Genomic DNA, 46,221 nt, shown 5'->3' with positions numbered 1-46,221 from the left:
TCAAAACGGCTGTCAATTCAATATGTCTACGAACGTGTTTCAATTTTGTTTCGCTTGTGTTTCAAAGCGGGTGCAAAAGTAGAAAACTTATTTCTAACTGGCAAATGTTTTTTGAAGTTTTTTTAAAGAAAATTTTAATCTCCTTTTTCACTTCTTATTTACCAATCTGTCAATGAACTTTCCGTGTTTTGCGGGGTGCAAATGTAACTTCTGTTTTTAAATCTCACAAGCTTTTTTGAATCTTTTTTTGAAAAAATTTTTCTTTCCAAAATCCGTATGCTTGTCAGTATTTCTTAGAACGTCTATCGCTGTTGCGGGTGCAAAAATAGCACCTTTATTTACATTTACAAGCCTTTTTTTTATATAATTTTAATCTTTTACAAAAGTTTTTCTTAACACTCTGATAACTCAAAACTTACGATTTGATATTTTTTGTCGTTTCTAGGAATTTTCTGTAGTGTTTGTGTTTATCTCAATTCTTTTGTTTCATGAACTACCGTTTTTATGGACTTTACATACTAATACATTCTTTTCTGAGAACTCTACAAACATTTGCTTTCTGCTTCTTTTCCGGGATTTTCATCCTTTTGAATGCCTTTTTTGGCTTTTTGCAACAAAGGCATTAAGACACAAAGTCTTTTTTCCCTGTTTACTCCTTATATAAACAACACTTCTCCTGAAAACAACTCCCCTAGCCCCGATGGGAGGGAAAATCCTTTTGTGGTGGGGTTCACCACAAAAGATTGGAAGGAACAGCGGGAACAGCTCCTCATTAATATTAATTTCAATAAAAAAACTCCGACTTCGCTCTGACAAAATCACACTTATATATTACAGTATAATTTTCACCTTATATATACGTAGAGAAAAGCATTAGATTATGGGTAATATTTATTCCTTACATATATATAGTATAAACATGCATATATATATTGTATGTATTTTAGTAATGCGTTATATTTGCATTCACAAAATTATAAACAATGATTAAGATTACTTTACCCGACGGGTCAATTAGAGAGTTTGCTTCTGGCGTAACTCCGATGGAGGTTGCTAAAAGCATTAGTGAAGGATTTGCAAGAAACGTGATTTCAGCATCCTTTAATGGTACAACAATTGAAACCGAAACTCCATTGACGACCGACGGTAGTCTTATTTTATATACCTGGAATGATGCGGAAGGCAAAAAAGCTTTCTGGCATTCAACTTCCCACGTAATGGCTCAAGCCTTAGAGGAATTGTATCCTGGAATTAAATTAACTCTTGGACCTGCAATTTCTAATGGGTTTTATTATGATGTTGATTTTGAAGATCAAAAAATTGTAGAAGCTGACTTTAAAAAAATCGAAGATCGTGTTCTTGAGATTTCAAGAGAAAAACACGAATTCAAAATGCGTCCGGTTAGTAAGGCCGACGCTTTAGCAATGTACAAGGATAACGTTTATAAGACTGAATTGATTTCGAATCTTGAAGACGGAACTATCACTTTTTGTGATCATGCTACTTTTACTGATTTATGTCGCGGTGGACATATTCCGAATACCGGAATTATTAAAGCCTTTAAAATCATGAGCGTTGCCGGTGCTTACTGGAGAGGTGACGAGAAAAACAAACAGTTAACTCGTGTTTACGGAACTTCTTTTCCTAAACAAAAGGATCTAACTGAATATCTTGAACTTCTTGAAGAAGCAAAACGTCGTGATCACCGTAAATTAGGTAAGGAACTTGAATTGTTTGCTTTTTCTCAAAAAGTTGGACAAGGTTTACCTTTATGGCTACCTAAAGGTGCTGCGCTTAGAGATCGTTTAGAACAGTTTTTAAAGAAAGCTCAAAAGAAAGCCGGATACGAGCAAGTAGTTACTCCACATATTGGTCAGAAAGAACTTTATGTAACTTCTGGTCACTATGCTAAATATGGTGCTGATAGTTTTCAACCTATAAATACTCCTGCTGAAGGCGAAGAATTTTTATTGAAACCTATGAACTGTCCTCATCACTGTGAAATCTATAATGTAAGACCTTGGTCATATAAAGATTTACCTAAGCGTTATGCCGAATTTGGTACTGTATATAGATATGAGCAATCTGGTGAATTGCACGGTTTAACTCGTGTAAGAGGATTTACTCAGGATGATGCACATATTTTTTGTACTCCGGAGCAATTAGATGAAGAGTTCAAAAAAGTTATCGATCTTGTACTTTATGTATTCGGTTCGTTAGGTTTTGAAAACTTTACTGCTCAAATTTCATTAAGAGATCAGGAAAACAGAGAGAAATACATTGGCTCTGATGAAAATTGGGAGAAAGCAGAAAATGCAATTATCAACGCTGCGGCTGACAAAGGACTGAATACTGTAGTAGAATATGGCGAGGCTGCTTTTTATGGCCCGAAGCTTGACTTTATGGTAAAAGATGCTTTGGGAAGACAATGGCAATTAGGAACTATTCAGGTTGATTATAACTTGCCTGAGCGTTTTGAATTAACCTATAAAGGTGCTGATAATGAATTACATCGTCCAGTTATGATCCATAGAGCTCCTTTTGGTTCTATGGAACGATTTATCGCAATTTTACTAGAACATACTGCAGGAAATTTCCCACTTTGGCTTATGCCAGAACAGGCTATAATCTTGTCTTTGAGTGAGAAATACGAAATTTATGCTAAAAAAGTTTTAGATTTGCTAGAAAATCACGAAATTCGCGCCCTAATTGACAACCGAAACGAGACAATTGGCAAGAAAATTAGAGATGCAGAAATGCAAAAAATACCATTTATGCTGATTGTTGGTGAGGAAGAAGAGAAAAACGGAACTATTTCAATTCGTCGTCACGGTCAAGAAGGAAAAGGGAATATTACAGTTACAATTGATGAATTTGTCGCTATTGTAAACGAAGAAATAAAAAAGACATTAAAAGTTTTTACAGTTTAACTTAAATTATAAAGTCATAGCAATAAGAAGCAACAGAGGTTATCAACCTCGAGTAGAAAAAAAAGATGCACACAGAATAAATAATAATATTCGTGGTGTACAAGAAGTAAGACTAGTAGGCGAGAACATCGAACCAGGTGTATTTAAGCTTGCAGAAGCTTTACGTTTAGCAGATCAATTCGAATTGGATTTGGTTGAAATTTCGCCAAACGCTGAGCCGCCGGTTTGTAAAATCATGGATTACAAGAAATTTGTTTACGAACAAAAGAAACGTGATAAGGTATTAAAAGCTAAATCTACGCAAGTTGTAGTAAAAGAAATTCGTTTTGGTCCTCAGACTGATGAGCATGATTATGAATTTAAAAGAAAAAATGCTGAGAAGTTCCTTAAAGAAGGTGCTAAATTAAAAGCATTCGTTTTCTTTAAAGGACGTTCGATTATCTATAAAGATCAAGGACAGATTTTATTACTACGTTTGGCTACAGATTTAGAAGAACACGGTAAGGTTGAAGCTATGCCGGTTTTAGAAGGTAAGAGAATGATTATGTTCATTGCTCCGAAAAAGAAAAAGTAATCAGTTTGCAGTTTCAGTATTCAGTCTTGAATTTGAAACTGCTAATCTGAAATAAAATAAGTAAGTAAGAATAAATTAAAACACTAGGAAAAATGCCTAAAATGAAAACAAAATCTAGCGCCAAGAAACGTTTTAAAGTTACTGGTTCTGGAAAAATTAAAAGAAAGCATGCTTTTAAAAGTCACATCTTGACTAAAAAATCTAAAAAACGTAAATTAGCTTTGACTCACTCAGCGCTAGTTCACTCTACAGATATGAAAAGCATCAAACAACAATTAAGAATTATCTAATAATTCTTTAGGTTAAAAAATTATTTATATAACCTTGGAGTATGGCTTTTAAGTTCCTTTGATTTAATTCAGGACGCCTGCTACAAAAACACATTAAAATTATGCCAAGATCGGTAAATTCAGTTGCTAAAAGAGCAAGAAGAAAAAAAATAATGAAGCAAGCCAAAGGTTTCTTTGGTAGACGTAAAAACGTTTGGACAGTTGCTAAGAACGCGGTAGAGAAAGCGATGAGCTATGCTTACCGTGACAGAAAACAGAATAAAAGAAATTTCCGTGCTTTATGGATTCAACGTATTAACGCAGGAGCTAGATTAGAAGGAATGTCTTATTCTCAATTCATGGGGAAAGTTAAAGCTAACGGAATCGAATTGAACCGTAAAGTTCTTGCAGATTTAGCTATGAATCACCCAGAAGCTTTCAAAGCAATACTTAATAAAGTAAAATAAACGTTTTATAAACTCAATTTAGATTACTTACTTATCATAAAAAAACCATCCTATACGGGATGGTTTTTTGTTTTTATGATGTTGCAGAGATTCATTGTTAAGTAAATTTGCATAAAAAAAAATTACATGCATACTTCGCTTTTACAACATATTCAAAAGCATATTAATCTGGAACCTTCAGAAATTGACATTTTAGAATCTGCTTTAAGTATTTCTAAAATAAAGAAGAAAGAGCTTGTTTTACAAGAAGGTCAGGTTTGCAACACTATATATTTCATCATAAAAGGCTGCATGAGACAATATATAATTAATTCTAAAGGCGCAGAACAAACTCTTCAATTTGGTATCGAAAATTGGTGGATAACCGATTATTTAAGCTATCACAATCATATCCCTTCCCATTTTTACATTCAGGCAGTAGAAAACTCAATAGTCGTTGCCATTGAGAAAACAACGTTGGAAGCAATTCTAATTGAAATTCCAAAACTGGAAAGGTATTTCCGAATTGTATCTCAAAAATCATTTGGAGCTGCACAAATGCGAATTAAATTTTTATTTACCATGTCGGCAGAAGAAAGGTATCATCATTTCAATAATCTGCATCCGGAATTTGTGCAACGTGTTCCTCAGTATATGATTGCCTCCTACCTCGATTTTTCAGCAGAATTTATGAGCAAAATAAGAGCTGGCAAAGTCTAACTTTTCTTGAAGTAGTTCAAGTTTTTTAAATAAGAGATGCCTGACCTTTGTATCAAACTTTAAAAAATAATAAAATGAAGCCAAGAATCGTTGTTCCAATAGTTGCGCCTGAAGCTTATGAAGCTTTAATGAACTTAGAAAAATACAATGCAAAAACATCAGTAACTACAACACACAAAGAGCTAATAAAAATTCGCGCATCACAAATTAATGGTTGTGCTTTTTGTATTAACATGCATACCGCAGATGCAAGAAAGTATGGTGAAACAGAAAAACGTATTTACCTGCTAAGTTCATGGCGTGAAGCTGATGTATATACTGAAGAGGAAAAAGCAATTTTGGCATTGACAGAACAAATTACAATGATTAGTAATCACGTATCTGATGAAGTTTATCAAAATGCCGCAAACCTATTTGATGAAAAATATCTTGCAGAAATTATTGTTATTATCATTACAATTAATTCATGGAACAGATTAGCAATAGCAACGGGATCGAGAGCTGCATAATTTTATAAAGATTAATTTTACAACATTCAGATCAACTGCAAGCCTTCCTGTGTGAAGGCTTGTTTGTATATGCCTCTAAATGAGAATCTCAATTTCTTAATTTTCAAATTTTTTCAAAAACAGGTATTTATACGTATTCTCAACACTTAGAATTATATATTTTTGGCGCATGATACCACAAAGAATACAATTCTATCTATATATTTTGTTTGCCTTAATTGTCATTATTTTCTCTTGTCAAAAAAATAGTAATGAAAACAATGAATCAAAAGAATCAAAAAAACAAATCGATAGCTTAATTAACAAAGCAGATCAATTTGATAAAGAAGAAAAGTTCAACAATGCATTTCATTACTATAACCAAACAAAACTAAATGCTAATCAAAAAACTGACATAGAAAAAATTGCATTTTCGCTTTTAAAGATGTCTGAAATACAACAAAATAATGGCGACTATATTGGCAGTGAAACAACTGCAACAGAAGCAATTCCATATATAATCAAAGCAAACAACCTAGATTATACATGGACTATATATCGTATACTTGGAATCAATTATTTTTTTACTTATGATTTTGAAAATTCAATTCTTTATTATCAAAAGGCTTATCAATTAAACACTGACAAAAAGCGAAAAATAGCAATGAAAAACAATATTGCTTTGGTATATCGCGAACAAAAAAAATACAAACCAGCTATTCAAATATTCAAAACTATCCTTAATGAGGAAGAAATTAGAAATAACCCTACATTATTTTCCAAAGCTCTTGACAATCTGGGATATTGCTACACTCTTGATAGTAATCCTATCGCAATAGATTTCCTGAATCAGGCACTACAAATTAGATTAAAGCAAAAAGATGCTTTAGGTTTAGGAATGAGTTATAAGCATTTGTCACAATTTTACAAAAATAGTAATCCAGAACTATATAAGAAATATGCAAAATTAGCTTATGAAAAATACACGAAAGCAAATTGTATAGACGATCGATTAAAATCATTAGAATTAATAATCAAATACAGTAATGGTGCCGAGTTGAAGAAAAATTCAATCACATACATTGAATTGGTTGATAGTATTTCTATAGTAAGACAAAAAGCAAAAAATGAGTTTGCGAGAATTAAATATGATTCCAAAAAAGAAAAAGATGAAAATTTAGAATTAAAAGCCAATAAAACAGAAAACGAATTACAATTAGAGAGGCAAAAAAATCGAAATATTGTTTCATACATCATTATTGCATTTAGTTTGTTTTTAATTTTAATACTTTATTTTTACATGACTGCCAGAGCAACAAAAGATAAAATTGAAGCAACATATCAAAGTGAGACACATATTTCGAAGAAATTACACGATGAATTAGCCAACGATATTTATCACACTATGGCTTTTGCAGAAAATAAAAATCTCTCGGTTACAGAAAATAAAGAGCAATTATTAAATCATTTAGATGCTATTTATTTAAGGACAAGAGATATTTCTAAAGAGAATAGTCCTGTCATAACAGACGAAAACTACGTTTTTTATTTAAAAGAAATGATCTCCGGATTTGACACTACCCATACAAATCTTCTTATTAATGGTTTGGATTTTATTTCCTGGAATGATATTGAAAGAAATAAAAAAATAACTGTTTACAGAGTTTTGCAAGAATTACTTGTGAACATGAAAAAACATAGCAATGCAACACTGGTTGGCATTACATTTAAAACTGTAGATAAAAATATATTTATCAATTATATAGATAATGGAAAAGGTGCAAACATTGATGACATTACTTTTAAAAACGGATTACACAATGTTGAACAAAGGGTTTTAAATATTAAAGGACAAATTGATATTGATTCTGCTCCTCAAAAAGGTTTTAAAGTTTTTCTAAAATTTACAATATAACAATGAAAAAACTTTATATTTTTTTTCAGAGGAAAAGGGTTTTAAAAAATCTCCTCGCAATACTTACATTATTTCTAATAGTAATAGGTGTTTTCTATTTATTAAAACCTGTAAAAAATGAAAAACTGACAAATAGAAAAACTAACAAAAAAGAGATCAGAAAAATTCTTGCCAAAGCTGATTTCTTTTTTGAAAATTATAAAGAAGACATCTCCTATTATTATTATAATAAGGCACAATTACTTTGCGATACAAAAGTTGACTACATTGATTATGTATATGCTATAACTTGTATGGCTAGTATTGAGTCAGGACAAGGAGATTTTATAACCAGTGAATTATTACTCACCAAAACCCTTCCGTATTTAAAAATAATAAAAAAACCAAGGTTTGCAGCAAATGTATATGAACAATTTGCTGATAATTATTACTATACATACGATTATAGCAATGCTCTTTTCTATCAAAGAAAAGCCTTGCATTTAAAAACCAGTACTTATAGAAAGATAGTGGTTTTGAATAGTATGTGTTTAAATTTTATTAAGCAAAAAAAGTACAAACTATCCGAAAAAATATTACTCTCTCTATTAAGAATTAAGCCTGAGTACACAGAGATCAAAGAATTAAATGAAACTGAATACGCCAGAATTTTAGACAACTTAGGCATATGTTACATCGAACAAGGAAAACCCGAATCGTTGCGATGTTTTCAAAAAAGTCTTGCTATTAATCTGGAATTCAAGAATTATAACGCACTAACTTACAACTACAAGCATCTTTCAGAGTACTATCAAAAAACAGATCCTGTAATAGCAAAATATTATGGCCAAAAAGCATATGATCTCGCAAAACAACTAAAAAACACAAAAAACAAAATTCAAAGCCTGGATTTGATAATCAGAAGCAGTGAAGGAAATGATTTGAAAAAATATACTCAACTTTTTATCTCGCTTGTTGATAGTGCAAATGAGGCCAAACTAAAAGCAAAAAATCAGTTTGCAAGAATAAAATATGATTCAAAGCAAGATAGATTTGAAAACTTACAGCTTAAAGATCAAAAAGCAAAGAATGAATTGCAGTTAGAAAGACAAAAAAAACGAAATCTAGTTTCTTATATCATAATATTATGTACAACAGGATTAAGTTTATTACTTTATTTTTATTTGACTTTAAAGGGGCGAAAAGAAAAAAATAATGAAATCTTAAAAAGTGAAATGCGAATTTCTAAAAAACTACATGATGAATTAGCTAATGATGTTTATGAAACCCTTTCTTTTGCACAAAGAAAAGATCTGGAGCATCTGGAAAATAAAGAACATTTTATAAATAATCTAGACATTCTGTATTCAAAAACGAGAAAAATTTCTAAAGAAAACAGTTCAATAGCAACAAACGAATTCTATCAAATTGCTTTAAAAGAAATGATTTCTGAATTCCAAACTACAGATGTAAACATTTTATTGAATGGATTAGATTCTGTTTTCTGGAATCAAATTGATAAAAATAAAAAGATTACACTTTACCGGGTTTTACAGGAGTTGTTCCTGAACATGAAAAAGCACAGTAATGCAACCTTAGTAAGTACAATTTTTAAAGTAACCAAAAATAATTTATCCGTAATATATACAGATAACGGTGTAGGAATAAGTGACAACGCATTAATTTTTAAAAATGGCCTCCAAAATGTGGAAAGCCGTATAAAAACTATAAATGGAACCATTACTTTTGACAAAAATTCTAAAAAAGGTTTTAGATTAAGTTTCTCGTTCCCTTTATAAACAATCAATATGTACAAAAAAGTTTTAGTTGCCGAAGATCTAGATAGTATTAGCATAGCTGTTATTCAAGTACTTGAAGAACTTAAAGTTCCTATAATTGATCATGTAAAATATTGCGATGATGGGATTTTGAAAATTAAAAAAGCCTTAAATGATAATGAACCATACGATTTATTAATTACTGATTTGTCTTTTAAAACAGATCATCGTAAAGTAAACTTAACCTCTGGAGAGGATTTAGTAGAGGCTATTAATGCAGTGCAGCCTAAACTTAAAAAAATTGTATTCTCGATTGAAGATAAATCATACCGAATAAAATCACTTTTTAATGATTTTAAAATTAATGCATATGTTTCAAAAGGCAGAAATAGCATAAACGAATTAAAAAAAGCAATAGAAAGAACATTTCAAAACGAAGAAAAAATTCTTTCATCGGATTTATCTTTTAGCTTTAATGATAAAACTTTGATCGAAATAGAAAGTTATGACATTTCTATTTTAAAATTATTAGCTCAGGGCCTTACCTTAGAAAATATTTCCAGTGAATTTAAAGCTAATTCAATAGCTCCAAATGGAACGAGTAGTCTGGAAAAAAGAATTAATAAATTAAAAATTTACTTTAAGGCCAACAATAATGTTCATTTAATTGCAATTGCAAAAGACTTTGGTCTTGTTTAATTATATGGTTTTACGGTTTCCCGTAAGGAAATTGTCATTTATAGGTTTAAGTTTGCTTAAAACCCCTTAACCTACAAAATGAAATCACATTCAGATATCGATTCAGATGAGATTCAATACCGGAAATTTATTTCCAAATTTTATACAACAAAAAATAAAATTATAATGAAAACAATGTTACTCTGTCTATTTCTTTCTATAAGCTTTGCTTTAGTGTCAGAAAAAACAGGATGGTTAGAAATTAACTGGAAAATGATCTTCATACCAGCACTTTTAGTTTTACAAATAATTATTATATCAACTGCTTTAAAGAATAGATATAAAAAACATTAGCTGCTGAATTAAAGTATCAAAAAAATTAAAAATACCAGATTGATCCTTAAATCTGGAAATGGTTTATATTTGATATTTTAAACATTTCATGAAAAACAGTCTAAGTCTCTTAATTTTATTCTTTACACTTCATTCATTTTCACAGGTAAAAATTCTCTCTTGGAATTTAGAAAACTTTGGAAAATCAAAAACAGATTCTGAGTTAAACATTATAGCGAATACGATTCGCAACTACGATATTATAGCAATTCAGGAAGTTGTAGCAGGTTATGGTGGCGCCCAGGCAGTAGCAAAACTAGCAGAAATTCTGAATGAAAAAGGAATAAAATGGGACTACAGCGTTAGCAATCCTACAAGTGGTGACAGCTACAAAAAAGAAAGATATGCTTATATCTGGAAAACATCAAAAGCAAAACTTCAAGGCAATACCTGGCTGGAAAAAAAATATAATTTAGAAATTGACCGCGAACCTTATTTTGCCACTTTTATAATCGACAAAAAAACACTTACTTTAGTTAATTTTCATGCTATTACCAAAAAGAAACAGCCTGAAAAAGAAATCAAGTATTTTAAATTTTTACCGCAACAATATCCAAACCTAAAATTAGTCTTTATTGGGGATTTTAATTGTCCGGAATCACATACCGTTTTTAATCCATTGAAAAAAATGGGGTTCTCTCCTATTTTAGAAAAACAAAAGACAACATTAAAACAAGAATGCAAAGATAATATCTGTCTGGCATCTGAGTTTGACAATATTTTTTATAAGAAAAATAATTTAAAATATATTAACTCTGGGATAATTCCATTTTATAAAACGTTTGATTCCTTGCAAGAAGCCCGAAAAATATCAGATCATATTCCGATTTGGTTTGAATTTTCCTTAAACTAATTACGTTTTCAACTTTTTCTTTCTGGCTGCAGGAAATAATACATTATTAAGTATTAATCTGTAACCTGGCGAATTAGGGTGTAAATCTAATACCGTTGGCGGATCACCAACCTGATGTTGAAAATCTTCGGGATCATGGCCTCCAAAAAAAGTAAACATTCCTTTTCCTTTTTCCCCATGAATGTATCTTGCTTCTCCATTTAATTCGCAGGTACCCATTACTAAAACATTTGATTTTACTAAAGCAGAATCAAAAGAAGTAGTTTGCCCCATAAATCCTTTAACTAATTGTGTATGATTTTGGCATAACATACTCGGGATCGGATCCCATTTTGCTGAAAATTCCATCAAAGAAAAATAATCTTTTTCCATTGGAATTCTGCGTTTTAAAGTCATATCAATATCTGAAAACTCATATTGCTCGGGACGTCTCTCTAATGTGAAATTTTTAAAAGCAAACGAATTTCCAAAATTCAATTTCGATTGATAATTTGGTTCGCTTGCATCCCCGTCAAACATTGCCTCGCAAATATCTACACCATCAGCAGCTAGCGCAATATCAAAACTGTCTGTTGCAGAACACATTGCAAACATGAATCCACCCCCAATAACAAAATCTCTTATTTTTTTTGCCACTGCTCCTTTTTCCTGAGATACTTTTGAATATCCCAATTTTGCCGCTAAAGCCTCTGCATCCTTTTTTTGATCAATATACCAAGGTGTGTTTTTATAGGCAGCATAAAACTTTCCATATTGTCCGCTGAAATCTTCATGATGCAGGTGCAACCAATCATATAATAATAATTGATCACTTAAAACTTCCTCATCATAAATTGGTGTAAACGGTATTTCGGCGTATGTTAAAACCAATGTCACCGCATCATCCCAGGGTTGTTTGCCCTTTGGTGTATAAACAGCGATTTTTGGTGCTTTTTCAAGAATCACAGATTCCATATTTTGAGAAGGACTGGAAATTTCATTTAAAATCGAAGCTTCTTCACTATCTGAAAGCACTTCAAAGCTTACTCCACGAATTTGACATTCTTTTCGGATTTCTTCAACATCAGGAAGCAAAAAAGAGCCGCCTCTATAATTTAGCAACCAGCTGGCTTTGTAATCTTTACTTAAGCACCAGTATGTAATTCCATATGCTTTAAGATGATTTTGCTGTGTTGTTTCATCCATTGGAAGTAGAAGAAATGAAGCTTTAACAGTCAAAGAAAAAAGAAATATAAATATGTAAGCTAAACTTTTATGCATTATAAATTATTTTAGTAAAGATATAAAGGAAGAATTAAAAAACACAATAGGTTAGGGTAATTTACTAAACTAAGCAACTATGAAGTTAAAATAATTTTGAAATTAAAAATTTATAATGCAAAATCAGGTATAAACACCTATTATGAAAATATAGTTTCTATTTAAATTTGTTTATCGAAATAAGGAATTAATGAAACAGTGAAAAATCTAGCAATGAAATTTAATGGCAGTAAAAACCAACCAAAAGGATTAAGCATATTACAGAAAATAGGTATTTGCGCCCTAATAATGATAATAATTGTTTATTATGTATTGTCAATTCAATTCTTAACCAGCTAAAATTTATATTGTTAAAACTGCTATTTCGTTTTGAATCGCATAAACCACTAATCCTGCAATATTTCTGGATTCAGTTTTAAGCAGCAGATTATTGCGGTGCCCTTCAACAGTTCTCGGACTTAAAAAAAGATGATCTGCTATTTCTGTGGTTGTTTTTTGCAGACAGATAAGTTGAAGAATTTCTATTTCCCGAGGTGAAAGAAAACCGGTTTCTAAATTTCCTTTTGAGTTTTTAGACGAAACAATAGTTTCCTGAATTGTTTTTAAAACTATTTGGCTGTAATAAAATCCTTTTTTTGCAACTTCATTAACGGTATGAATTAAATCTTTGGGGGTTGTATTTTTTATCAAATAAGCAACAGCACCAACCTGAATCATGTTAGCAACAAATGATTTTGTGTCATAACTGGTTAGCGCAATTATTTTGATATCAGGATAAGATTTGCGAATAATTTTTGTGGCCTCAACCCCATTTAAAACAGGCATTTTCAAATCCATTATAATGATATCCGGCTTTGATTCGCTGCTATTTAATTTGGAAATAAGCTCTTCTCCGTTTGAAGCCTCAAAAATAATTTCAAAATTATCTTCTTTTTGCAATAAAAAAGCGATTCCCTTCCGAAATAAAACTTCGTCATCGACTAAAGCAATTTTTACAATGCTGCTCATTTATTTATGTATTTGGTTCTTTGGAATTTCGAAATTACAAAATATGCTTTAGAAAACGAGAAAAAGCAATCTATTTTATTGATCAAATACAACTATTAATCTTAAAAGAGCTTTAAAAAGTAAACATTACCGCAATACCATGGTTAATTTCAGAATTTATTTTAATTGTTCCATTCAAAAAAGAAATTCTGCTATCAATATTTTTCATGCCAAGTCCTTTTTGATTTTCAATATTTTGAGAATCAAAACCGACGCCGTTATCTTCATAGTGACAAGTGTTTATTTCGTCTATAATCTTAAAAGCTATCCAAATTTCGGTTGCTTTTCCATGTCGTAACGAATTATTCATCAATTCCTGTAAAATTCTAAAAACATGTAAATGACTATCAATTTCATTTTCATCAAAATCAATTTCATTTTTGTAATAAACTTTTACGGCTTTACTGCTTTCAAATTCCTCACATAATTCTTCAACACCGGCATTTAATCCAAATTTTTCGAAAACGGGCGGCAATAAATTATGGGCAATTTTTCTGGAATTCTCTAAAGCTTTTGTAGTTAGAGCAATTATATTTTCTGTGATTTCAATAGTTTCAGCTTCTGTTAAATTTGGAGAAGTTAATAAATGACTATTCAATGACACTATATTTAATTTTGAACTAATATCATCATGAAGGTCCTGAGCAATTCTTTTGCGTTCTTCTTCCTGTGTTAGAATAATAGCATGAAGCTGCTCTTTTTGATATTGTAATACTAAATCTTTTTTTTCGAGTTCTTTCTGAATTATTTTTTTTCTTGAGAAATAGAAAAATACTATCAATATAATAGCAACAATTATAAAGAAAAGGGAAATATATAAAATAACTGCAACAAGTTCTTTTTCCGGAATTGTACTAGCATTCATAGCAAAATTTTTATTACAGAATTGTGATTAAACTAATGAAGCTTTGGCTGAAAAACTTTTTATCCACTCGTATAAAATAAAGAATTGCAAAACCAAAATTAAAAATGCATTAAATATCCAGGTTAAAAATTTCACATCATCGCTAAGTCCTGATGAAAGGTTTCCAACTAAAAACAAAACTGTACTTGACAATAAATACATTACAAAACCAAAACTGATATAATAGTATTTTTTATTATCCGTAAGCATATTATATAAGTGAATCAAAGCATAAACAACCAGCAGTGAAGAGGTTAAAATAATTTCGAATAAATTAAGTTTCACAAATTGGTAAGGATCTAAAACTAATTGGAATCCAAAAATTAATAATGAAACTGCTAATGTAGTTTTAACAAATATTTTTTGATTCTTAATCTGCAATAATGAATTATAGAACAAACCTAATAGTATCATTTGTCCTGCAAAAAATATATTGATAACAAATTGATTCTTCATTCTTAAGAAATACATTACCTCCATCGAAAACTGCATTAAAAAAGCAAAGGCTAAATAAGCAACAAAAAAAACATTAGCTTTTCCCTTACGGAAAAAGCTATATGAATATAATATTAGGTTTAATAATAAAATTAAATATCCTGAATAAATTAAAAAATCATCCACTTTAATATAATTTAAAAATCAATATGGAGGGCAAGATCTTACACCATCATAAACAATCTCTTCTGCAGCCGATCTGTTTTGTTGACTTGTAGGAGGTCCATAGACATCAATATATTGACCTGTTTCCTTATCAAATTTTGCTCCAACAAAAAGCAATGTCTTTTCTCCCTGGTCATTAATACCTATGTAAGCGCGAACTGCATCTGCATCAAGCTGCAATACAAATTCTAAACTTTCACGTGGGATCAAATAAGATTTGACTTTATTTTTCGGGTCTTCAACGGTGGTGTCATCCTCGTATCTCTTCTCCCATTCTTTAGCTATTTTTAATGGAATTTGAATTGGTCCAGGAAAGGTTTCTTCGCTCATAATTTACAATTTTAAATTAGTTAATAATATTAGATTTAATCAATTGGTTTGTTAATAGTTTGGCTAATCTACCGAATTAATTTTTATCTAAGAAATATTATTTGTGCAAAATAGTGTACTAAAAATTTAAATTATTAGCGAAAAAAAAATCTTCATAGGCAGTTAAAAACTCCAGAAGATTTTTCTTTTATATATTAAAATTAAAACGGAACATCGCTGTCATCATCGTCATCATTCAAATTACTTCCAAATGCTTCATTTGCTGAAGGAAGGTTTTTAGTGATAAATGGATTATCATCATGATTCATTTTTGATGGTAAATCGTCGTAACTACCTGAAAAATCATCAAGATTATCAAATTTTCCAAGGTGCCCAATAAATTTCAAACGAACATTTTCGATACCACCATTACGGTGTTTGGCGATCATTATTTCAGCCTGACCAGCAGTTGGCGAAGCCTCATCATCATCCCATTCATCAATTTTGTAATACTCTGGTCGATATAAAAACGAAACAATATCAGCATCCTGCTCAATTGCTCCAGATTCACGAAGATCCGATAGCAACGGACGCTTACTTGATCCACGCGTTTCAACGGCACGAGATAACTGCGAAAGTGCAATTACCGGAACATTTAGCTCCTTTGCCAAAGCTTTTAAGTTTCGGGAAATTGTAGAGATTTCCTGTTCACGATTTCCTCCTCCTTTACCATTTCCACCGGCAGTCATCAATTGCAAATAATCAACAATGACAATTTTGATATTATGCTGAGAAACCAAACGACGGCATTTTGCTCTTAAATCAAAAATAGAAAGAGATGGAGTATCGTCAATATACAATGGCGCTTTTTCTAAGTTTTTTACTTTAGTACTTAACATCTCCCATTCATGGGGTTCTAATTTACCGGTACGTAATTTCTCAGATGATAGTCCTGTTTCTGATGAAATCAACCTTGTTATCAACTGAACCGAAGCCATCTCTAAAGAAAATAATGCTACTCCATGTCCAAACTCAATAGCAATATTTCTAGCCATTGAAAGTACAAATGCGGTTTTTCCCATCGCTGGTCTGGCCGCTATAATAATTAAATCACTTGGCTGCCATCCCGAAGTCAGTTTGTCTAAATTAGTAAAACCGGTTTCAACACCGCTCAATCCTTCTTTTCCGGCAATTTCTTCAATACGTTTCTTTGCCTGTAAAACTAAACTTTGCGCTGTTTCAGAACTTCGTTTGATATTTCCTTGTGTTACTTCATATAATTTTGATTCAGCCTGATCCAATAAATCAAATACATCTGCTGTTTCATCATAAGAGGCTTCGATAATTTCAGAAGAAATTCGAATTAAACTTCGCTGAATAAACTTTTGAAGAATGATACGTGAGTGAAATTCAATATGCGCCGAAGAGGCAATTTTTTGCGTAAGCTGAATTAAATAAAAATCTCCTCCTGCAACTTCCAATTTTCCGTTTTTTTTCAGCTGAGCTGAAACGGTTAATAAGTCAATTGGCTGCGTTTCAGTAAAAAGCTGCACAATCGCTTCAAAAATATATTTGTGTGCATCTTTATAAAAAGCATCCGGTTGCAAAATATCAATTACATCATCCACACCTTTTTTATCAATCATCATTGCACCAAGTACAGCCTCTTCTAATTCAAGCACTTGTGGTGGTAACTTTCCTTTTTCTAAATTAATAATGGTGGTTTTATCTACCTTTACAGGGTTTATGTTCTTGAAATTTTCCATATAGCGAAAGTAACAAAATTTAAAAAAAAATTGCTATCGAGTTATAACTATTAATTGTTTATAAATAAGTTTTTTTTGTTGATAACCAAAAAAAAATCCGAAACTGTAAGGCTTCGGATTTTAAATATTATTGTAAGAATTTACTCCTTATATTCGCCCATGTTACTATATTTGTCCATTCTCTGAGCAATTAAGTCGGCTGTTGATAAGTCTTTCAATTCGTTATATCCTTTTGTAATATATTCGGCTACTGTTTTAAAAGTAGTTTCTCTGTCATAGTGAGCTCCACCTAGTGGTTCAGGAATTACATCATCAACTAATTTTTGTTTTTTCATGTCAGATGATGTCAATTTTAAAGCATCAGCTGCACGTTCTTTGTATTCCCAGCTTTTCCATAAAATAGAAGAACATGATTCCGGAGAAATTACAGAGTACCAAGTATTTTCTAACATATATACTTTATCACCAACACCTATTCCTAAAGCTCCACCAGAAGCACCTTCACCAACAATAATGGTAATGATTGGCACTTTTAAACGAACCATTTCAAAAATATTTCTGGCAATAGCTTCTCCCTGGCCTCTTTCTTCAGCTTCAAGTCCTGGATATGCACCTGGAGTATCTACAAGAGTTAAAACCGGAATTCCAAATTTCTCTGCCATTTTCATCAAACGCAAAGCTTTACGATATCCTTCAGGATTTGCCATACCAAAATTACGGTACTGACGTGTTTTTGTATTATAACCTTTTTGCTGACCTACGATCATAAACGACTGTCCGTTTACTTTTCCTAAACCGCCAACCATCGCTTTATCATCTTTAAAACCTCTGTCTCCGTGAAGTTCTAAAAAAGTATCACCGCAAATTGCTCTGATATAATCTAAAGTATAAGGTCTGTTAGGATGTCTTGACAACTGAACTCTTTGCCAGGCCGTAAGGTTTTTATATATATCTTTTTTTGTTTGTTCTAATTTTTTGTTGATTTCCTTGCAAGTTGGTGTTACATCAACATCAGATTCTTTCCCAATTATAACACACTTTTCTAACTGCTCTTCAAGTTCTTTTATTGGAAGCTCAAAATCTAAATATTCCATGGATTTTTGAATTTTGTTTGTAAATCGAACCGCAAATATAAAAATATTATACTATTCGTATGATTAATTTGTGTTTAAAATGTAAAAATGTAATTTATAAATAAGTAAAGTATTACAGATTCTTCTTGTTTTGATAATGTTTAAAAACACCATTTAGAATAACTGTGATTACAATTATGATTGCGCCAATGTAAAATTCTGTGCTCATTTTTTCTTTTCCTCCAAGAATAAAATAAGCTAGTATAATGCCGTAAACAGGCTCTAAATTAGTGGTTAACATTACTGTATATGGCGTTAGCTTCTGCATTACTTTTACCGAAGCCGTAAATGCATAAGCCGTACAAACCGATGCTAAAATGAGTAATAAAACCCAATTGTTTAATGACATTGTAAAAAAATCAGCAGTGAATTTTCCCTGTACCAAAAAATAAATAGAAATAAAGAAAACTCCTGCACCAAATTCATAAAATGTAATTACAGAAGGTTCATGATCAGAGATTAATTTTCCGTTCATTAAGGTAAACAAAACGCCTAAAATAATAGAAGCCAAGGCATAATACATTCCGCTTAGGTATTTAACCTCAACCTGCATAATTAATGCTAAACCTCCAATTATTATCAATCCGAAGAAAACTTCATACCATAATATTTTTCTTCCGTAAAAAAGCGGTTCTAATAAAGAGGCAAAAAAAGCACCCAAAGAAAATATTGATAAGGTTATCGAAACATTAGAAACATGAATGGCCTTAAAAAAGAAAATCCAATGAAGTGCAATCAACAATCCGACAAAAATTAATTTGGCAAAAGACTGAGCTGATATTATAAAAGACTGCTTTTTGTAGACAATGAAACCAGCAAGAAATATCCCTGCAAGAAACATTCTGAACCACACTAAATTTTCGGCATCAATTGTTATTAAAGCTCCTAAAATGGCTGTAAAACCCCAGATAAAAACAATTAAATGAAGATTTAAATAACTTTTTAAATTATCGTTTCGCATTACGTAATAAATAAACTGCCAGAATTCCGAAAACCATATTAGGGAACCACACAGCTAGTAAAGGTGAGAAAGTAGATTTTTCGGCAAGAGTACCAAATATTTTATCAAAAAACACAAATGAAAAGGCAATTGCAATTCCAATCGCAAGGTTCATTCCCATTCCACCCCGGCGTTTCATTGCTGAAACGGCAACTGCAATAATCGTTAAAATAAATGCCGAAACCGGTACACTGTATTTTTTATACAGCACAACCAAATAGGTATTTACATTTCCGGAACCACGTTTTCTTTCTTTTTCGATAAATTTATAAAGCTTACCCAAAGTTAAGGTCTCGGCAATATAAACTACCGGAGTTAAATCCTCTAATTCAAACTTAAAAGCAGTATTTTTTTCAGGAGCTTTTTCAATTACATCGTTCAGGTCTCCAAGTGTTCTTTTAGTGTAATCATACATGGTGTATGTTTTCTTCTTCGGATCCCATTTGATGCGGCTCGCTGTAATTTTATATTTTAATTTATCTTTTTCGAAATGCTCCAGCGTAAAATTAAAAGCAGTTTTCGATTCTTCATTAAAACTGTTTACAAAAATAAAATCGTTATCATTAATTTGTCTGTAAACATTGGTATTTTCACCCCGCATGAGCTCTTTTCCATTTCCTTTTAAATAGGTATATCTAAAATTATTATATCCTTCACTGGCGGCAGGAACGATAAAAAATCCCATCAACAATACAAAAATAGAAACGATTGTTGCACCAATAATATAAGGTCGTAAAAAGCGTGTAAATGAAATTCCCGAACTCAAAATAGCAATAATCTCTGTATTATTAGCCAATTTCGAAGTAAACCAAATTACCGATAAAAACAAAAATATCGGAAATAAGGAATTGATAAAATAGATTGTGAAATTGTAATAATAGAACGCAATATCCATAAACGGAATCTTGTTTTCCAACATCTTATTTACCTTTTCAGAAACGTCAATCACGATTCCGATAGGGGCAAATAATAACAACATCACCGAAAAGGTAGCGAGATATCTTTTTAAAATATATTTATCTATTATTGTCAGCATAGCAAAGTTTAATCGATTTTTGTTTAATCGTTTAACCGAATAAACGATTAAACAAATCAACATATTTTATAGTCTTTGACTCATATTTTTAACCATCATTTCTTTCCATGGTCTAAAATCGCCTGCTAAGATATGTTTTCTAGCTTCACGAACCAACCACATATAGAAACCAAGGTTATGAATTGTAGCAATTTGTTTTCCTAAATATTCGTTGGCAGCAAATAAGTGACGTAAATAAGCTTTCGTATATTCTGTATCAACAAAAGTATGTCCCATTTCATCAATTGGAGAAAAATCGTCTTCCCACTTTTTATTCTTTATATTGATAGTTCCGTTTGCCGTAAACAACATTCCGTTTCTGGCATTACGCGTTGGCATAACACAGTCAAACATATCAATTCCTAATGCAATATTTTCCAGAATATTAATTGGTGTTCCAACACCCATTAAATAACGGGGCTTATCCTCCGGAAGAATTTCGCAGACAACTTCTGTCATTGCATACATTTCCTCAGCAGGCTCCCCTACTGACAATCCTCCAATTGCATTTCCTTGCTGACCTGAATTTGCAATATATTCAGCAGATTGACGACGCAAATCTTTATAAGTACTTCCCTGAACAATTGGAAAAAACGTTTGTTCGTAACCGTATTTATAAGGTAATTTATCTAAATGATTAATACAACGATCCAGCCAGCGGTGCGTCATGTGCATTGAGCGCTGTGCATATCTGTAATCACAAGGATAAGGCGTACATTCATCAAAAGCCATGATAATATCAGCACCAATTGTACGCTGAATTTCCATTACATTTTCTGGTGTAAAAAAGTGATAAGAACCGTCAATATGAGACTTAAACTTCACTCCTTCTTCCTTAATTTTTCGATTACTCGAAAGAGAATACACTTGGTATCCACCAGAATCTGTCAAAATATTACGATCCCAGTTCATGAATTTATGCAATCCACCTGCTTTTTCAAGAATTTCAGTCTGAGGACGCAGGTATAAATGGTATGTGTTTCCCAGAATAATATCCGGATTAATATCTTCTTTCAATTCACGCTGATGTACTCCTTTTACCGAAGCAACCGTACCAACAGGCATAAAAATAGGCGTTTCAATTACGCCGTGATCTGTAGTAATACTTCCCGCTCTCGCTTTCGACTGCGGATCTTTTTGTAATAAATCAAACTTCATCTGTTTCTTTTTTCTCCCGATTGTTCGGGACGGCAAAGATAAACTAATTTCAGGGAAATTTAATTAATTAGAAAATTTGTCAATTAGAAAATTAGATAATGATTCCCAACCTTACTTTAAAAAGCAAAAATGTAAAAATTGGAATTTGGAATTTTAGAAAATTTGGAGTTTAAATAGTTTGGGCGTTCCCTCCGGTCGGGCTATCCGCTGCAAGTCCTCGCACTTCCTTCGTCAGGCTGTGGGCTTTTCGCTTCTATCCCTAACGCGCACATCTGACAGCTTTTCGATAAATAACTTAAATGTAAAAGTTGCAACAACCACATTAATAAAGTGTAACATAATAAGAGTATTGTTTTCTTAATTTTAATTATCTGGAAAAACTAAATTATATCAATTAAAATTATAGAAATCATGATAAGCTCAGAAAATAAAAACACAACACCCGAAGAACGAATTGAAAGAAATCTGGATAATTTAGATTATCCGGCAAACGAAGACATTTACAATCAGGAAGAAAAACTGGAAGATATCGATCCGGAAGGAATTTCGGGTGAAAGAACAGTCATTAACAACGATAACTATGACAATGAATGGAAACAAAACAGTGACAAACTAGGAAATGACTTAGATATTCCGGGAGCTGAACTTGATGACGAACAAGAAGACATTGGTTCTGAAGACGAAGAAAACAATTTCTACAGCGAAAGCGACACTGAATAACCCTTTTTGCCCTTAATACAAGAATTTTTACAACTTTATTTTGCCACACATTAAAAGATTTGAACAGATTTTTAAAATCAATTTAATCTTTTAATGTGTGGCATTTTTTTTATACACAATTTACAAGATTTTGAAGTTTTTTTTCACATCAATAAAAAAAGAAGCATAATTTAACAATTGCATCAAACTAATACAAAAAATCATTTGTCTCCCCGCAAAATAAAAATTACTTTTGCTTCAGTTTAACTTTTACATACAAAATGAAGCCTAACACACAACAATTAAGCGATTTAACTATCCAAGTAAGAAGAGATATTCTTCGTATGGTACATGCTGTCAACTCAGGACACCCAGGTGGTTCACTAGGTTGTACTGAATTTTTGGTAACCTTATACCAAAATATTATGGACCGTAAAGAAGGTTTTGATATGGACGGAATTGGAGAAGACCTCTTTTTCCTTTCAAATGGTCATATTTCCCCAGTATTTTACAGCGTTTTAGCACGTAGCGGTTATTTTCCTGTTTCAGAACTTGCCACTTTCAGATTATTAAACTCACGTTTACAAGGACACCCAACAACTCACGAAGGATTACCTGGAGTTCGTATAGCCTCTGGTTCATTAGGACAAGGTTTATCTGTAGCTCTTGGAGCAGCTCAGGCAAAAAAATTAAATGGAGACAATCATTTAATCTATACTTTACACGGAGATGGTGAACTACAAGAAGGTCAAAACTGGGAAGCGATCATGTATGCTTCTGCTAAAAAAGTAGACAATCTTATTGCAACCATAGACGTTAACGGAAAACAAATTGACGGAACAACTGACGAAGTTTTACCAATGGGAAGCATTCGTGCTAAATTTGAAGCTTTTGACTGGGACGTTCTTGAAATTAAAGAAGGAAACAGTATCGATGCCATTCTTGCAGGTTTAACAGATGCTAAATCAAGAACAGGAAAAGGAAAACCAGTTTGTATTTTATTATATACTGAAATGGGTAACGGAGTAGACTTTATGATGCACACACATGCATGGCATGGTAAAGCACCAAACAACGATCAGTTGACAAGTGCTTTGGCTCAAAACTATTCGGCAGATCAAATCGATTATTAAAAAAAGCTTTAAGCTTTAAGCAATAAGCTTTATGCCTATTGCCTACAGCCTACTGCGTACAGCAATAAAACAAAATGAAAAAATATACAAATACAGGAAGTAAAGATACTCGTTCGGGTTTTGGAGCGGGAATGACTGAATTAGGTCAAAAAAATGAAAAAGTAGTAGCACTTTGTGCTGATTTAATTGGATCATTAAAATTTGATGATTTCAAGAAAAATCACCCAGAACGTTTTTTCCAAATTGGAATCGCTGAAGCTAACATGATTGGTATTGCTGCAGGTTTAACAATTGGAGGAAAAATTCCTTTTACAGGAACTTTCGCTAACTTCTCTACAGGAAGAGTTTACGATCAAATTCGTCAATCTGTTGCTTATTCTGATAAAAACGTAAAAATCTGTGCTTCTCACGCTGGTTTAACACTTGGTGAAGACGGAGCAACACACCAAATCTTAGAAGATATTGGATTAATGAAAATGTTGCCTGGAATGACAGTAATCAACACTTGTGATTACAACCAAACTAAAGCGGCTACTTTAGCATTGGCAGATCATCATGGTCCAGCTTATTTACGTTTCGGTCGTCCGGTTGTGCCTAACTTCATGCCTGCTGATGAGCCTTTCGTAATTGGAAAAGCAATTTTATTAAACGAAGGAACTGACGTAACAATTGTTGCAACAGGACACTTAGTTTGGGAAGCTCTTATCGCTGCTGAAGCTCTTGAAGCAAAAGGAATTTCTGCTGAAGTAATCAACATTCACACTATTAAACCTCTTGATGAAGAAGCGATTCTAAAATCATTGGCAAAAACAAAATGTGTTGTAACTGCAGAAGAGCACAACATTCTTGGAGGTCTTGGAGAAAGCATTTCAAGAGTATTAGCTTTAAATACTCCTGCTCCACAAGAATTTGTAGCTGTAAACGATAGTTTTGGCGAATCTGGAACTCCAGAGCAATTAATGGAGAAATACAAATTAAACAATCAGGCTATTGTTGAAGCTGTAGAAAAAGTTATCAAAAGAAAATAATTTTTAGTTTTCTTACTTTATACAAAAAAAACCTCGAAAGTGATTTCGAGGTTTTTTTATGTCTTATTTTATTTCTATTATTTTATTTCTGTCGGTGAATTATTTCCCATACTGGCTCAAATTCTAATTCATCGAAATTTAAAGCATGTAAATCTTTTTCATAAATACTATTACTAAAAGTATCCTGAATTCCATTTATAAAAAACCATTTTCCTTCTTTTTCAGGTATTCCCCATCTTCTAAGTTTTACAACCGTTGCTTTTGCATTTACTTTTTTTGAAAGATCAGACAAAATAGATTTTGCATCAACATTTGAACTTTTAGCAATTGCAATTACTCCAAAATAGCCAAACTGAACTTCAGATGAATTATCAAAATTTCTTTCATTAGATATCGAAATAAAGATTTCTGGCGGTGTCTGGCGTTTTTCGCAAACTGTCCAAATTGGTGACCAAAGTTCAAAACTTTGAAAGTATTCTTCATTCTCATTTTCAATTGTCCATTTATCGTGTGATTTATCATTCCACTTTAATCTTCCCAACTTTATTTCAGAATGATAAATGAATTCCTTATTGTCTTTTTGAGACACTCTTTTTTCAGTTTTGTATTTATTTACACGAATTCCCGTCTCGTTATTATTTTCAATCTGATTCAGTATTGCTTCAAAATAAGGTTTAAAATTGGAGTCCCAATTTGATTTCAGCCAAGGCGATTTGGATTCGTCTTCATTCCCAAATAATAAATAAAAGTCATACGTCCGATTCTTCCAATCTGAATCAGCATTAGTTAACTTATCATAAAAATCACTTAATTTATCGATTAACTTCATAATTGATTCTCTCTTATTATTTATAACAACATACCCCCTTTTTAATTTCAAGATAACTATTTTATAAAAAGGTTCTTCAAATTTGATAAAAAAAAATGATTTACAATCAGATTTATAAAAAATCAAAAACCTCCAAATCACAAGACTTGGAGGTTTCAAAAAATTATCTTTTAATCCTTTTTATTGCTTCTTAATAGGATATGTATTATCCAAGTGTATTCTTAATCTTGGCTCATCTGTATAATCCGCTTCTATATATTTTTTAGGATTAGATGCCGACTCTGCTGCTGCAGGATTAGTAAGTTCGCCTGTTGGTCTTCTTGGAATTCCTCTAGGCTCTGTTTCATCTGTATTTGGCGTAGCTGGATTATCCACAATTGGACTCCAAGGATAATAAGCACTTATTCCGTAATTAATTCCACCAACATTACCAATTTGTCCTGTTGGTTTAGATATTTCATAGAAAGTTGTAAAACCATCTCCGTCATCATCAGCATCTAAAAAGTCAGGAATACCATCTTTGTCAGTATCATCCGGATTTACCGGAGCATTTGGATATAAAGTCGTATTTCTAAAATCTCTAACATAGCGATCTCCATTTATATCTTCCTGATAATCAAAAACTCCATCAAAATCATGATCAAGTCTTTTATAGTCATAAAATTTAACACTAAAAATTAAAGGAGAGTAAGAAGGAATCGAATTATTTCCGGCATAATAACCTAAACCTGAAGGAATAAATAAAACTGCAGATCCAAAATTTTCATATTTAATAGTTCCATCCGCCTGCGTAGTTGAAGTTCCTGTCTTCAACTCAGGAAAAGTTTCACCCCAACCAACGATCGCCGTATACAAGTCTACACTTGTTTGTGGAAACTTAACTTCTTCAAAAAAAGTAGTTTTCAAATAAGTAGGTGCTTTATCCGTTTTAGCAACACGGCTTAAATATTCTCCTTTATATGCAGCTAAAACTCCATCAGTATTCATTGGTGATGTTCCTGTACCTTCTCTTAAAATCAAATAGTACATTTTATAAGTAATCCCATCTAAATCAACATTTTTTGCCAACAACTTTGGAAAAGTTTCACTATTCAAATAAGACATTATAGAAGGCTGTGTTGTAGGATCTGTAATACTATCTATAACAACATCCTGATCTTCAGGTGTACCGGCACTTTCTGTTACAGTAATATAATTTGTAGTTAAATATTCTTCAATATTAGCATTATCTGTATTAAATTGCTCCTGATAGTCTCTTAAAGGCTCAACAGGAGTATCATCGTCACCTTTGTTACAAGAAACTATTGCAATACCAGCGAGCAATAAAACAAAATAATATTTAAATTTATTCATTATTGTTAATTTTTTAGGTGCGCAAGATACAATATTGATTTATTTTTGTAAAGAATTTAACTTGGATTTTAGAAAAATTATGAGAATAGATAAATACCTATGGTGCGTTCGTTATTACAAAACCAGAAACATGGTTACTGAGGCTTGTAAAAAAAACCATATTACTGTAAATGGGCAGGTTGCCAAGCCATCTAAAGAAGTTTTTCCTACGGACAGAATTACTTTTAGAAAAGATCAGATTACACAAATTATTACTGTCTTGGATATTCCTGAAAGTCGTGTTGGGGCAAAACTTGTTGATATCTATCGAAAAAACGAAACTCCTGCAGAAGCATATGCACATTTGGAGTTATTAAAACTTTCTAAAGAACACTATCGCAAAAGCGGAACAGGAAGACCAACCAAAAAAGACCGAAGAGATATTGACGAATATGGAAACGAGATTTTTGATGACGAAGATGAAAATTAAATTCCAATCCCGAAGCGTCGGGATAAATCTCAAATTCCAAAATCGGAGCGTATCTAATTATAATATATAAATTCAAAAAAACTAAAAACAGACCCAACATTTAAAAATTGAAATTTCCTTTCTTAAAATTGGAATTTGGATTTTTTATATTGGAATTTAAATTAGTTATATTAGCAAAAAATAAAATCATGAGCAAAAATATCATCTTAACACATCAGGAAATCGAACATAAAATAAAACGTATTGCGTATCAAATTTACGAAACTTTTGTTGATGAAGAAGAAGTTGTTATTGCCGGAATCGCTTCTAATGGATCTATTTTTGCCGAAAAAATTGCTTTGGCCCTAAGCAACATCTCTACTCTTAAAATTTCACTTTGCGAAGTTAAGGTTGACAAACAAAATCCGCAACTACCAATACAAACGTCATTAAACGCATCAGAATACTCCAATAAAGGATTAGTATTGGTTGATGATGTATTAAATTCAGGCACTACTTTAATATACGCCGTTCGTCATTTTTTAGACGTTCCGCTTAAAAAATTCAAAACGGCAGTACTTGTAGACAGAAATCATAAAAAATACCCTGTGAAAGCAGATTTTAAAGGAATTTCACTTTCCACTTCTTTACTTGAACATGTTCAGGTAATTTTTGATGACAATGGCAATGATTATGCTTTCTTAAGCTAGAATTTCTAAAATATCTTCAACTGTTTCTTCGACTGTTTTATTATCAACCGCCACTTTATACTGTGCATGGTTATAATAAAAGCTTCTGTCGAACAAATGTTTTGCGATAAATTCTTTCATTTCTTCCTCATTCATATTAGCAATCAACGGGCGCTTGCTTTTGTTGTGAATTAATCTATTATATAAAGTCTCTATTGAAGCTTTTAAATAAATAGATGTAACATCATCTTTTTTCAATAATTCATGATTATTGGCATAGCAAGGTGTACCTCCACCTAAACCTATTATACTATTTTCTGTAGATTGGAGCAATTCGACAAACATTTCGTGTTCTAATTTCCTAAAATAGATTTCTCCTTTTTGTTCGAAAATCTCATTTATTGATAAATTGGCTCTTTTTTCGATGCATTTATCCAAATCTAAAAATGGGATTTTGGTAATTTTTGAAAGATTTTGGGCAATTGTTGACTTTCCGCAGCCCATATATCCTAATAAGACGATTTTTTTCATTCTAATAAAACACTATAAATTAGGGGATTGTAAATTTTGTTTAAAAAAAGACAAATTTATAATAAAATTGCTTGCAAATAATAAAATAAACTCCTTATATTTGCACCCGCATTCAAGGAACATATGACTCGATAGCTCAGTTGGTAGAGCACATCACTTTTAATGATGGGGTCCTGGGTTCGAGCCCCAGTCGGGTCACAAAATTTGTGACTAACAAAATAAGTTTCTTGAAAGCAATGACTCGATAGCTCAGTCGGTAGAGCACATCACTTTTAATGATGGGGTCCTGGGTTCGAGCCCCAGTCGGGTCACAAAAGGTCGAGTAATTTATTACTTGACCTTTTTTCATTTTAGGCCACGTGGAGAAACGGTAGACTTGCCATCTTGAGGGGGTGGTGCTCGTAAGGGCGTGTGGGTTCAAATCCCACCGTGGTCACAAAAAAGGTAAAATACATAAATGTGTTTTACCTTTTTTTATTTCTACAATTACAAAGACAGCATTAAAATAAACATCTTCATTCTTCATAATGTTTTTGCATATTCAATTTTGCATATAAAATCCGAGTATCTTTACCCGTGATTGCAATAAAGAATATATAGATGAATTAAGCTTTTCTACTTTTAGAACCTAAAATTCTTTCCTGAAGTCATAAGTTATAATAAAAAATTTCGCAAATAAACAATAGCATTACTAATTTCAATTCCGTTTAGGTTTTTTATTAGTTTTCGCATTTAACTTTAATAGTTATAACATATGACATTGATATCCAAAGAAAAATTTTCTGAAGCTGCCGGCCTTTCTAAAATTCCTATCCCGGGATTGTCCTCTTATTTAATGAAGGTAATGAAAATTAACAATTTAAATACAATGGTTAAGGAAGCAGGCAATCTTGAAGGTGCAGATTTCGCCAATTATGCCTTAACGAAAATAGGCGTAAAAGTCAAGTATGATGCTGCCGAATTATTAAATATCCCAAGTGAAGGAGCCTTTATCGTAGTGGCTAATCACCCTTATGGAGGTATCGAATCATTAGCCTTATTAAGTACAATTGCGAAAATACGTCCTGACACCATGTATATGGGGAATTTTTTATTAAAGGAAATTCCAAATCTTGAAAAATGCATTATTGCGGTAAATCCATTTGAAAATGTACAAAATTCTGCCAGTATCACAGGATTAAAAATGACGTTTAAAGCTTTATCAGAAGGTATTCCTGTCGCCATATTTCCTGCCGGAGAAGTTTCATCATATGATTTTAAGACAAGTAAAATCACAGATCCGGAATGGCATCCTGTAGTAGGAAAAATTATCAGCAAAGCCAATGTACCTATCTTACCTATATATTTTCATGGAAATAATGGTTTTTTCTTCAGTATGCTAAAATCAATTCACCCGATGTTGCAAACTTCAAAACTGATTTCAGAAATGTTTAACAAACAAGGACACGAACTAAAAATGACTATCGGGAAAGCCATTTTTTTATCAGGAACAAAAGACAAAGCCGCTGATCTTCTAATGTTACAAAATCTTAGAAGTAAACTGTATGCTCTCAAAAATCAATTACATAATTAATAGATTCAAGTTTATTTAGCATTTATGACAAACATTGAAAATCAAATACTTTTCTTTTCAAACCTCTGCTAAGTCGCTTAAAACCTGAAAATCTTCAAACAGAGGTTCTGTTTTTGCACCAAGGAGAGTTCACAATAAAAAGAAAAGCCTGAGAATCTATGTTTCTCAGGCTTTTCTTTTGGTTCGAAAATCTTATCAGGATTTTACTTTTACAAAATAAGTTTTTGATGTTAATACTGGTTCGAACCTTTTTTTCATAAAAACCTATTAAACCTATTTTATCAGCCGCCATGTTGTCAAACCGATGTTACATCTTTGTCCTCTTAAGATATGCTTTAAATTGCTATTTTTCACAAATTTCTTTCAGCTTATTGAGTGCTTTTGGGTAGGTCTCGTTCATATAATCTAAAAAATCTTCTGTTGTATCTAAGTCAACAGTAACGGTTGTAGTGCCATTATTTTCTTCGAAGGTATAGTTTTCAAATCCGTTTGCCCATTTTTCTACTTCTGGTCCTTCTGTTATTTCCTTATCAGCTTTTAAAAGCCCATAATGTTGAATAGAAACAAATCGGTTCTGAATGTTTTCTGCTATCTTAGAAACCATGCCTCCCTTTTCTCCTTTCTCATCTATACCAATAAATAGAATTTTATTTCCCTTGCCCCAACTTCCTTCATAGGTAGATGTAGGATTAAACAATGCAGTCCATTGTTCATAGGTTGACTTACTGCTAATGCCAAGCATATAATCATATGTCTTGGCTACAGGTGCATTGATACTTACTTTGAATTGTAACTTTTTCATAATGTTAAATATTTGGTTAGATTAATCTTTCAATTCTTATTAGTAATACTAGTATTTATTTTACATACAATAACACTCGCTCACTTCAATCGATTTGCGGAATTTACAGCAGAGTACTTTTTGCTAAACGAAAATATGACTAAAATAGTATTCCACTAAATCCGCAAAACGATTAAAACCTATCTTAGGGGGAATTTATTTTTTAATCTTATATTCTAGCTCAGTTAAATTTTATTTGAATTTTTTAAATCTGCTAATAGCTAAGAAAAGAGTCGAGTTCTGCACTATCAAGGTCGAAATAAAGAAGAAAAAGCCTGAGGATTTATATTCTCAGGCTTTTTGGTCAACAAAATTTTCGATATTTTAATTCCAAAAACCTAAAGACAATTTCTTTCCTTTATTCTGTCTTATCCAAACCTGCATCGGTTACTTCTACAGTATCAACAAGCAGATCTTGATAAAAGGTTACTTCATGTACATTGACAGGATCCCATCCTCCGTTTGAAATACGGTGTAATTCAATGTAATAAATTCCTTCGAACAGATAAACATCACCTAATTGCTTTGTTTGATAATTTGTAAAACTATTGTCAGTTGTTGTAAACGGATAGATAATACTTGAAATATCTTTTATCACCAATTGAAATTTACCGGAAATACCTGCCAGTTCACATTGCCAGTGATAAATACCTGCCTCATTCACTTTCACTCTCCAAGATGCATAAGCAGCTGGATTTGTCCATCCGGCAATGCTGTAATAAGGTGGATTTCCTATCCCAATACCACTTCCGTGCAATATGGCATTTTGTCCGGCAACAACAAGGGTTCTATCTGCATTTTGATTGATAATAGGAGTTTTATCAATGTAGGGATGAATTGAAATTTGACGCACATTTACAGGATCCCATCCTCCGCCCGAAATACGGTGCAGCTCGATGTTATAAATACCAACAGGTAAATTAATTGTTCCGATGGATAAGACTTGATAGTTCTCAAAACCTCTTGTTGTAATTGTAAATGGATACGGTCCCTGATCTACTCCATTTACTTTTAGCACAAACTGTCCCGAATATCCTGACACAACTGCATCTAAAATGAAATTTCCGGATTGGATAACTTCAACGTGCCATGTGGCAAAGTTAGCATCATTAATCCATGTCCCGAGTTCATAAAGCGGCGGATTTTGAATGCTTAATCCAGGAGCAACAGCATCGATTGGATTCAAATTGAGTGTCCCATCATTGAATTGCTTAACAAAGGTGAAAAGAAGATCAACTATTCGTGACATTTCTAAGACAATGGTTGTACTGATATTATCCAGAGGAGCTGCAGGCACCGAAATAGTATACCCGGAAAATCCATCATTGGGAGTTATATCTAATGCTGTTTTGTGAATATCTGCAAGGAAATACGCTTTTACAACACTTCCATCAGGCAGATCAGGAACATTTAATTTTTCATTCAGAGGCCAATAATCAGCAAATACATGCAGGTATAGATATTGTGTTCCGTCTACAATTTTGCGGGTAGCCCTTCCCCAAAGTAATTGTGTAGTATAAGGACTGGATTGGGTTTTATCGATAGCCATTTTATTTATACTCATCCAGTAGGCAAATCCATTAAGTCTGTCGATTGCATCAGGCGGGAATGTCCCGTCTCCTTCCGGACCTACATTGAGAAGAAAATTACCTCCTTTACTAACAATATCAATTAGCTTTTGAATTAAATCTTTTTGGGTTTTCCAACGTGTATCGTGAGCAGCATATCCCCAATTATCATTCATGGTCATACATGTTTCCCAATCTGTTCCATCTCCGTTTGGCGGCATAGTGGGAATACTTTGTTCAGGAGTTTTAAAGTCTGCGGTCAAACCATCATTCATTCGGTTATTGAATATCAAACGATCTGATCCGGGGATGTTTTTAATTGCTTTCATCATTCGGTAACGAAATTCGGGTGTGCTGGAGCCTCCCATATCCCACCAAATCAGATCAATATCATAGTCATTAATCATAGTTTGAATATGAGGAACCACAATAGTATCAGTATATTGTGCCTTTTCCTGATAGGAAGCTTCATGATTTGGCGTTGTATTCTGAGGAATCCATCCCATTCCTCCAGGATTCATCCAGTCCAGACATTGAGAATAATAAAATCCAACCTTCAATCCTGCCGAATGAGCCTCTGTCACCAAGTCTTTTAAAACATCGGCTGAAATATTAGTGTCATCCTCAATATTATATCCAACGTGATGTGTGCGCATCAAAGCCAATCCTTCATGGTGTTTGGCGGTAACGACAATATATTTCATGCCGGCATCCTTTGCCATTCTTACCCATTCTGAAGCATTGAAGTTTTGTGCCGTAAAATTTTGCTGCCAGCGTGTTTTATATTCGTTTCTCGGAATCTGGGCTGCAAACATAATCCATTCGGCATATTGACCGGGTTTGTAAGGCTCACCTGTAGCGGGATCGATTTTAATAGTTCCATCTGGATTGATCCATTCCGGGCGATAAGTTGAATAATAATCCTGCATCCAATAATCAGGTCCAACTCCCGAACCTGATTTTATTAAAGTTGGTCCTGTATAGTGTCCCGCCAGTCCAGAGTAGCCTCCCCAATGCAAAAACAAGCCAAAACCTGCTTCACGCCACCAGGTCATTCGTTGATCTTTATGTTCTTTTGTCTCAAGGGTCGTTACATAAAGAGTGTTACTCAACTTAGTCAAAATATCCAGATTGTCATCCCTGCCTCTTACCGCGAAGCAGTAAATATCAAATGAATTCAAATTATGTACAGTTATTGCGTTGGCAGTAACATTTTGATAAAAAACACCTTCTTTAAATACATCGTATGAAGTTACTGCGGGAATTGCATCCCAAGATAAAGAAATAGAATTAGTCTTTACGTCGACTGCTTTTAAGTCTTTAGGATTGTTATTGTAGAAAGGATTAATATCGATCTCTGTATCGCTAAAAATTAAATCATCAATATAAACTATATCTCCAATTGCAGCATTAGCTGTATAATCAGGCTGAATACCAAACATAGTGATATTTTTTACTTTGTTTGACAATAAATCAAATACCGCTACTCCCCATTCGTTTTGTTTATCCAATGGACTTTGAGACAAGAATTCATTATTTCCTCCATCTGAAGCATTAATTCTGATCTGAGAATTCGGATTATTGCGATAATATTTCATGTACAAATACTTATACTCAGAAAGCGGTACATTTGGAGTACAGAAAAATCCTGCCCATATAACAGAATTTCCAATGCGTTCTAATTTCAGGACTTTATTGCTTATGTTTGATCCTGTTTTGTCCGGATTATCTACTACCGTAATCCGCATATCGGCTACAGGATTAACTTTTATTTGATTTGTAAAGTTGATCTTTCCGTTTTCAAAATTATCAAATACAAGTGGTTCTCTAATTATTGGATGCGGATAAAAATCCAGCTTAAAACTCAGTTTACCTAATGCTGATTGAATTTCAGGAGCCGACATAAAATAATCCCATAGCAAACCTGTACGGTAATTTTCGATCATACAAATAATAGGACCTTGGTCGATGGCCAAATAACTACTATCGACCCAATTGGCTGTTTCATTAAAAGCATCTACAAATCCTGCTTTTTCGTTCCAGATCTTTGTTCCCAGCTTCTCATAAAAATATCTCAGGGCGGCTAATGATTCTTTAGGCGTATAAGGCATTGCCGAAAGAGCAGCTGTTGGAGCAATCACACCTTTATCATTTCCCGGCGAATGTGCAGTATAAGCTATATTTCCATCACAAGCAGTCAATCCCCAGGCTTTGTTCTCGCCATATCCTTTATACCCCAGCGGATTTTGTTCGCAATAAGCTCTGTTTATCAATGTATGAGCCTGATTTTGCTGAAAATAATTTACATCATTAATACTATCTCTCAAATTTTTCGGGTTAAATCCTAAAAATGAATAATGAGAAAAAAATAAAGGTCCGCCTTTTTCACTTCCGCTTCCAATAGGAAGGGTAATGTCATAAAATTTTTGATTCTTAGTATGATAAGTACCACCAGTTGACCAACCGTTTTTCCATAAACTGGGATCTATGGGATGAGTTGGTGAAGCAACAGCCAAGATATAAGTAATCATACACTCGTTCCAACCGACGACTTGCAATGTGAGAGTATTTTGTAGCTCATTGTTACAATGCCAGTACAACTTGTTTGATCCAAATCGAAAATAATCCCAATCTACATTGTTCCAAAGTACATTGATCTTAACAACCAGACCCTGTTCTGTCAACACTGGCTGGTTGAAATACTGGCGTGCCGTAATCAAACCCTGCATTAGAAAAGAGGTTTCTACCAGATCAGCTCCATTATCATTTTTACTAAACGGAATGGTTTCACCGGTACTTCCATTAATCCAATGGGCAAAAGCCCCTTTATAATTTGTTGCCGAGTTGGTTAAAAAATCAACAATTTTATCAATACGCTCGCGTCCTTGTTCCCTGGTAATAAATCCTCTCTCAATTCCTACCAAAATAGCCATCAATCCAAATCCAGAGCCACCTGAGGTAACGATGGGCCCGGGTCCTCCCGAAACAGGTATACGCTCATGTGCCATTCCTGAATTTGCATCTGCATGATCCCAAAAGTATTTAAATGCATATTGCTGCGTTTTTGTAAGCAACTGTTCGTCCGTAAGTGTTAAAGTGGAGTTTTCCATAAGATTTAATGATTAAGTATAAATAATATTAAGTAAAGCTGTAGTATACTATTGTCGCTTTTCAATAAATAAAATGGCTTATAGAGACCTGTTAACAAAAACAAGCGTAAGTATTTTTAAATTCAGTATTCCAAAAGTGCAATTGACACATCTATAGTTATTTACCTAACATTCTGTTATTTTAAATCACAATACAGGAATTTGCATTGACAAATAAAATCCGTAGGTAATAAGATTAGGTTTTTATAAATGTTTGAAAGAATATTTCTAACGGTTTTCTATTCGGTATAAATCAAGAAATTACTGCTAGAAAAGGTGCTTTAACAGAGGCTCATTTATCTATTAAAACGCATCGTAGATGTTTTTTCTTGCTTTTAAAGGCTTAAAAATGTAATAAATATAGTACGAATATATTAATTATTATTTACAATTACACCATGAAAAAATACTTTTAAAACTTATTTATGATGATATTATCATAATAAAGCACAGATAATTAGAGCTTTAAAAAAATAAAAAAGCCTGAGAATATAAATTCTCAGGCTTTTTTATGATTCGAAAATCTTATCGAAGATTTTTACTTTACAAACTCAACAATATTTACTTTTTAATAAACTTTCCGGTTTGATTTTCAACCTTGTAAATGTAAATACCGGATGATAAAGACGAAACGTCTAAACTTATTTTATTAGAATCACTATTATTTCTTTGACTCATTACTTCTTTTCCGGTAGCAGAGAAAATTTTAATATCGGCGTTTTTATTTACTTGTTCTGGAATTGTAATATTGATAATAGAATCAGTAGGGTTTGGAAAAGGACTTAATTTAGCTAAAAGATTAAATTGATCTGTCGACAATGTACCGTTCAAAGCATAAACATCTATAATGTTACCGTCATTTTTAGATGTAACAAGTTTAAAATCTCCACCGTTAGTTTTAATGATATTTGCCCGGTTTCGATCTCCTAAATTATTAATAACATCTCCATTTTCATTCAATAAATACATTTGATTTGATGATCCGGAAATCATAACGATAAATTCGATCAGAGCGTCATTATTAAACAATTTATCACTGGGTGCATATATACTTATATAACCGGTAGCCGGGATTGGCAATGATACTGATTTGTATAACGAATGGTTTTCATTATATAGCTTGATTGAATTATCACCCGAACTAAAGTAATAATAATAGGTAGCACTTTCGGTATTGAAAGAAAACGAATAATTAGAATATAGTACCGAATTTGACAGACTATTATCATATGAATGCTCAAGAGAAATTTGGCCTTGTAATTTTACAAATCCTAAAAGTATTGCAATAAGTAATGTTTTTTTCATTTAATTGTTTTAAGGTTATTATTATTTTTTTGCTTTATTATTTGCACAATGCAGTCTATTTAAAAAACCTTCTTTGGTTTTTCCACTCCGTAAATATATTGATTTAGTTTACAAACTTATTTTATCACACAAAAATATATCTGCTATTAATTGTTTTTTAAACTGGCAAATACATACTCAATTATTTCATCATTTCCTCACTTTTTTTTTACAAGAAATCACTTTACAAAATAAAACTTTTGCTAAATTCGTCTCGAAATTAATCAACCATTAACCTAACCCCAAATTAGTTTATGAAACACCTACTACTCGTATCATTTATGATGATTACCAGCCTTACATGGGCACAATCTGCAACTGCTTATTTTGACAAGGCGATGAAAAAAGCCGAAGCCGGCAATACAAAAGGTGCTATCGCGGATTACACCAAAGCCATCAGCATGAATTCGCATTTTGTAGAAGCTTACGCAAACAGAGGCGTGGCAAAATACAAATTAAATGACTTGCAAGGAGCTCTTGCTGATTTTACTAAAGCAATAGAGTTAGACACAATGAATTCTGACGCCTTTACAGGAAGAGCAAACGTACAGTACAAATTATTGAATTACGACGCTGCAGTCGAAGATTGCTCTTATTGTCTAATGATGAATCCTAAAGATTATGTTGCCTTAAATCTTAGAGGACTTTGTTACAATAAAATGGGAGAAAAAAAGAAATCATGTAAAGATTTCTCTAAAGCAATCGAATTAGGAAGCCAAAGTGCCATCAAAAACAGGGCAACTTTCTGCAAATAAAATTGAATAAACAAAAACACAAAGCAATCTGTAAAATCATTTTTTTTTCAGGTTGCTTTTTCTGTTAATTACCTACCAACTCTGTACAAAAGATATTACTACATTTGTTCGATAAATTAATTTTCAATGGCACTTCTTAAAATACTAAACAATAAAGCCAAGACAGACGAAAATTCTGGTTTTGGAACCAATGCAAACAGTTACGGAGGGAGATTTGTAAACAAAAACGGAACTGCTAATATTGAAAAAAGAGGAATGAATTTACTGCGTCGAATTAGTTGGTATCACACCATGATCGACATGCCAAACTGGAAATTCATGTTTATTCTATTTTCCTTTTACATTATAATTAATTTCATTTTTGCTATTTTATACTATGCAATCGGCATAGAACATCTTGACGGAATTGCACAATCGCAAAGTGTTTTAACCCAATTTGGTCAGGCTTATTTTTTTAGTGCACAAACTTTTACCACCGTTGGTTACGGACATATTAGTCCAACCGGTTTTTTGACCAGCGCTTTATCTGCTGCCGAAGCTTTAATCGGTTTATTGAGTTTTGCCATTGCGACAGGATTATTTTTTGGAAGATTTAGTAAACCAACCGCTTTTTTAAAATTTTCACACAACGCATTAATTTCTCCTTATAAAGAACAAAAAGCATTAATGATTCGGGTTGTTCCTTTTAAGAACACCAATTTTACAGATGCAAAAGCAAAAATCACTTTAGGAATGAGCGTTGAAGAAAATGGCGCCAGAACCAATAAATTCTATACTCTTGATCTCGAATTAGACCGGATAAATGCACTTTCATTAAGCTGGACATTGGTACATGCCATAACAGAAGAAAGTCCGTTGTATAATTTTACAGAAGATGATTTCAAAAAGACTCACGGTGAAATTCTGGTCTTCATTACTACTTTTGATGATATGTTTAGTAATACAGTTGCAGCACGAACATCTTATACATTTAATGAGATTATTTATGGCGCAAAATTCGAAACAATGTACAACAGAAGCAAAGATGGTACTAAAACGATTTTGTATCTCGACAAATTAAATCAGTATCATACTACAAAGTTCTTATAAATCATCATTTTAATCAAGTTTTAAAGGTAATGTCAGATTTTGTTTTATTTTTGTTCACCCAATTAATCTACAATGATAAACAACATAAAGACTGTTTTCAGCATAAAGGATCTGGAAAACCTATCAGGAATAAAAGCACATACAATTCGTATCTGGGAGAAAAGATACAATATTCTTGAACCCATGAGAACGGATACTAATATTCGTCTTTATAATTTACACAGCCTACAAAAACTTTTAAATATAACCTTACTGCACGACTACGGTTATAAAATTTCTAAAATATCAACTTTTCCCGAAGAAAAAATCCCACAATTAGTTCGTGAGATTATATCAAAGAAAAATGCTCAAAACTATGCCATTACCTCATTTAAAATGGCAATGATGAATTTTGACCAGGAAATTTTCTTCAATACATTCGACTGGCTTATTTCTGAAAAATCGTTTAAGGAAGTTTTTAAAGAACATTTTCTTCCCTTATTAAAAGAACTCGGATTACTTTGGCAATCTGAAACGATAACTCCGGCAAACGAGCATTTCATGAGTCATTTGATCAAACAAAAGATTTTAATTTATACAGAAAGCCTTCAAATACTTAAACCAACCAAAACCGACAGAATTTTTGTTCTTTCGCTGCCTTTAAACGAAATTCACCAAATTGGATTATTGTATCTGCAATATGAAATTTTATCTAAAGGATACAAAACCATTTATTTAGGAGAAAGCATGCCAATCGAAAATCTTCAGGATCTTACCAAACATTTTGAAAACATCACGTTTGTTTCTTTTATGACTATTCAGCCTGATCGCAATGTTATCAATCAATATGTAAAAACGATGGGGCAAAAATTACTTCAAAAAACCAATGAAATATGGCTTATGGGTAAAATGACTGAACATATAGATAAAAATCTACCTGACAGAATCAGAATTTTTGACTCGATGGAAGAAACAATAGAATCGATTTAATATTTTGTTTAAAGTTTTTGTATATTTGTTAAACAAATGACAAAAACAATCGCAATAATAGGATCAGGCTTCTCTGCATTAGCCGCTTCGTGTTACCTGGCTCAACAAGGAAACAAAGTCACTATTTACGAAAAAAACGACACAATAGGCGGTCGCGCAAGGCAATTTAAAAAAGACGGCTTTACCTTCGACATGGGGCCAAGCTGGTATTGGATGCCCGATGTATTTGAACGTTTCTTTCATGACTTTAACAAAAAAACCTCTGATTATTACGAACTAATAAAACTAAATCCTGCTTATAGGGTTTATTTCGGGATAAATGACTTCATTAATATTTATGATAATTTAGAAGAAATAAAATCCACTTTTGAAAATATCGAAAAAGGAAGTGGTGCAAAACTTGAAGGTTTCATTAGTCAAGCAAAAAGCAATTATGATATTGCTATTAAAGAATTGGTTTATCGTCCCGGAGTTTCACCATTAGAATTAATTACGCCACAAACCATTCTAAAGCTCAATCAATTTTTTAGCACTGTCAGCAACGACATTAGAAAAGAGTTCAAAAACGAAAGATTAGTTCAGATTCTTGAATTTCCCGTTCTATTTCTCGGAGCCAAGCCATCTAAAACACCTTCGTTTTATAATTTTATGAATTATGCCGATTTTGGTTTAGGAACCTGGCATCCAAAAACCGGAATGTTTGATGTAATTCGGGGAATAGAAAAATTAGCTCTCGAATTGGGAGTTACAATCGAAACCAATTCACCAATCGAAAAAATAGTAGTCGAAAACAAAACCGCAACAGGAATTATAATTAATGGAAAAATCATTAATGCAGATATTATTTTAAGTGGAGCAGATTATCACCATACCGAAACTTTATTAGACGAAACATTCAGAGCTTATTCTGATAAATATTGGGAAAGCCGTGTTTTTGCACCTTCTTCCCTACTCTTTTTTGTTGGTTTTAATAAAAAAATAGAAAACACTACACATCATGCTTTATTTTTTGATGTAGATTTTAATCAGCATGCGGCTGATATTTACGATCATCCAAAATGGCCGGATGCTCCTTTGTTTTATGCCAATTTTCCATCAAAAACAGATAAAACAGCAGCGCCGGAAGGAATGGAAAGTGGATTTTTCCTTATTCCGTTAGCGCCAGGAATAAACGATAGTGAAGAACTTCGAGAGGAGTATTTTGAAAAGATAATCACTCGTTTTGAGCAACTTACACAACAAGGCGTTAAAAATAATATTATATTTAAGAAGTCATTCTGTAAAAATGATTTTGTGACAGATTATAATGCATACAAAGGAAATGCATACGGAATGGCCAATACATTATTACAAACTGCTTTTTTAAGACCAAAACTAAAAAGTAAAAAAGTACGTAACTTATATTTCACGGGGCAGTTAACTGTTCCCGGACCAGGTGTTCCGCCAGCTTTAATTTCAGGAAAATTGGTTGCCGAGTTAATTCAAAAATCTATTAGACCGTAAAAAGATGAAATCACTATTTGATACAGTTTCTTTTAAATGTAGTAAGTTGGTAACCAAAAACTACAGCACATCCTTCTCGCTGGCGGTAAATATGTTATCACCAAGCATTAGAGATGGTATTCACAGTATTTATGGGTTTGTTCGTTTTGCAGACGAAATTGTCGATTCATTTCATGATTACGACAAAGAAAACCTCATCAACGATTTTGAAAAAGAATATTACAAAGCCATTGAAAACGGAATTAGTTTAAACCCCATTCTAAACTCCTTTCAACATACTGTAAAACAATATAATATTACTGATGATCTTGTTCAGGCATTTTTAAAAAGCATGAAACTCGATCTCATTAAATCAAATTACGACACACAAACAGAGTACGAAGATTATATCTATGGTTCTGCCGATGTTGTGGGTCTAATGTGCCTGAAAGTTTTTGTAAAAGGAAACAATCAAAAATATGAACAGCTCAAACACGAAGCAATGAGACTGGGATCGGCTTTTCAGAAAGTAAACTTTCTTCGGGATCTAAAAGATGATAATTTGGTTTTAAACCGAAATTATTTTCCGGGCGTTGATTTAAAATCTTTTGATGAAAATGCAAAAACTGCCATCATCAAAGAAATTGAAGAAGATTTCAGAATTGCTTATCAGGGAATTGTAAAATTGCCTATCGAAGCCAAATTTGGAGTTTATACAGCTTATGTTTATTACAAAAAACTGCTCAAAAAACTTAAAAACACACCTTATTATGAAATTGGAAATTCAAGAATAAGAGTTTCAAATTACACAAAAGCCGGGCTTTTAGCACAATCTTTTGTAACTTACAAATTGAAATTGGTGTAAAAAATCTACCCGATTTTTGTCATTTCGACGAAGGAGAAATCACATAAAGTAAAGACATACAGTACGTCGCTCTCTGGATGAGATTTCTCCTTCGTCGAAATGACAAACCGAAACTAAAATAATAACTTCAACAAATACAAAATGATTTCTTTTTTAATCTTTTTAGGTGTTTTTTTATTCATGGAATGCATTACCTGGCTTACGCATAAGTACATTATGCATGGTTTAATGTGGTATTTCCATGCAGATCATCATCAGCCCAAATACGAAAATACTTTTGAGCGCAATGATATTTTCTTTGTCATTTTTGCTATTCCAAGTATAACTCTTTTTTATTTTGGAGTTCAGGGCGGATTCAACTATTTATTTTTTATCGCCTGCGGTGTTACACTTTACGGAATATGCTATTTTTTAATTCACGATGTTTTGATTCACCAGCGTTTTAAATGGTTTAAAAACACCAAAAACAAATACCTCATCGGTTTACGAAAAGCACATAAAATACATCATAAACATTTAGGAAAAGAGCACGGAGAATGTTTCGGAATGTTATTTGTGCCTTTCAAATACTATAAAATGTAGAATAATTTGGGCGTCCCCCAAGGGTCGGGCTTTCCGTTCCCGCTTTTTTTTGTTCGGCAAAGCCTCTCAAAAAAAGAGCTCCACTACAATCCCTAACGCAACTGTGTCTTCAAGAACAATTCGTAATAATTAATTTCATGAAAGTATATAAATTAGAAACCGTTCAGCATTTAAACGCCACAATTGAAGAATGTTGGGACTTTTTCTCAAGTCCAAAAAATCTTCAAACCATAACACCTAAGGATATGACTTTCGAAATTCAGGATTATGACGGCAAACGTATGTATCCCGGACAAGTTATCACCTATACGCTAAAACCTCTTCTCGGCATCAAAATTAACTGGATGACGATCATTACAGTTTCAGAAGAAAACAAATACTTTGTTGACGAACAGCGTTTTGGCCCTTATGCATTATGGCATCACAAACATTTTTTTGAGCCAACAGAAAATGGGACAAAAATGACAGATATTGTTCATTATGCATTGCCTTTAGGATTTTTGGGTCGCATCATGAATACTTTGGTAGTTAAAAACAAACTCAAAACTATCTTTGATTACCGTCGCAACACAATCGATGGATTATTCAAAGCTAAAACATAAATTGTTTTTTTGCCACAGATTTTAAGATTTAAAAGATTATATCTAAAATTAGCCACGAATTCACGAATTAAAATAACTAAAAAATTCGTGAATTCGTGGCAAAAAAAAAGAGAATCAATAAAATGACAAAACAAAAAGTTACTTTTTTCTGGTTTCGACGTGATTTACGTTTAGAAGATAATACAGGATTATTTGAAGCCTTACAATCTGATTTTCCCGTAATTCCGTTATTTATTTTTGATGATGAAATTCTGGAAAATCTTCCTAAAAATGATGCGCGAGTAAATTTTATTTATGATTCACTTCAAAAAATAAATGCTCAACTTTCAGAATTTGGCACTTCACTTTTAATTAAAAAAGGAAAAACACTTCTGGTTTGGCAATCACTTCTGGAAGAATTCGATATTCAAAAAGTATTCTTCAATAAAGATTATGAACCTTTTGCTATCAAAAGAGATTTGGCAATTTCTTCTTTACTACAAGAAAATAATATCGAAACTTTTTCATTTAAAGATCATGTGATTTTTGAAGAAAAAGAAATTACAAAAGCAGATGGGCTTCCGTACACGATTTACACACCATACAAAAACAAATGGCTGGAAAAATACCATCTTTCAGGACAAGCCCCAGAATATGAAACAAAAGCTTTATTAAAAAATTTTGCAAAAAATCAGTTTCCCTTTCCAAAATTAGCAGCAATAGGTTTTGAAGAAAACAGCATAAAAGTACTTCCTCATAACTTAACTCAAATTGCCAATTATAAAGAAACTCGTGATTTTCCGGCTTTGGACAGTACGTCGTATCTTTCACCACATTTACGTTTTGGAACAGTTAGTATTCGAAAATTAGTAAACTGGGCAAACAAGAAAAATCAAACGTTTTTAAGTGAATTAATCTGGAGAGAATTTTTTATTCAGATTCTATTTAGTTTTCCTAGTGTTGTAAATCACAATTTCAAATCGGCTTACGACGGAATTCAGTGGCGTAATAACGAAGACGATTTTAAACGCTGGTGTTCCGGAACTACAGGTTACCCCATGGTCGATGCAGGAATGCGTCAGCTTAACGAAACCGGATATATGCACAATCGTGTGCGTATGGTTGTAGCAAGCTTTTTATGCAAGCATTTGCTAATTAACTGGCAATGGGGCGAAGCTTATTTTGCAGAGAAACTGTTAGATTTTGAATTGGCATCCAACGTAGGAAACTGGCAATGGGCTGCCGGAACAGGTTGCGATGCTGCACCCTATTTCAGAGTATTTAATCCCGAAATTCAACAAAAGAAATTTGACGAAAAAGGAATCTACATTCGCAAATGGATCCCTGAATTTGATTTTGGTTATAACGAACCAATGATTGATCATGCCTTTGCAAGAGATCGCGCGATTGCGACTTATAAGGCTGGAATTATTAAATAAATTCCAAAAGTAAAAAGTAAAATTTCAATATAAAAATTCCAAATTCCAATTGTTTAGCGATTAGATACCTTTGTCAAAAATTTAAACTTAACAAAGTTTTGCACACGCAAAGAAAAAAAATAAAGACAAAGCAAGTCCCAGAGGGGACGTTATATTTATAGAATATATACACGATTGATTTTAAAGCTCCAGCGGAGCGAAATCTATCTTTCAGCTTGTAGAATATGTCACCCCTAAGGGGCTCTTTTCAAAAAACACATAAATTCTATAAATATAACGTCCCCGCTGGGACTTAATGATAAAATAATGACTTTTGATATAGCGGAAATCAGATTCCTTATTAAAGAGAAATCTCTCCAAAAACCTTTGACAAAAGTTTCCTAAAAATTGGAATTTGGAATTTATCCCGACACTTCGGGATTGGAATTTTATATTCCTAGTATTTCAAATAATTATCTACTTTAATCTTCGCCTTTAAATCAAACATCAAATTATACAAGCCAAAGAAAGTACGGTTCATATAAATAAAGTGTTTAGAACCGCGATTTCCGTTCATTTTTTTGAGATTGGTATCGTTAGAAAAGCGTTCGCCTAATTTGGCAATATTTTCAAAGAAAGTTTCATCTGCAAAATCAAATGTTTCTTCCTGAAAAGGTTTTGTAAAAAGTGACAATAAATCATGAAACATCTCTGTAAAATATTCAATTTCCGAAGGTGAATCGTCCGGGCGAAGAATTTCTAACTCAAACAATTTTTCATTAAAAAGAGCTGGATCTGTAATCACGTTTTTATTGATTAACTCAAAATAAGGCACGTAAAAGTCTGTCGGAATTTGTTTCATACAGCCAAAATCCAAAGCAATCAGATTATTTTGATCATCTACCAAAAAATTCCCCGGATGTGGATCTGCATGAACTTTTCTAAGAACATGAATTTGATACATATAAAAATCCCAAAGTGCCTGCCCAATTTTATCCGCAACTTCAGGATTTGTATTAATGGCGGTAAACTCAGAAAGATGAATCCCCGTCATCCAGTCCATCGTAATAATTTTCTCTGATGAAAACTCAGGATAATAATTCGGAAAAAGTATACCTTCTATTTTACTGCAAGCTTCTACAACTTCCTTACTTTGTTCCAGTTCTAATAAATAATTCGTTTCTTCTATCAGTTTATCTTCAACTTCCTTAAAATATTTGTCAGAGTCTTTTCCCTGCAAATTAAACATTCTGATTGCAATAGGTTTAACCAAAGCCAAATCTGAAGAAATACTATTCGCAACACCCGGATATTGAATTTTAACGGCTAGCTTTTTACCATTTTTAGTTGCTAAATGCACTTGCCCAATACTTGCTGCATTTACAGAGTTTGCATTAAACTCATCAAAGATTTCATAAGGTGTTTTCCCAAAATTAGTTTTAAATGTTTTTAAAACCAATGGGGCAGATAATGGCGGAACAGAAAATTGTGAAAGCGAAAACTTCTCTACATAAGCCTGAGGCAAAAAATTCTTGTCCATACTTAGCATTTGCGCCACTTTAAGTGCGCTTCCTTTTAGGCTTTTTAAACCGTCGTAAATATCTTCAGCATTATTCTCGTTGAGTTTATCGCGGGTTAAATCAGGATTTACTATTTTTTCAGCATAATGTTTAACGTAGTTTACCCCAATTTTGGCACCAGTCTGCACTAGTTTTCCGGCTCTTTCTATTTTTGAGGTTGGTATATAATCTATTGTTTTCATTGTTTGTTGTATATTTTTTCTTTAAAAAGAAATTTTCCGAAATCTAAAAGATGGTTCAATGGCGCAACATTCATTAACTCAAACGAAGCGTTTACCGATTTTTCGATAAAAATATCCGTTTTTTCAAAAGCCGGAGACGCATCATCCATCCAGAATTTAATCGTCATCATTAATTGCAGCCAGGCCGATTCCTGAATT

42 protein-coding genes and 3 tRNA genes (1 of these 45 running past the window's edge) are annotated in these 46,221 nt (G+C 32.6%); 27 read left to right on the top strand and 18 right to left on the bottom strand.

Going from position 1 to position 46,221, the window contains the following annotated elements; genetic code table 11:
• Positions 1 to 983: 983 nt before the first annotated feature.
• The 10 genes from thrS (at position 984) to BUE22_RS16785 (ending at position 11,023) form a co-directional block, all read left to right on the top strand.
• Complete coding sequence (gene thrS, locus BUE22_RS16835; protein ID WP_042567370.1) at positions 984 to 2,930, top strand: threonine--tRNA ligase; 1,947 nt, start codon at positions 984 to 986, stop codon at positions 2,928 to 2,930.
• Between the two features lie 22 nt (positions 2,931 to 2,952).
• A complete protein-coding gene (infC, locus tag BUE22_RS16830) occupies positions 2,953 to 3,504 on the top strand; it encodes a translation initiation factor IF-3 (RefSeq protein ID WP_072974136.1) in 552 nt (183 codons plus the stop codon).
• 92 nt (positions 3,505 to 3,596) lie between these two features.
• Positions 3,597 to 3,794 (top strand): 50S ribosomal protein L35, encoded by a 198-nt coding sequence (gene rpmI / locus BUE22_RS16825; protein ID WP_007810722.1) that lies wholly within the window; start codon positions 3,597 to 3,599, stop codon positions 3,792 to 3,794.
• Positions 3,795 to 3,895: 101 nt separating this feature from the next.
• Positions 3,896 to 4,240 (top strand): 50S ribosomal protein L20, encoded by a 345-nt coding sequence (rplT, locus tag BUE22_RS16820; RefSeq protein WP_017498429.1) that lies wholly within the window; start codon positions 3,896 to 3,898, stop codon positions 4,238 to 4,240.
• Between the two features lie 126 nt (positions 4,241 to 4,366).
• A complete protein-coding gene (locus BUE22_RS16815) occupies positions 4,367 to 4,939 on the top strand; it encodes a Crp/Fnr family transcriptional regulator (protein ID WP_073396675.1) in 573 nt (190 codons plus the stop codon).
• Positions 4,940 to 5,013: 74 nt separating this feature from the next.
• Positions 5,014 to 5,448, top strand: a complete 435-nt coding sequence (locus tag BUE22_RS16810) for a carboxymuconolactone decarboxylase family protein (protein ID WP_073396673.1) — start codon at positions 5,014 to 5,016, stop codon at positions 5,446 to 5,448.
• A 169-nt stretch (positions 5,449 to 5,617) separates the two neighbouring features.
• Complete coding sequence (locus BUE22_RS16805) at positions 5,618 to 7,342, top strand: tetratricopeptide repeat-containing sensor histidine kinase (protein WP_073396670.1); 1,725 nt, start codon at positions 5,618 to 5,620, stop codon at positions 7,340 to 7,342.
• Positions 7,343 to 7,344: 2 nt separating this feature from the next.
• Positions 7,345 to 9,120 (top strand): tetratricopeptide repeat-containing sensor histidine kinase, encoded by a 1,776-nt coding sequence (locus BUE22_RS16800; RefSeq protein ID WP_084540274.1) that lies wholly within the window; start codon positions 7,345 to 7,347, stop codon positions 9,118 to 9,120.
• Positions 9,121 to 9,129: 9 nt separating this feature from the next.
• Complete coding sequence (locus BUE22_RS16795; protein WP_073396667.1) at positions 9,130 to 9,798, top strand: DNA-binding transcriptional response regulator; 669 nt, start codon at positions 9,130 to 9,132, stop codon at positions 9,796 to 9,798.
• Positions 9,799 to 10,219: 421 nt separating this feature from the next.
• Positions 10,220 to 11,023 carry an endonuclease/exonuclease/phosphatase family protein gene (locus BUE22_RS16785; RefSeq protein WP_073396661.1) on the top strand — a complete coding sequence of 268 codons (804 nt, stop codon included), beginning with the start codon at positions 10,220 to 10,222 and terminating at the stop codon, positions 11,021 to 11,023.
• Here BUE22_RS16785 and BUE22_RS16780 read toward each other — a convergent pair whose 3' ends face one another.
• From BUE22_RS16780 to tgt, 10 genes are all read right to left on the bottom strand, one after another.
• The gene (locus tag BUE22_RS16780) at positions 11,024 to 12,283 is read right to left on the bottom strand and encodes an asparagine synthetase B (protein ID WP_073396658.1); all 1,260 of its coding nucleotides are present in this window, start codon (positions 12,281 to 12,283) and stop codon (positions 11,024 to 11,026) included.
• Between the two features lie 342 nt (positions 12,284 to 12,625).
• Positions 12,626 to 13,291: a response regulator transcription factor gene (locus BUE22_RS16775; RefSeq protein ID WP_042567362.1), complete on the bottom strand. Its 666-nt coding sequence runs from the start codon at positions 13,289 to 13,291 to the stop codon at positions 12,626 to 12,628.
• Between the two features lie 112 nt (positions 13,292 to 13,403).
• Positions 13,404 to 14,195 carry a sensor histidine kinase gene (locus BUE22_RS16770; RefSeq protein WP_073396655.1) on the bottom strand — a complete coding sequence of 264 codons (792 nt, stop codon included), beginning with the start codon at positions 14,193 to 14,195 and terminating at the stop codon, positions 13,404 to 13,406.
• A 27-nt stretch (positions 14,196 to 14,222) separates the two neighbouring features.
• A complete protein-coding gene (locus BUE22_RS16765; RefSeq protein ID WP_243396763.1) occupies positions 14,223 to 14,690 on the bottom strand; it encodes a hypothetical protein in 468 nt (155 codons plus the stop codon).
• A gap of 183 nt (positions 14,691 to 14,873) precedes the next feature.
• Complete coding sequence (locus tag BUE22_RS16760; RefSeq protein ID WP_073396650.1) at positions 14,874 to 15,224, bottom strand: hypothetical protein; 351 nt, start codon at positions 15,222 to 15,224, stop codon at positions 14,874 to 14,876.
• Positions 15,225 to 15,424: 200 nt separating this feature from the next.
• On the bottom strand, positions 15,425 to 16,969 hold the full coding sequence (gene dnaB / locus BUE22_RS16755) for a replicative DNA helicase (RefSeq protein WP_042567358.1): 1,545 nt from the start codon (positions 16,967 to 16,969) through the stop codon (positions 15,425 to 15,427).
• 140 nt (positions 16,970 to 17,109) lie between these two features.
• Positions 17,110 to 18,063 carry an acetyl-CoA carboxylase carboxyltransferase subunit alpha gene (locus BUE22_RS16750; RefSeq protein WP_042567357.1) on the bottom strand — a complete coding sequence of 318 codons (954 nt, stop codon included), beginning with the start codon at positions 18,061 to 18,063 and terminating at the stop codon, positions 17,110 to 17,112.
• Positions 18,064 to 18,175: 112 nt separating this feature from the next.
• Positions 18,176 to 19,063 (bottom strand): DMT family transporter, encoded by an 888-nt coding sequence (locus BUE22_RS16745; RefSeq protein ID WP_073396647.1) that lies wholly within the window; start codon positions 19,061 to 19,063, stop codon positions 18,176 to 18,178.
• Positions 19,050 to 20,138: an LptF/LptG family permease gene (locus BUE22_RS16740; RefSeq protein WP_042567355.1), complete on the bottom strand. Its 1,089-nt coding sequence runs from the start codon at positions 20,136 to 20,138 to the stop codon at positions 19,050 to 19,052. Before BUE22_RS16740 ends, BUE22_RS16745 begins: the two co-directional genes overlap by 14 nt.
• Before the next feature lie 66 nt (positions 20,139 to 20,204).
• Complete coding sequence (gene tgt / locus BUE22_RS16735; protein WP_042567354.1) at positions 20,205 to 21,335, bottom strand: tRNA guanosine(34) transglycosylase Tgt; 1,131 nt, start codon at positions 21,333 to 21,335, stop codon at positions 20,205 to 20,207.
• Between the two features lie 411 nt (positions 21,336 to 21,746).
• Between tgt and BUE22_RS16730 the strand changes: the two genes are divergently transcribed.
• The 3 genes from BUE22_RS16730 (at position 21,747) to BUE22_RS16720 (ending at position 24,195) form a co-directional block, all read left to right on the top strand.
• On the top strand, positions 21,747 to 22,055 hold the full coding sequence (locus BUE22_RS16730) for a hypothetical protein (protein ID WP_073396644.1): 309 nt from the start codon (positions 21,747 to 21,749) through the stop codon (positions 22,053 to 22,055).
• A gap of 260 nt (positions 22,056 to 22,315) precedes the next feature.
• On the top strand, positions 22,316 to 23,167 hold the full coding sequence (locus BUE22_RS16725; protein ID WP_042567352.1) for a transketolase: 852 nt from the start codon (positions 22,316 to 22,318) through the stop codon (positions 23,165 to 23,167).
• A gap of 74 nt (positions 23,168 to 23,241) precedes the next feature.
• Positions 23,242 to 24,195, top strand: coding sequence for a transketolase family protein (locus BUE22_RS16720; RefSeq protein WP_073396641.1), 954 nt, complete (start codon positions 23,242 to 23,244; stop codon positions 24,193 to 24,195).
• Between the two features lie 82 nt (positions 24,196 to 24,277).
• Here the strand turns inward: BUE22_RS16720 and BUE22_RS16715 are convergent, their stop codons facing one another.
• Both BUE22_RS16715 and BUE22_RS16710 read right to left on the bottom strand, forming a co-directional pair.
• Entirely contained in the window at positions 24,278 to 25,024 is a 747-nt protein-coding gene (locus tag BUE22_RS16715) for a hypothetical protein (protein ID WP_124020481.1), read from the bottom strand.
• 180 nt (positions 25,025 to 25,204) lie between these two features.
• On the bottom strand, positions 25,205 to 26,377 hold the full coding sequence (locus BUE22_RS16710; protein WP_073396635.1) for a BamM family beta-barrel-assembly machinery protein: 1,173 nt from the start codon (positions 26,375 to 26,377) through the stop codon (positions 25,205 to 25,207).
• 79 nt (positions 26,378 to 26,456) lie between these two features.
• Here BUE22_RS16710 and BUE22_RS16705 point away from each other — a divergent pair, with 79 nt between their 5' ends.
• Positions 26,457 to 26,846, top strand: a complete 390-nt coding sequence (locus BUE22_RS16705; RefSeq protein ID WP_042567348.1) for an RNA-binding S4 domain-containing protein — start codon at positions 26,457 to 26,459, stop codon at positions 26,844 to 26,846.
• Positions 26,847 to 27,034: 188 nt separating this feature from the next.
• Positions 27,035 to 27,535: a phosphoribosyltransferase domain-containing protein gene (locus tag BUE22_RS16700; protein ID WP_073396779.1), complete on the top strand. Its 501-nt coding sequence runs from the start codon at positions 27,035 to 27,037 to the stop codon at positions 27,533 to 27,535.
• Here BUE22_RS16700 and BUE22_RS16695 read toward each other — a convergent pair.
• On the bottom strand, positions 27,527 to 28,045 hold the full coding sequence (locus tag BUE22_RS16695; protein WP_073396633.1) for a shikimate kinase: 519 nt from the start codon (positions 28,043 to 28,045) through the stop codon (positions 27,527 to 27,529). The two genes, BUE22_RS16700 and BUE22_RS16695, sit on opposite strands and share 9 nt — an antisense overlap.
• Positions 28,046 to 28,170: 125 nt before the next feature.
• On the opposite strand from BUE22_RS16695, the gene BUE22_RS16690 reads away from it, so the two are divergent.
• The 4 genes from BUE22_RS16690 (at position 28,171) to BUE22_RS16675 (ending at position 29,618) form a co-directional block, all read left to right on the top strand.
• Positions 28,171 to 28,243, top strand: a tRNA-Lys gene (locus tag BUE22_RS16690).
• A 40-nt stretch (positions 28,244 to 28,283) separates the two neighbouring features.
• Positions 28,284 to 28,356 (top strand) — tRNA-Lys (locus BUE22_RS16685).
• 42 nt (positions 28,357 to 28,398) lie between these two features.
• Positions 28,399 to 28,481 (top strand) — tRNA-Leu (locus BUE22_RS16680).
• Between the two features lie 318 nt (positions 28,482 to 28,799).
• On the top strand, positions 28,800 to 29,618 hold the full coding sequence (locus BUE22_RS16675) for a lysophospholipid acyltransferase family protein (protein ID WP_042567380.1): 819 nt from the start codon (positions 28,800 to 28,802) through the stop codon (positions 29,616 to 29,618).
• 343 nt (positions 29,619 to 29,961) lie between these two features.
• Here BUE22_RS16675 and BUE22_RS16665 read toward each other — a convergent pair whose 3' ends face one another.
• From BUE22_RS16665 to BUE22_RS16655, 3 genes are all read right to left on the bottom strand, one after another.
• On the bottom strand, positions 29,962 to 30,420 hold the full coding sequence (locus BUE22_RS16665) for a tungsten formylmethanofuran dehydrogenase (RefSeq protein WP_073396628.1): 459 nt from the start codon (positions 30,418 to 30,420) through the stop codon (positions 29,962 to 29,964).
• A 397-nt stretch (positions 30,421 to 30,817) separates the two neighbouring features.
• Positions 30,818 to 35,137 (bottom strand): glucoamylase family protein, encoded by a 4,320-nt coding sequence (locus tag BUE22_RS23755; protein ID WP_073396625.1) that lies wholly within the window; start codon positions 35,135 to 35,137, stop codon positions 30,818 to 30,820.
• Positions 35,138 to 35,737: 600 nt separating this feature from the next.
• Positions 35,738 to 36,481: a T9SS type A sorting domain-containing protein gene (locus BUE22_RS16655; protein ID WP_073396622.1), complete on the bottom strand. Its 744-nt coding sequence runs from the start codon at positions 36,479 to 36,481 to the stop codon at positions 35,738 to 35,740.
• Between the two features lie 293 nt (positions 36,482 to 36,774).
• Here BUE22_RS16655 and BUE22_RS16650 point away from each other — a divergent pair, with 293 nt between their 5' ends.
• The 8 genes from BUE22_RS16650 to BUE22_RS16615 all read left to right on the top strand — a co-directional run bounded on the left by BUE22_RS16650 (position 36,775) and on the right by BUE22_RS16615 (position 44,282).
• Entirely contained in the window at positions 36,775 to 37,275 is a 501-nt protein-coding gene (locus tag BUE22_RS16650) for a tetratricopeptide repeat protein (protein WP_242607255.1), read from the top strand.
• A gap of 126 nt (positions 37,276 to 37,401) precedes the next feature.
• Positions 37,402 to 38,364: an ion channel gene (locus BUE22_RS16645; RefSeq protein WP_073396619.1), complete on the top strand. Its 963-nt coding sequence runs from the start codon at positions 37,402 to 37,404 to the stop codon at positions 38,362 to 38,364.
• Positions 38,365 to 38,436: 72 nt separating this feature from the next.
• Positions 38,437 to 39,333 (top strand): MerR family transcriptional regulator, encoded by an 897-nt coding sequence (locus tag BUE22_RS16640; RefSeq protein ID WP_042567344.1) that lies wholly within the window; start codon positions 38,437 to 38,439, stop codon positions 39,331 to 39,333.
• A gap of 36 nt (positions 39,334 to 39,369) precedes the next feature.
• Positions 39,370 to 40,836, top strand: a complete 1,467-nt coding sequence (locus BUE22_RS16635; RefSeq protein ID WP_073396616.1) for a phytoene desaturase family protein — start codon at positions 39,370 to 39,372, stop codon at positions 40,834 to 40,836.
• Between the two features lie 4 nt (positions 40,837 to 40,840).
• Positions 40,841 to 41,680 carry a phytoene/squalene synthase family protein gene (locus BUE22_RS16630; protein ID WP_073396613.1) on the top strand — a complete coding sequence of 280 codons (840 nt, stop codon included), beginning with the start codon at positions 40,841 to 40,843 and terminating at the stop codon, positions 41,678 to 41,680.
• Between the two features lie 141 nt (positions 41,681 to 41,821).
• The gene (locus BUE22_RS16625; RefSeq protein WP_042567341.1) at positions 41,822 to 42,262 is read left to right on the top strand and encodes a sterol desaturase family protein; all 441 of its coding nucleotides are present in this window, start codon (positions 41,822 to 41,824) and stop codon (positions 42,260 to 42,262) included.
• A gap of 137 nt (positions 42,263 to 42,399) precedes the next feature.
• Positions 42,400 to 42,864: an SRPBCC family protein gene (locus BUE22_RS16620; protein ID WP_073396610.1), complete on the top strand. Its 465-nt coding sequence runs from the start codon at positions 42,400 to 42,402 to the stop codon at positions 42,862 to 42,864.
• A gap of 122 nt (positions 42,865 to 42,986) precedes the next feature.
• Entirely contained in the window at positions 42,987 to 44,282 is a 1,296-nt protein-coding gene (locus BUE22_RS16615; protein ID WP_073396607.1) for a cryptochrome/photolyase family protein, read from the top strand.
• A gap of 436 nt (positions 44,283 to 44,718) precedes the next feature.
• Here the strand turns inward: BUE22_RS16615 and BUE22_RS16610 are convergent, their stop codons facing one another.
• Both BUE22_RS16610 and BUE22_RS16605 read right to left on the bottom strand, forming a co-directional pair.
• Positions 44,719 to 46,023, bottom strand: coding sequence for an ABC1 kinase family protein (locus tag BUE22_RS16610; RefSeq protein ID WP_073396605.1), 1,305 nt, complete (start codon positions 46,021 to 46,023; stop codon positions 44,719 to 44,721).
• Positions 46,020 to 46,221, bottom strand: partial view of a TetR family transcriptional regulator C-terminal domain-containing protein gene (locus BUE22_RS16605; RefSeq protein ID WP_042567337.1) — the final stretch only. The gene runs 461 nt beyond the window's last position; 202 of the gene's 663 nt are visible here — the last part of the coding sequence; its start codon lies off the right edge, out of view — the gene reads right to left on this strand; the stop codon is at positions 46,020 to 46,022. Before BUE22_RS16605 ends, BUE22_RS16610 begins: the two co-directional genes overlap by 4 nt.

Source organism: Flavobacterium pectinovorum (genome assembly GCF_900142715.1).
In the GTDB taxonomy this organism is placed as follows: Bacteria; Bacteroidota; Bacteroidia; order Flavobacteriales; family Flavobacteriaceae; genus Flavobacterium; species Flavobacterium pectinovorum.
The sequence above is the reverse complement of the archived record's forward strand: the minus strand, read 5'-3'. Positions and strand labels throughout refer to the sequence as shown.

Bases quoted from the DNA above. Each gene is read 5' to 3' on its own strand.
- BUE22_RS16800 (WP_084540274.1), top strand. From the start codon at position 7,345: ATGAAAAAACTTTATATTTTTTTTCAGAGGAAAAGGGTTTTAAAAAAT.
- BUE22_RS16650 (WP_242607255.1), top strand. From the start codon at position 36,775: ATGAAACACCTACTACTCGTATCATTTATGATGATTACCAGCCTTACA.
- BUE22_RS16760 (WP_073396650.1), bottom strand. From the start codon at position 15,224: ATGAGCGAAGAAACCTTTCCTGGACCAATTCAAATTCCATTAAAAATA.
- BUE22_RS16815 (WP_073396675.1), top strand. From the start codon at position 4,367: ATGCATACTTCGCTTTTACAACATATTCAAAAGCATATTAATCTGGAA.
- BUE22_RS16810 (WP_073396673.1), top strand. From the start codon at position 5,014: ATGAAGCCAAGAATCGTTGTTCCAATAGTTGCGCCTGAAGCTTATGAA.
- BUE22_RS16745 (WP_073396647.1), bottom strand. From the start codon at position 19,063: ATGCGAAACGATAATTTAAAAAGTTATTTAAATCTTCATTTAATTGTT.
- BUE22_RS16715 (WP_124020481.1), bottom strand. From the start codon at position 25,024: ATGAAGTTAATCGATAAATTAAGTGATTTTTATGATAAGTTAACTAAT.
- BUE22_RS16665 (WP_073396628.1), bottom strand. From the start codon at position 30,420: ATGAAAAAGTTACAATTCAAAGTAAGTATCAATGCACCTGTAGCCAAG.
- tgt (WP_042567354.1), bottom strand. From the start codon at position 21,335: ATGAAGTTTGATTTATTACAAAAAGATCCGCAGTCGAAAGCGAGAGCG.
- BUE22_RS16610 (WP_073396605.1), bottom strand. From the start codon at position 46,023: ATGAAAACAATAGATTATATACCAACCTCAAAAATAGAAAGAGCCGGA.
- BUE22_RS16785 (WP_073396661.1), top strand. From the start codon at position 10,220: ATGAAAAACAGTCTAAGTCTCTTAATTTTATTCTTTACACTTCATTCA.
- BUE22_RS16640 (WP_042567344.1), top strand. From the start codon at position 38,437: ATGATAAACAACATAAAGACTGTTTTCAGCATAAAGGATCTGGAAAAC.
- BUE22_RS16765 (WP_243396763.1), bottom strand. From the start codon at position 14,690: ATGAAGAATCAATTTGTTATCAATATATTTTTTGCAGGACAAATGATA.
- BUE22_RS16630 (WP_073396613.1), top strand. From the start codon at position 40,841: ATGAAATCACTATTTGATACAGTTTCTTTTAAATGTAGTAAGTTGGTA.
- BUE22_RS16645 (WP_073396619.1), top strand. From the start codon at position 37,402: ATGGCACTTCTTAAAATACTAAACAATAAAGCCAAGACAGACGAAAAT.
- thrS (WP_042567370.1), top strand. From the start codon at position 984: ATGATTAAGATTACTTTACCCGACGGGTCAATTAGAGAGTTTGCTTCT.
- rpmI (WP_007810722.1), top strand. From the start codon at position 3,597: ATGCCTAAAATGAAAACAAAATCTAGCGCCAAGAAACGTTTTAAAGTT.
- dnaB (WP_042567358.1), bottom strand. From the start codon at position 16,969: ATGGAAAATTTCAAGAACATAAACCCTGTAAAGGTAGATAAAACCACC.
- BUE22_RS16740 (WP_042567355.1), bottom strand. From the start codon at position 20,138: ATGCTGACAATAATAGATAAATATATTTTAAAAAGATATCTCGCTACC.
- BUE22_RS16695 (WP_073396633.1), bottom strand. From the start codon at position 28,045: ATGAAAAAAATCGTCTTATTAGGATATATGGGCTGCGGAAAGTCAACA.
- BUE22_RS16730 (WP_073396644.1), top strand. From the start codon at position 21,747: ATGATAAGCTCAGAAAATAAAAACACAACACCCGAAGAACGAATTGAA.
- BUE22_RS16795 (WP_073396667.1), top strand. From the start codon at position 9,130: ATGTACAAAAAAGTTTTAGTTGCCGAAGATCTAGATAGTATTAGCATA.
- BUE22_RS23755 (WP_073396625.1), bottom strand. From the start codon at position 35,137: ATGGAAAACTCCACTTTAACACTTACGGACGAACAGTTGCTTACAAAA.
- BUE22_RS16615 (WP_073396607.1), top strand. From the start codon at position 42,987: ATGACAAAACAAAAAGTTACTTTTTTCTGGTTTCGACGTGATTTACGT.
- BUE22_RS16655 (WP_073396622.1), bottom strand. From the start codon at position 36,481: ATGAAAAAAACATTACTTATTGCAATACTTTTAGGATTTGTAAAATTA.
- BUE22_RS16770 (WP_073396655.1), bottom strand. From the start codon at position 14,195: ATGAATGCTAGTACAATTCCGGAAAAAGAACTTGTTGCAGTTATTTTA.
- BUE22_RS16780 (WP_073396658.1), bottom strand. From the start codon at position 12,283: ATGCATAAAAGTTTAGCTTACATATTTATATTTCTTTTTTCTTTGACT.
- BUE22_RS16710 (WP_073396635.1), bottom strand. From the start codon at position 26,377: ATGAATAAATTTAAATATTATTTTGTTTTATTGCTCGCTGGTATTGCA.
- BUE22_RS16700 (WP_073396779.1), top strand. From the start codon at position 27,035: ATGAGCAAAAATATCATCTTAACACATCAGGAAATCGAACATAAAATA.
- BUE22_RS16705 (WP_042567348.1), top strand. From the start codon at position 26,457: ATGAGAATAGATAAATACCTATGGTGCGTTCGTTATTACAAAACCAGA.
- BUE22_RS16625 (WP_042567341.1), top strand. From the start codon at position 41,822: ATGATTTCTTTTTTAATCTTTTTAGGTGTTTTTTTATTCATGGAATGC.
- BUE22_RS16720 (WP_073396641.1), top strand. From the start codon at position 23,242: ATGAAAAAATATACAAATACAGGAAGTAAAGATACTCGTTCGGGTTTT.
- BUE22_RS16620 (WP_073396610.1), top strand. From the start codon at position 42,400: ATGAAAGTATATAAATTAGAAACCGTTCAGCATTTAAACGCCACAATT.
- BUE22_RS16750 (WP_042567357.1), bottom strand. From the start codon at position 18,063: ATGGAATATTTAGATTTTGAGCTTCCAATAAAAGAACTTGAAGAGCAG.
- BUE22_RS16775 (WP_042567362.1), bottom strand. From the start codon at position 13,291: ATGAGCAGCATTGTAAAAATTGCTTTAGTCGATGACGAAGTTTTATTT.
- BUE22_RS16675 (WP_042567380.1), top strand. From the start codon at position 28,800: ATGACATTGATATCCAAAGAAAAATTTTCTGAAGCTGCCGGCCTTTCT.
- BUE22_RS16805 (WP_073396670.1), top strand. From the start codon at position 5,618: ATGATACCACAAAGAATACAATTCTATCTATATATTTTGTTTGCCTTA.
- rplT (WP_017498429.1), top strand. From the start codon at position 3,896: ATGCCAAGATCGGTAAATTCAGTTGCTAAAAGAGCAAGAAGAAAAAAA.
- BUE22_RS16725 (WP_042567352.1), top strand. From the start codon at position 22,316: ATGAAGCCTAACACACAACAATTAAGCGATTTAACTATCCAAGTAAGA.
- BUE22_RS16635 (WP_073396616.1), top strand. From the start codon at position 39,370: ATGACAAAAACAATCGCAATAATAGGATCAGGCTTCTCTGCATTAGCC.